Below are 56,494 nucleotides of genomic sequence, written 5' to 3'. Positions count from 1 at the left end.
GCTCGCCACCTACACCGCGGTCGCCGCAGGGCTCGCACCGCTCGGACTCGCATTCGTCGACGTGCTCAGCGCCGCGCCGCGGGGCGAGTTCGTGCAGCACATCCGCCGCACCGCAGGCGCACCGTTCATCATCAACACGGGCTTCGGCGTCGAGACGACCCGCGAGGAGGCCGAGGCTCTGATCGCCGACGGCTCGGCGGATGCCGTCTCGGCCGGTCGTCTCGCGATCGCCAACCCCGACCTGGCCCAGCGCTGGAGCGCGGAGGCCGAGCTCAACGAGCCGCGCCCGGAGTTCTTCTACGGCAGCACCGAAGAGGGCTACACCGACTACCCCTCGCTGGAGAGCGTGCGCGCGGGGGTCTGAACCACCGCGCGACGGCGGGCACCCTGAGACCTCAGCGGGCGAGGGCGGCCAGTTCGGCCCGGTTTCGGGCGCCGGTCTTGCGCAGCAGCTTCGAGACGTGGAACTTCACCGTGTGCGGGCTCACCCGCAGCTCGGCCGCGATCTCGGCGTTGCGCGCGCCGGTGCTCAGGTGGCGCAGGATCTCACGCTCGCGATCGCTGAGGTCGACGGCATCCTCGACTCCTGAGGCGAGCGTCGGCGGCGGGTCCAACGGCAGCACGATGGTGAGGTCGCTGCCCCAGCCCGGGGTCGACGAGACGCGGAGGGTGCCGTCGGTGGCGCTGACTTGCTCCGCGATCCGGCGCAGGGCGTCGTCGTGCGCGCTGAGTTCGCCCCGCCCGTCATCGCGGATGCCGATGAGCAGGTTGAGGCCGTCGCAGTCCCACTGGATGCGCACACGGCGGGCCTCGTCGGCATCCGCGAACGCGAGCACGGCATTGCGCACGATCGCGCGAGCAGACAGCGCGACCGCACCCGGGAGGGCACGGCCGTTCGCGGGCGGCTCGACGAACTGCACGTCGAGGCGCCCGAAGCGCACGAGGGGGCGCAGGTCACTCTTCAACCGCGCGAAGGCCCCGACCACGGGTTCGAGTACTTCGTTCTCGCGCACATCGGACGTGGTCCGCAGCTCGACGAGGGCGTTCGCCGCGACCTCGATCGCGTTCTGGCGCGCGGCCTGATCGCCGAGTCGGGAGGAGCGCAACACGGCGAGGAGCGACTCGAGGGTGACGGCGTGCCGGTCGGACTGCTCGGCGAGGGTGCGCGCGATCTCCGACGAACGCACGCGCGCCGCCTGCGAGGTGACGGCGGCCTGCGAGGTGACGGTGGTGGCCATGCAGCAAAACTAGCCGATCGGGGAGTGTTAGCCGAACGGCTAGACCTTCCAGCCATTCGGCGGAGTCCGTGGTGCAGCGATCGTTTCGATAATCGGAAGATGAGCACCGCCACCCTCACCGTCGTCGATGCGATCCGCACCGTGCAGAGCGAGGTGGATGCCGCACTGCGCGCCCTCGCACACACGGATGCTGCCGCGATCACCGCGCTCGCGGAGGCCGCGCGCGACGCCGACCGGGTGTTCCTCCTGGGTGCCGGGCGTTCCGGCCTCGCGCTGCGGATGACGGCGATGCGGCTCATGCATCTCGGCCTCACGGTGTTCGTCGTCGGCGACACCACGACACCAGCGATCGAACGCGGCGACCTGCTGCTCACGGCCACCGGCTCCGGCACGACCCCCGGGATCGTCCGCGCAGCCACCACGGCGCAGAGCCTCGGCGCTGTGGTCGCGACGATCACCACCGCCCCGGAGTCGCCGGTCGCCGAGCTGTCGTCCGTGGTCGTGACCGTGCCGGCGGCGGGCAAGCTCGACCGCTCCGGGGCCGCATCCGCCCAGTACGCCGGGAGTCTCTTCGAGCAGACCGTCGTGTTGCTCGGAGACGCCCTGTTCCACACGCTCTGGCAGCGCAGCGGCCTGTCCGCCGATGAGCTGTGGCCGCGTCACTCCAACCTCGAATGATCCCCGGCCGCCCGGCCGACTCCACACGAAAGCAGGACCATGAAGATCCAGTTCGCCATCGACACCCTCACCACCGAGGCCGCGCTCGACCTGGCCGCGGCGGCCGCCCCGCACGTCGACATCCTCGAACTCGGCACCCCGCTGATCAAGAGCGAAGGCTTGTCTGTCGTCACCGCGATGAAGCAGGCCCACCCCGACAAGGTCGTGTTCGCCGATCTGAAGACGATGGATGCCGGAGAGCTCGAGGCCGAGATCGCCTTCGCCGCCGGCGCCGACCTCGTGACGGTGCTCGGCTCGGCCGACGACAGCACCATCGTGGGCGCCGTCAAGGCGGCGTCGAAGCACGGCAAGGGCATCGTCGTCGACCTGATCGGTGTCGCCGACAAGGCCGCCCGCGCGAAGGAGGTCGTCGCCCTCGGCGCCGAGTTCGTGGAGATGCACGCCGGACTCGACGAGCAGGCGAAGGAGGGCTACTCGCTCGACGGTCTGCTCGAGGCCGGTCGCGCCGCCGGCGTGCCGTTCTCGGTCGCGGGCGGCGTCAACGCCACATCCATCGCCGCCGTGCGAGCCGCGGGCGCCCAGATCGCCGTCGCCGGCGGAGCGATCTACGGCGCCCCGGACGTCGGAGCCGCAGCGGCAGGTCTGCGCGCCGCGCTGGTCTGATCCACCGCCTCGATACATCACCACATCGAACGACGATGCCCGCCGGACTCCGGCGGGCATCGTCGTCTTTTGGTTGACGATTCGAGGACACCTGGACGATTCGCCGAACTTTTCGGTCGATTCCTCGGCGATTCGTCATCCCCTCGGCGATTCGTCGGGGTCCCACGCTCTCCCGAACGCGACATGCGGCGACATGTGTCGACATCATGCGGAACCTCACGGCGCAGCATCCATCCCTGGCGCTTTGATGTCTCTACGGCGCGACACAGCGTCGTCCCCCCGCACCCGATGGAGAAGCGACCATGTCGAACACCGCTGCCGAGCGCACGCACACCGTGACCACCGAACCCGCCGCGCATCGCGTGCGCGTGACCGCCGGCGGACACGCCATCGCCGACTCATCCCGCGCGATCGTGCTGCGCGAGACCGGTCACGACGACCGCTACTACCTGCCCCGCGACGACGTCGACTTCACGCTCCTGCAGCCGACCGAGTCGCGCAGCCACTGCCCGGTCAAGGGTGACGCCGACGACTACTGGGCGCTCGCGAGCGACCCCGCCACCGACGTCGCCTGGTCGTACCCGACGCCGTTCGAGTACCTGCAGCCCATCGCCGGGTACGTCGCCTTCTACTCCGACCGCGTCCAGGTGGACACGGCAGAGCCCCTCGCGCGCTAGCGCTCCCCTCCCGACACCAAGGACACCGCACATGACCCTCCACCGCCCCCTTCCTCCCGGCCGTCGCCGATCCCTCTCGCTCCTGGCCGCCCTCGGCGTCGCCGCGCTGGCCCTCGCCGGGTGCGCGACCGCCGCTCCCGCCACCACCGGCGGAGAGGCCGGCGAGGCGATCTACCGCATCGGCATCAGCGACCCCGGCGCCGAGCTCGACCCGCTCACCGTCGCCGACAGCGACGCCCAGCTCATCACCGGTCTCGTGACCGAGCAGCTGGTCAGCTTCACGGCCGACGGCGAGGCGCTGCCGCGGCTCGCCACCGAGTGGGCGGCATCCGACGACGGCCTGTCGTGGACGTTCACGCTGCGCGACGGCGCCCTCTTCAACGACGGCACACCGGTCACCAGCGCCGACGTCGTGGCGACCTTCGACGCCATCATCGGCGACGACAGCATCTCGCCGGCGAAGAGCGCGTTCACCGGCATCCTCGACTCGGTCGCCGCCGACGGCGACACGACCGTCGTGTTCACGCTCGTGCGTCCGTTCTCGGACTTCCCACGGCTGATCGCCGGCAACAACACCGGCATCCTGCCCGCCGACTACGAGCCGGGTGCGTGGCTCAAGAACCCCGTCGGTGCCGGACAGTTCGTGCTCGAGGACTACACGGTGGGCGAGAGCATCACCTACGCCAAGAACCCCGACTACTGGAACGCCGATCAGATCGACCTCGACGGCGTCGAGCTCACGATCTACAAGGATCCGCAGGCCACGGCGCTGGCGTTCCAGGCGGGGGAGATCGATAGGATCAACGTGTCGCCCGACGTGCTCGCGACCGTGAACGCCGACGACTACGACACGCTCTCGGCGGGCTACAGCTACTTCTACGGCATCCATCTCGATGTCACGAAGGCACCGTTCGACGACGTCACCATCCGCGAGGCGCTGGCCTGGGCGGTCGACCGGCAGGGCATCGTCGACAACGTCTACGGCGGCACGGCCGCGGTCGGCGACGACTACCCGGTGCTTCCCGACTATCTGCCGCAGCCGCTGGACGTCCCGCAGCGCGAGCAGGATCTCGACAAGGTCGCGGAGCTGCTGGACGGCCGCGAGGTGTCGTTCACCATCACGACGTCGTTCCAGCTCTTCGGCGAGGTGCTCCAGCAGCAGCTGAACGCCATCGACGGCTTCGACGTGACGCTCGACGTGCTCTCCGACGAGCAGTACTACGCCGAGGGCGCCGACTCGCCGTGGCTCAACGCACCGCTCACCATCACCAGCTGGGGCAAGCGCGTGCCGTCGCAGTACTACGGCCTGTTCTACGCCACCGGCGCGGCATGGAACGCGTCGAACTTCACCGACGCCGACCTCGAGAAGAAGGTCGCCGCGTTCGATGCGACCACCGACGACGGCGAGCGGCAGCAGCTGATCACCGAGATCGCGCAGGAGCAGTGGGATCAGGTGCCGACCATCATCCCCGCCCTCGCACGGTCGGAGGTGCTGCAGAACAAGCGCGTGACCGGCGAGTTCGTCGCACCGCTCGACTTCTGGGCCGGCTACAACTTCGCCGGCATCTCGGTCGAGGGGGAGTGACATCGTGACCGTCAGCCTCTCTTCGAGCGACACCGCCTCGGCGAACGCCCGACGAGGGCTGGCGGTCCTGCGCTCGCGCCACAGCCAGGTGCCGCGACTGATCGGTCAGCGTCTGCTGCAGGTGCCGATCGTGCTGCTCGTGGTCTCGGTGCTGGTGTTCTGGCTCATCAAGATCGTGCCGGGCGACCCCGGCCGCAACGCGCTGGGGCAGTACGCCACCTCGGAGCAGGTGCAGGCCTGGAACGAGGCGCACGGACTCACGGGGCCGATCATCGAGCGTTACTTCTCGTGGCTCGTCGGCTTCGTGACCGGCGACTGGGGAACGAGCCTGATCTACGCGGCACCGGTGCGCGACCTGGTGCTGGGCCGGCTCGGCAACTCGCTCTTCCTCGGCGCCGTCGCCTTCGTGATCCTGGTGCCGGTCGCTTTCGCGCTCGGCGCGATCCAGGCCCGCCGCGAAGGATCGCGTACAGACCGCGCCCTGACCATCGGGCTCATGTCGCTCGCCTCGGTGCCCGAGTTCGTGGTCGGTGTGCTGCTGCTGATCGTCTTCAGCCTGACGCTGCGGTGGTTCCCCATCCAGTCGTCGATCAGCCTCGACGGAGATCCGGGGGAGGTGCTGCGGGCCCTCGTGCTGCCGGCCGTCACCCTTGCGCTCGGGTATCTCTCGGTGCTCGCCCGCATGACCCGCACGGGCGTGCTCGACACCCTCGACTCGCAGTACTACCGCACCGCCGTGATCAAGGGGCTCCACGGGCCCCGGCTGCTGGTGGGGCATGTCGCGCGCAACGCGGTGATCCCGACCGTGTCACTGCTGGGCATCTATCTGGGCAGCCTGCTCGGCGGCAGTGCGATCGTCGAGACGCTGTTCGGCTACCCGGGCCTCGGCGCGCTGCTGGTGACGGCGACGGTCGAGAAGGACATCTTCCTGCTCGAGTCGGGGGTCATGGTGACCGGCGTGATCTCGCTGCTCGCCCTGCTGCTCACCGACATCGCCTTGCTGCTCATCGACCCGCGCGTGCGCTTCGACGAGGGGGAATGACATGGCCATCAGTGTGAACGTCCGCGCCACCGAGCGTGCCGTGCGACCGGCACGAACCGTATCGTCGCGCGAACGCCGGTGGAGGGCGCTCCTCGCCCGCCCGAGCTTCACGATCAGCGCGGTCATCGTGCTGTTCTGGGTGTTCGCAGCCGTGGGGTGGCGACTGCTCGGTCTCGATCCCTTCGGCGACACCGGCTCACGCCTGTCCGCGCCGAGCCTCGCGCACTGGTTCGGCACCGACCGCATCGGCCGCGATGTGTTCGCGCGTGTGCTCGCCGGCGCGGAGCCCGCGTTGCTGGTCGGTCCGTTCGGCGCCGCGTTGGCGACGACGATCGGCGCGACGCTCGGACTCATCGCCGGCTTCCGACGCGGATGGATCGACCAGCTCTTCATGCGCGGCTTCGACGTGTTCCTCACCCTGCCGACCCTGATCTTCCTGCTCGTGATCGTCGGAGCGTTCGGGGGCAGTCCGCTCACGATCGTGATCGCCGTCGGCATCCTCTTCGCCCCGGGTATCGCCCGCATCGTGCGAGCCGCCGTGCTGGTCGAGATGGGCAAGCAGTATGTGCCCAGCGCCCGCATCCAGGGCGAGAGCGCCACGCGCGTGATCTTCCGCGAACTGCTGCCGAACATCTGGCCGCAGGTGCTCGTGCAGGCGACGCTGAGCATCGCGGGAGCGATCTTCATCTCGTCGTCGCTGTCGTTCCTCGGGCTGGCCTCGGCGCCGCCCTCTCCCGACTGGGGCCTCGCGGTCAATGAGAACCGCTCCTACCTGCAGGCCGCGTGGTGGACCCTGGCGTTCCCGACCCTGGCGATCGCCTCCCTCGTCGTCTCCCTCAACCTGATCGCCGACAACTTCCGAGAGGTCTTCCGACGATGACTGAGCCCCTGGTGAGCGTGCGCGGATTGAGAGTGGACTACGAGGTCGACGGCGAACGGCACCGCGCGGTCGACGGTGTCGACTTCGACATCGCGCCCCGTGGCGCGCTGGGACTCGTGGGTGAGTCCGGATCGGGGAAGAGCACGATCGCGTTCGCCCTCGCCCGCTATCTTCCGCCGGGCGCGCAGATCTCCGCCGATCGGCTGGTGGTGGCAGGGCACGATGTGCTCGAGCTGGGCACGCGCGCGCTGCGCGACTACCGCCGCAGCCGGATCGGCTTCGTCTACCAGGAGCCCGCACGCGCCCTCAACCCCACCAGGACCGTCGGCAGTCAGGTCGCCGAGACCTACCGGCTGCAAGGGCTCGGAGCGTCTGCCGCCCGCGCGGCGACCCTCGCCGCGTTCGACGATGTGGGCCTGCCCGATCCCGTGCATCTGGTGCACCGGTTCCCGCACGAGCTTTCGGGCGGGCAGCAGCAGCGCGTCGTGATCGCGATGGCGCTCGCCGCCGACCCGCGCCTGCTCATCCTCGACGAGCCGACGACGGGCCTCGACAGCCGCGTCGAGGCGGAGGTCATCGCACTGGTCGGTCGGCTGCGGCACGAGCGCGGATTCGCGACTCTGCTCATCAGCCACAATCTCCCGCTGGTCGCCGCCCACGCCGAGCGGATCGGTGTGCTGGAGCGCGGCGTGCTGGTCGAATACGGCACCGCCGAGCAGGTCGTCGAGGAGCCGCGGCACGACTACTCGCGCCTGCTCGTCGACGCGGTGCCTCCGCTCGATGCGGCACCACGGCCGGCCGCTCCGGTGCACGCCGAGCCGCTGCTGTCGGTTCGCGGCGTGACCAAGAGCTACGGCTCGACGCTCGCGCTCGACCACGTCGATCTCGACATCGGCCGGGGCGAGGTGCTCGGTCTGGTGGGCGAGTCGGGGAGTGGGAAGACCACGCTGGGCCGCGTGATCGCGGGGCTGGCCCGCGCAGAAGGTGCCATCACCCTGCACCGCGACGATCCCTCATCGACCGTGCCCGTGCAGTTCGTGTTCCAGAGCCCCGATGCCACGTTGAACCCGCGGCGCACCGTGCGGCAGACGCTCACGCGGTCGATCCAGCTGCTCCACGGCGAGACGGATGCCGAAGAGCTCGCGCTGTCGACGGGACTCCCCCCGACCGTGCTCGACAAGCTGCCCGACGAGCTCTCCGGAGGGCAGAAGCAACGCGTGGCGATCGCCCGTGCTTTCGCGGGCCGCAGTCCGCTGGTCATCTGCGATGAGCCGACCTCGGCACTCGATGTGAGCGTGCAGGCGCGGGTGCTCGATCTGCTCGTGGAGCTCCAGGAGCGCACCGGGGTGTCGTACCTGTTCATCACGCACGACCTCGCGGTAGTGCGGCGCATCGCCCATCGCGTCGCGGTGCTCCGCCACGGACGCATCGTCGAGACCGGCCCGGTCGACGAGGTGCTCGGCGATCCTCAGCATCCCTACTCGGCATCCCTCGTGGATGCCGCCCGCAGCCTGCGCGGCGACCGCTCGCGAACACTCAGCGAGGTCGCCGCCTAGGTCTGGCGAAGGATCGGCGGCTCCTGCGGGAGGAGCCGCCGATCAGCGGAGGGCGTCGGCGATCGCCGCGCCCTCCGCTTCGTCGATCCGCGACCAGTAGGCGAGCGCGCGGTCGCGCAGTTCCGCATCCGTGATCTCCGCGAGCTGGGAGACGACGGTCGCGCGCAGCCGCGCGCGGGCGGCGTCGTCGAGCACGTGGCGCACGAGGTCGCCGGCCTGCGCGAAGTCGTGTTCGGGATGCGGGTCGCGGGCGAGCAGGGCGAGATCGTCGTCCCAGCCGGTGTCGGCGCCGGCCGGAGTGAAGGCGACGGGAGCGCGGTGGGCGACGTCGTCCTTGACCCGGTGCTGGTGGAAGCGCCAGTACGCGTCGATGCGCGACAGCAGCATCGGATCGGGGCTCGGACCGATGCCGGGCACGAAGCTCGAGGGGGCGAACGCGGCCTGCTCGATCTGGCCCAGTTCGTCGTCGGGATTGCGGTCGAGTACCAGCCGGCCGACCTCGATCAGCGGATGCTCCGCCTTGGGCCAGACTTTCGTCAGGTCGAACACGTTGAACCCGGCGGTGCGCGCAGCCTCATACGGCATCGCCTGCACCGACAGGGTCCAGGAGGGGTGATCGCCACGCTCGATCGCCGCACGCAGATCGTCGCGCTGGTGGTCGACCTCGGTGCCGCTGATCCGCTCGGCATCCTGTTCGGAGAGGTACTCGTTGCCCTGGTCGGTGCGCAGGTGGTATTTGATCCAGAAGCGTTCGCCCGCGGCGTTCACCCATTGGAAGGTGTGCGACCCGAAGCCGTCCTGATGCCGCCACGACCGCGGGATGCCACGATCGCTCAGCAGCCACGCCACCTGATGCGCGGTCTCGGGGTGAGAGGTCCAGAAGTCCCACAGCCGGTCGTAGTCGAACACGGCGCCGTCGCGGTACATCTTGTGCGCGACCACGAGAGAGGCGAACGTCGCCTCATCGCGCAGGAAGAACACGGGGGAGTTGTTGCCGACGAGGTCGTACTCGCCCTCCGGGGTGAGGAACTTCACCGCGAAACCGCGCAGATCGCGCCAGGCCTCGCGGCTTCCCCGATAGCCGAGCGTGGCTGAGAAGCGCACCACGACGTCGACCTCAGAGCCGGGCTGGAAGAGACCCGCGCGGGTGAGCGCACGCACGTCGCCGGTGGTGCGGAAGGTGCCCAGGGCCCCGCTGCCCTTCGAATGGCGAATGCGCACGGGGACAGGCCCGGGCTCGGCGACCGGCCGGTCGACGCGTCGCGGTGCTGCCCCCGTGCTGGTCATCCGGTCACGCCCCTGCGGAGACGAGACGGATCTCGAGCGCGTCGTAGAACGCGATGTGCCCGCCGATCGGCGCGAACGCACTGATGGGCTCGGGGTACGACCACGCCACCGGCGCGTCGTCGTCGGTCGCCGCGAGCGCCCAGTAGTCGCTCGCGACACCCTTGAACGGGCAGAACGTGGTGCCGTCGACCCGGCGCAGCAGCGCGAGGTCGACATCTGCGCGCGGGAAGTACAGGCGCACGGGCACATCGACCTCGTGGAGCTCGATCACCTGCGTGCTTGAGGCGATGCGCACATCGCCCGCCCACACCTCCACGGTGCCGTCGTGTTGTTCCAGGTGGACGAGCCCGTTCGTGGCGATGCCGGGGGCTTCGAGGACTGCTGCATCGGTCATGGTGCTGCTCCTTCTTTCTGGGGTACTGCGGTTTCTCTCTGGGGTACTGCGGTTTCTCTCTGCGGTTCGGGTACGGATGCGCGTGGGCGGATGACGGCGGGTCTCTGTCGTGCGGGAGCCGCGGCGATCAGCACCCCGACGACCGTGAGCGCGGCGCCGGCGGCTTTCAGGGCGATCAGGGGCTCACCGAGGAGCACCGCGAAGGCGTACCCGAGCGCGGGCACGGCACCGGTCGCGGTACCGGCGACGGTGGCCGGCACGCGCTCGGCGCCATAGCTGTAGAGCGCCATCGTCGGGCCGGTCACGATCAGAGCGAGGAACGCGACGCTCAGCCAGGCGGGAGCGCCCGTGGGCCAGCTTGCGGCGCCGGTCGCGAGCTCCCACCACAGCCAGGGCAGCAGCAGCACCGCGCCCCAGACCGCAGTGGCCGTCGCGAGGACGAGCGGATCCGAGGTGCCGGTCTCGGCACGGGGATCGGCCGCTGCGCCGGTTCGTCGAAGGAGCACCGTGTACAGCGCGTACGAGGCGAGCCCCGCCACCAGCAGCGCGGCGCCGAGGCCCAGCTCCACGACTCCGGCCGATCCGATGCCGACGCCGACCGTGACCAGGGCGAGTCCGAGCCCGATGCGGCCACTGATGCGCTCCCGGATCACCCACCAGGCGATCAGGGCGGTGAGCACGGGAAGGGATGCCGACATGAGCGAGGCGGTGCCCGCCGTCGAGAGCGTGAGGCCGATGTTGCTGGGCAGGTAGAAGAGGGCGACGCCGGTGAGTGCGAGGAGCGCGGACCGCGGCTGGCGCAGGGCGCGGCGCAGTGCCGCCGCGCCTCGGCTCGGTCGCAGGAACAGGATCAGCGCGAGCAGCAGCGGGACGGAGAGCACGAGACGCAACTCGGAGAGCACCGCCGGGGACGCGGAGACGAGAGCGATCGCGCTCAACCCATACGTCGTCGACCAGAGCACGACGGAGACGATGACCGCGGCGAGGGGGATCCACCCGCCTGTCGACCTCGTCACGGCGACGGGAGCGTCGGTCACCGGCGCGCCCACCAGCGGAACCAGCGGCGACGGGCAGTGCGAGCGCCGTGCAGGTAGGTGGCGTGGGCGATGGCGAGGATCGCGGCGGTATCCGACATGGTGTGCTCCTCCGAAGGGCGACAGGTTCATTGAAGGGCACCGGGGGGCGCAGCGGTGGTGAGTTGCCGACCGTGACATCGCATGACGCCGGATGACGTGCTCTGACCTCCGGTGACGGAGCCGTGCCGGCGCGGAGCGGCACCGTCCTAGCGTGTCGGCCATGTCATCCACCGCGTCATCCGCCCCTCTGCACATCGGGCTGTTCGCCCATCTCGCCGACCACCGCGGCGCGGTCGAGCAGACCTACCTCGACCACCTCGACCTGTTCGTGCACGCCGAGAGTCTGGGCGTGGAGTCGGCCTGGGTGCGGCAGTTCCACCTGGCGCGACCGGATGCCGGGCGGCTGGGGGGCCTCCCCTCGCCGTTCGTGTTCCTGGGCGTGCTCGCGGCCCGCACCACGCGGCTGCGACTCGGCACCGCCGCGATCACGCTGCCTCTCGAGCACGAGCTGCGCGTGGCGGAGGATGCCGCGGTGCTCGACGCGTTGAGCGGAGGGCGCGTCGAACTCGGCCTCGCCAACGGCGGTCAGCCGCAGACGGCGTCGGCGTTCGGGGTCACACACATCGACGACCGCACGCAGAGCCGTCGGGCCTACCTCGCCTCCGTCGACCGGCTCACCGCGGCACTCCGCGGCGGTGCCGTCACCGACGAGGGAGAGGTGCTCGCCCCGGCGCGCCCGGCGCTCGCCGACCGCGTGTGGCACGCGACCCTCACCGATCAGAGCGCGTTCGAGACCGGCCAGCGCGGCGAGGGTGTGCTGATCGGCACGACCCAGGTCGTGCCGGGAGAGGTCGCCGCGGCCGCCTACCATCGCGGACTCGCCCCGGGCGCGACGCCCCGCGCCGGGGTCTCGACCTGGATCTTCCCCGGACGCAGCCGGGAGGACGCTCTGGCTCGCGCCGAAGACGGCCTCCGCGCCAAGTGGGACTGGGCGAAGGACTTCCTGCCGCGGGCGGATTCGACCGCGCAGATCGCTGAGCGCCTCAACCTGCACTACGGCACGGCGGATGACATCGCCGCCTCGATCGCCGGGCACGCGGCCTTCGCCCACACCACGCACGTGCAGCTCCAGCTCGACGGGCTGTACCGCGACGTGGAGGAGCAGAAGGATGCGCTCGAACTGTTCACCACGCGGGTCGCCCCGGCGCTGGATGCGGCGACGCGGACGGTCGTGGCGGCATGAGCCGCGCGCCCCTGGTCTTCGCCGCGGGGGTGTTCTATCCCGGCGGTGAGCACATCACGGGATGGCGGGCGCCGGGCTCGGAGCCTCACGCCTACCTCGATCTGGACTACTGGACCCGCTTCGCGCAGACCGCGGAGGACGGTCGGTTCGCGACGCTGTTCCTCGCCGATGAGCTCTACGTGTGGGATCGCTTCCGTTCGGGTATCGATCACGGTACGAACGTGCGGCTCGAGCCCTTCACCCTCCTCGGCGCCCTCTCACAGCGCACGACGAACATCGGGCTGGCCGCGACCGTGTCGACGACCTACAACGAGCCGTACCACGTGGCCCGCAAGCTCGCCTCGCTCGACCACCTCAGCGGGGGCCGCGCGGCGTGGAACCTGGTCACGAGCGCGAGCGACGAGGAGGCGCGCAACTTCGGGCGCGACGCGCACCTCGAGCACGGCATCCGATACGCCCGCGGCGAGGAGTTCGTCGACGTCGTCAACGGGCTGTGGGACGGGTGGGACGACGACGCCTTCCTCTTCGACAAGGCGAGCGGGCACTACGCCGACCGCAGCAAGCTGCACGTGCTCGAGCATCGCGGAGAGCACTTCTCGGTGCGAGGGCCGCTGAACATCCCGCGTCCGGTGCAGGGGCATCCGCCGCTGTTCCAGGCCGGGGCATCGGAGGCCGGGCGTGCGCTCGCCGGCCGCACCGCGGATGCCGTGTTCACCCTCGGGGGAGGATCGCTGGAGTCCGGACAGCGGCTCTACGACGACTACAAGCAGCGTGCGGTCGCCGCCGGCCGCTCCGCCGACGACCTGCGGGTGCTGCCGTGGTTCTCGCCCATCATCGGCGACACCGCGGCCGATGCGGAGGAGCGCTTCCGCGAGCTCGCCGAGCTGACCCCCGAGCGGGTGCAGGTCGACCTGCTCGCGCACTACCTGGGCGTCGACCTCGGCGAACGCGACGTCGATGAGCCGTTCACCTTCGACTTCGACGTCGACGCGTTCAACCAGTCGAAGTCGGGCTATCAGGCCATCGCCGATCTGCTCTCGCGTCGCTCGTACACGCTGCGCGAGCTCGCCTGGGAGGTGCTGCGACGACGGTTCACGATCGGCACTCCCGACTCGCTCGCCGCTCATCTCATCGAGCGCTACGAGCAGGGCGCCGCCGACGGCTTCATCCTGATGGCGCCGACCCTGCCCGACACGCTCACGCGCTTCGTCGAGCACATCGTGCCGCGGCTCACCGACCACGGCATCTACCCAGCCGAGTACGCCGGCAGCACGCTGCGCGAGAACCTCGGACTCGAACGACCCGCCGGAAGGTACGCCGCATGACCCGTCGCCTGCTCCTGGGAGCATTCCTCTTCCACCCCGGCGGGTCGCACGTATCGGGATGGCGCCATGAGAGCGCCGAGCCGCACCGACACGTCGACATCGACTACTACGCCGACTTCGCGGCGACCGCCGAGCGGGGCGTGTTCGACACGATCTTCCTGGCCGACGGCCTCTACTTCTGGGACCGCTTCCCGTCGGGAGTCGACCACTACGGGCAGACGCGACTCGAACCGCTGACCCTGCTGGCCGCGCTCGCCGCACGCACCACGCACATCGGACTTGCCGCCACGATCTCCACCAGCTACAACGAGCCGTACCATGTGGCCCGGGCGATCGCCTCGCTCGATCACATCAGTGGAGGTAGGGCCGCGTGGAACCTCGTCACCTCGCGCTACGACGAGGAGGCACGGAACTTCGGCGGCGACGCCCACCTCGACCACGCGCTGCGATACGCGCGCGGCGGCGAGTTCGTCGATCTCGTGCAGCAGCTGTGGGACAGCTGGGGCGACGACGCGATCCTCGCCGACCGCGAGAGCGGACTGTTCGCCGACGCCGATCAGCTGCGCGTGGCCGACCACCGCGGAGACCATTTCGCCGTGCGCGGCCCGCTCAACGTCTCGCGACCGCCGCAGGGCTACCCGGTGCTGTTCCAGGCGGGTGGATCGGATGCCGGGCAGGACCTCGCCGCGGCGACGGCCGATGCCGTGTTCGCCCGATCGCTTCCGCTGGCCGAGGCGCAGCGGTTCTACGCCGGGCTCAAGGCACGCCTGGCCGCGTACGGCCGGAGCCCTGACGATCTGGCGATCCTCCCGCAGCTGCGTCCGGTCGTCGGAGAGACGACGGACGAGGCGCGGGATCGCGCCGCGGGGCTCCTCGCCTCGACGCCCGACGCGATCATCGTCGAAGACGTCGCCCACTCGATCGGACAGACGCTGCCCGACGATCCCGACGCGGTGATCTCGCTCGCGCCCGACACCGACATCTCCAACGAATCGCACTCTCCCAATCGGCAGCTCGCGCGGCTCAGGGCGGGAGAGCGTCTCACCCCGCGTCAGCTGTACGCCGAGTCGTTCTGGGAGTCCGTCGCGGTCGGTTCGGTGCACGAGCTCGCCGACGACATCCAGGAGCGCTTCGAATCCGGCGCCGCCGACGGCTTCGTGGTGCAGGCGCTCACGCAGCCGTCGGGCTTCCGCGAGTTCGTCGACCTCGTGGTGCCGGAACTGCAGCGCCGCGGCCTCACCCGCACGGAGTACGAGGAGTCCACGCTCCGCGAGCGGCTCGGGCTGTCCCGACCACAGCGCCGCGTGGCGTCGGTGGTCTGAGAGATCGGTCGTCGCGCGGCCGGGGCGACCCCCGAAGGTAGGGGGAGGGTCGCCGCGGCCGGAGCATCCGTGCCTTAGTGATGCCGGTGATCGAGCACAACGCCGGCGGGGCAGCCGGAGAAGGGGATCGGGATCCGGGCCGCGTGCACTGGATGGAACTGTTCTTCGACCTGATCTTCGTCGCTCTGGTCGGGCAACTCGCCTTCGGCCTGCACGAGCGTCCCTCCCTGCCGGGTCCGCTGCTGTTCCTGGCCCTGTTCGCGTCGGTGTGGTGGTCGTGGGTGAACCTGACCTTCGTGGTCAGCGCAATGCCGTGGCTGACGCGGCGGCAGCTGTCGATCGCGTGCTGCTGGCGATGGTGGCCGTCGGGGCGATCGCGGTCGCGGCATCCGAGGCGACCGGCGAGCGGGCCTGGTTGTTCGCCGCCTGGACCGCGGCGATCCTGCTCGAGGTGGTTCTGCTCATCGCGAGCTCGTCGCGGTGGGCGGACCGGGTGCTCGCGTCCGCCAACGTGGAGCATCTCGCGGAACGCTTCGGTCTGCTCGTGGTGATCGTGCTGGGTGAATCGGTGCTCACGATCGTCGCCACGATGAACGGCTCGTGGAATCTCGCATCCGGCCTGAGCGCCGCGGTGTCGCTGGCCATCATCGGGCTGATGGCCTGGACCTTCTTCCTCTACAGCGCCGAGTCGCTCGCGGCCGGATTCGAGTCGCTGCGCGAGCGTGGAGACGTCCGTGGCATCCGTGACACCTTCGCCCTTCTGCCGTTCCTGCTGGTCGCCGGCGTCGCCGCGATCTCGGGCGCGATCGCGGCCGGCATCCATCACCCGGATGAGAGGATGCCGCTCGCCTCCGCGGTGTCGTCGGGTGGCGGCATCGCCCTGTTCTATCTGACGAACGCCGTGATCGCTCTGCGGTTCGGTCGCCGGCCGCGGGCAGTGGCGATCTGGGCCGGCACGGCTCTGCTGCTGAGCGCAGGGGTCCTGGCGGTCGCGCTCACGCAGGAGGTCGGCACCGCTCTGGTCTCTGCGATGGTCGCGCTGGGCCTGATCGTCGGGCTGACCGAGGTCAACACCCGTCGCGCGGCGCGCGTGTAGCGGCCCGGCACCTCGCGGATATCGCATCGATGCCCGGCCGGGCAACCCCCTCGCCGCGCCGATCGTGGGTCGCATACGTTCATGCTGCGCAGTTGCGGGAACCCGAGGAGGGTGCGGTCTCCCACTCTGGCTGCGCACGCCGGTGCTGTGCGGCCGCTTCACCCATGGACGGCGCAGAGCACCGGCGGTTCCGACGGCTCCTGTCAAGGGGCTGGTGCCGCGAGCGGTTCGCGACCAGACTCCTCTCGATAGGGGAGGCCGAGATGTCAGAGATGACCGAGGCACGATTCGAGCTACGACTGGTCGCCGAGAAGGAATGGCTGGTTCTCGACCACCGCTACGAAGCGAACGATCCGAGGCGTGCCGTCGGGTGCGTCTCGCAGCTCGACGACGGTGCGGTCGAGGTGCTGTGGATCCATGGGCTCGCTCTGCCCACGCGGTACGCGCTCCCCACCGATGCCCTCGATGCCGTGCGGCGGCACGACGAGGGCGTTCCGGTCGGGGTGCCGTCGCCGCTACTCGCGACCTGAGGCGACGAATCGCCGAGACCTGGACGATTCCCGGAGACATTCCGTGAATTCCTCCGGGAATCGTCACACCTTCAGGGAATCGTCGCCGTCTGAGCCGACTAGTCGTTGGTGAGCCCCAGGTCGGGATCGACGTCGGTCTCGGATCCCAGCTCGAGCGGTTCGAGTCTGGGCTCTGAGTCGGATTCGGACTCGGACTCGGTGTCGGAATCGGATGCGGCGTCGGGCTCGGGATCGGCGAGGTCGGCGTCGTACTGCACGGCGTCGGGCGCGGCCGGGTCGTCGGCGGTGAACACCTTCTCACCGGCCGGCGCCTCGGCGGCGGCATCGAAGGGGCCCTGGTCTTCGGGGTACGAGCGGGGGTCGGTCATGAGGAATCCTCTCGGTGGATCGTGGTCGAAGCCACCCTCGCGCACGGCGCCCCGCACCGCCCGCCCGTTGACACGACGCGTCGGCTGTGAAAGGCGCCGGCCGTGAACGGATCGGCTGTGAACGGTCGTCAGGAATCGCAGGTCTCGAAGACGTAGGCCTCGTCGCCGGGCGTCGTGAGGTCGCGGTCACGCAGCACCATGGATGCCGGCGACCGCTCATCGGCGCACATCTCGGCGAAGGAGCGCGGCAGTTCGTCGCTGTATTCGATGTCGATCACCCGGTCGCCGTAGACCTCGGTGTACGCCTCGCACTCCTCGTACGCTCCGCACTCCTCGGTCACCGCGAAGTCGAATCCGGCGCGCTCGTGCAGCGCGGCGGCATCCTCGGCGGCGTTCTTCTGGCCGGCCGCGAGGCCCGCATCGTGCGCGGCGTCGACGAGGAGAGTCGCGAGGGCGAGGTTGTCGTCGAACGACAGCGCGCCATCGGAGCGGGTGTACGTGTCGAGGTTGTCGAACTCGACCGCGTCGAACCCGGCGTCGGCGCATCCCTCGATCCAGGGGATGACGAGCGCGGCGATCCCGTTCCTCCGCTCTGGGGTCGACGTGTCGACGAGGGCCTCGTCGGGCCAGTCCGGATCGAACACCGGCTCGCCGTCGCGCTGCAGGAGCAGGTCGTCGGCCCAGAGATCGAGCTCGCCCGGCTGGGTCTGGAAACCGTTCACGTAGCAGATCGAGTAGATGCCGTCGGCCGGTTCCGCCGCGCGGTCGCGGCCGACGACGCCGACCTCGGATGTCGGGTCGTACGCGCCGCCGAGCTGGTAGTCGGGCACGGCGCCGGCGGTGAACATCGACCAGTCCCCGACGTCGGTTCCCCCGTCATGCCCGGCGTGAGCATCGGGAGTGGATGCCGTGCAGGCGACGAGCCCGAGCGCGGCGGCAGCGATGACGAGGGCGCAGGCGACCGCGCCCGACCGGGGGCTCAGTGCCTCGCCCCGTACAGTGCGCCGATCTCTTTCGACCCCATGCCCTGCGCGTAGGTCGGATGCTTCGGCCAGCCTTCGGGGGAGTCCTCCCACTCCTCCTGCCGCCCATAGGGCAGTAGATCGACGAGGCCCTGCAGATGGCTCAGGCGTTCGGTGCCCCGACCGTTCGTGTGCCACGTGCGGAACACCTCGTCGCCGTCGCGCAGGAAGACGTTGACGCCGAAGCCGCCGTCCGGCGGAGCGTCGACGTCGGCCCCGAACGAGCTGTCGGCGCTGGAGTACCAGGCCATGGTGTTGCCGACCCGTTCGCGGTAGGCGAGTGCCTCCTCGATCGTGCCGTTCGTCACGATCACGAATCGGGCGTCGTAGTAGCGCTCGAGACCGTCGAGCCGCGTGAACTGCGAGGTGAAACCGGTGCAGCCGGGGCACTGCCACTCGTTGCCGGGCGACCACATGTGGTTGTAGACGATCAGCTGGGAGTGCCCGTCGAAGACCTCGCTCAGGCGGACCGGGCCTTCGGCGCCGACCAGGGTGTACTGCGGCATCCGCACCATCGGCAGCCGGCGTCGCTGTGCCGCGATCGCGTCGAGTTCACGCGTCGCCGCCTTCTCGCGCACGCGGAGGGCATCGAGTTCGCGCTGCCAGGTGGCGGCATCGACGACAGGGGGCAGGGGTGTCTGTGCAGTGCTCATGAAGACCTCCGGTTGCGGATGAGACGGCGGGCCCAGTCTGCGCGCGGGCCGGGGCCCGGTCAACGCTCAGTGCGTGAACGCCTCGATCAGGCCGTCGAGGTAGGCCTCTTCGTCGAAACCGTCGAACACCGCCCGCTGCACGAGGAACCCCGGGGCTGCGCCCAGCACGACGGGAGTGACGCGGTGCGCCCAGGCGGACGGGTCGCCGTCGACCCGTCCGGGGACGGCGGCGGCCCACGCGGCGAGCTCGGGCTCGATGAGTGCGCGGACGCGACGGAAGATGCGAGACGCGATCTCGCGGATGTCGGGGTCGACCGCGGCCTCGGCCCAGATCTGCGGGATGACCGACCCCACGGCTTCGCGCCGGAGTCCGTCGACCAGTACGCGCATCAGGGCGCCGGGGGAGAGGGGGGAGCCGTCGATCCGCGCGGCGCTGAGGTCGGCCTGCCTGGCGTCGAGAACGTGCTCGGCGACGGCGAGGAAGATCTCGCGCTTCCCGGCGAAGTGTCCGTAGATCGCGCCGGTCGACAGGCCGGTCTCGGCGATGATGTCGGCCATCGAAGTGCCGCTGTATCCCGTGCGTTGGATGCAGCGCACGGCGGCGGCGATGATCTCATCGCGGCGCGCGGCGCGGTACTGCTCGGACACCTTGGGCACCCGCCCATTCTAAAGAGACGAAAGCCGTGTTATCGTTCTTCAGTAAAAAGAACGAACATTCGTTTTAAGGAGTTCTGATGAGCGACACAGCTCTCGCACCCACCCCGATCGCCCGTGTCACGGGCATCGCGCTGGGCCTCGCCGCCGTGGTCACGGCGATCGTCCTGGCCTTCTCCTGGCCTGCCGTCACAGCCGAGCCGCGGGACGTGCCACTGGTCATCGTCGGGCCCGCGGCCGCGGTCGACGGCATCCAGACCCTCCTCGACGAGAAGGCGGACGGGCTGTTCGCGATCGACGCCGTGGACGACCGGGCGGATGCGGTGTCGGCGATCGAGCACCGCGAGGCCGTCGGCGCCATCGTGCTCGGCCAGAAGCCGGAGTTGCTCACCGCGTCGGCGGCCGGAGCGCTCGGCGCCCCCGTGGCAGCCCTCGCCGCCCCACTGCAGGCCGCGATCACGGCACAGGCCCAGGCCGCCGCCGGGCCGGACGCTCCGCCGGTGGTGCTCACCACCACCGATGTCGTGCCGTATGCCGCAGACGATGCGAACGGCATGCTCCTCTCGTCGGCGTTCTTCCCCCTGCTGCTGGGTGGCATGCTCGGCGGTATCGCGGTCTCGCTGCTGGTGACGGGGCCCGCTCGACGGATCCTCGGCACGGTCATCTACGCGATCGTCGGAGGCGTGGTGCTCACGTCGATCCTGCAGGGGTGGTTCGGCAGCATCCAGGGCGACTTCTGGCTCAACGCCTCGGCGTTCACGCTCGCGCTCGCCGCGATCGGCGCTCCGATCATCGGATTCTTCTCGCTGATCGGCCGTGCGGGCATCGCCGTCGGGCCCGTCGTGATGATGCTGTTCGCGAATCCGATCTCCGGCGCCGCACTGCCGGCGCAGTTCCTGCCCGGCGGGTGGGGAGCGGTCGGGCAGTGGTTCCCGCCCGGAGCGGCAGCCACGCTCGTGCGTGACCTCTCCTACTTCCCGAGCGCCGACGCCACGATGCCCTGGCTCGTGCTCGGGTGCTGGGCGGTCGGCGGACTCCTGCTCGCCGCCCTCGGTCATGCCCGAGCGGCTCGTCGACCGGTCGTGACCGAGACGGTCACCCCCGCGACCTCCGAACCTGCGACCGTCTGACCGCTCCCGGTCGGCTCCCGGCGCGAGTCAGGAGCCGGCCGGGACCGGCGCCACCGCGCCGGGCGTCTCGATCGGATTGCGGCGGATGCCGATCCACGACACGATGCCGCCCAGCACCAGCAGGGAGGCGGTCACCCACGCGGCGTTGTGGAAGCCGTCGAGGTCGAGCGCGCCGCCGACGATCGTGGAGAGCATAGCGACGACCAGCAGACCTGCGACACGGGCGATCGCGTTGTTCACGGCCGAGGCGATGCCGGAGTGGCTCTCGTCGATGGCCCCCAGGATCGCGGCCGTGAGCGGGGCGACCGTGAGGGAAAGCCCGAGGCCCATCACGATCATCGCCGGCAGCACCTGCCACCAGTACGAGAAGTCTGTCGTGACGAAGAGCAGCAGCAGCGCACCGGCCGCCATGAGCAGAGGACCGACCGTCATGAAGATGCGCGGCCCGAACCGCCCCGCCCACTGACCGGCGCGCGAGCTCACGAGGATCATCAGGATGGTCATGGGCAGGCTCGCGAGGCCGGCGGCCGTCGCCGAGAGACCGGCGCCCTGCTGCAGGTAGACGCCGATCACGAAGCCGTTCAGCGACAGGGCGGCGTAGACGAACAGTGTCGCGAGGTTGCCCCAACCGAAGTCCCGCACGCGGAACAGCCAGAGGGGCATGAGCGGCGCGGCCGAGCGCCGCTGACGCAGCAGGAACCAGGTGAACAGCAGCGCTCCGATCACACCGGGAAGCCAGATCGCGGGGGAGTCCCACCCGAGGTTCGGCTGCTCGATGAGCGCGAATACGACCGCACCGAGTCCGATCGCGCACAGGGCGCCGCTCCACCAGTCGACGCGGGCGCCGCGCGGATGCTCCGGCAGACGGAGCCGCGCGAGCAGCATCAGTGTGATGCCGATCGGGATGACGTTGATGAGGAACACGAACCGCCACGACAGGTAGTCGACGAACAGTCCGCCCAGCAGAGGGCCGATCAACTGCGCCCCGGTGGTGAACGCCGTCCAGACGCCGATCGCCCTCGCCTGCACCCCGGCGCGCATCGTCGCGGTGATCAGCGCGAGCGAACTCGGCACGAGCAACGCACCCGCCGCCCCCTGCGCGGCGCGGGAGATGATCAGCATGAGGGGATCGATCGACGCGGCGACCGCGATCGAGGCGATGCCGAAGGCGATCAACCCCACGCGCATCACGACCACTCGGCCGTAGGCGTCGGAGACGGACCCGGCCAGCAGGATCAGGGCGCTCAGCGTGATGAGGTACGAGTCGACCACCCACTGCTGCGTCGTGATGCCGCCGCCGAGCTCTTCGCTGATCGCCGGAAGCGCGACGGTGACGACCGTGCCGTCGAGAAAGGTCACGAACGAGGCGAGCACCGCGATCGAGATCACGAGTCGTTGCAGGGGTGCGAAGGATGCCACAGGCCGACACTACCCCCGGCCGCAGACGTGGGGGCCGCTCATCGGGCGTGCGATCAGGGAGCGCCGCATCTGACTGTCGCGCAGGTGAGGATCGTGCCGCTGGATGTGGACGGAGAAGCCGCCCCTGTGCGTCGAGCTCCGACGGCGATGAGGGGGTGATCGCTCTCGTCGAGAGCGAGGGAGAAGCTGTCGGTGAAGCCGAGTTCAGTCGGAACGGTGCCGGTCAGCGGCGTCGTCGTGCGGGTCACACAGGCGACGTCGGTGCACGAGAGCAGCGCCACAGCGGCATCCTCATCGATGACGCCGATCAGCGGACGCCCCGTCGCATCGAGCGCGAGCGCAGGGGTGTGCAGCAGCGCGCTCCCCGGCACGATGTCGGTGAACTCGGCGGTGCTGCACGCGGCATCCGTGCAGGAGAAGAGCCGGAGACCTGCCCGCTCGGCGGCGCGGAACAGGATGATGGGGAGGCCATCGGCCCCCCGCGTGACCTGGGCACCGTAGGTCGTGTCGAGGTCGGTGAGCGCGTCGCCGGGCACATCGGCATCGAGAGCCTCGGTGGTCCAGTCTCCATCCGTCGTGGCGGTGAGGACGCGCAACGGGATCGCGCCGTCCTCACCGGCGGCATCGACCAGCGTGACGACCGCGGATCGCCCGTCGGCAGAGGCGGCGACGTCGAGAGTCGTCTGATTCGTGTTCCAGGATCCCCACTGCAGGGGAAGCGAGGTGCGCGTGCTCTGCGTGCATTCGGCATCCGCGCAGAAGTCGACGGCCAGCGTCGCATCGCGGCCTTCGGGACGCACTGCCGATGCGATGACCGGCCTCTCGGCACTGGTGTCGACGGCGACGACCATGCGCGACTCGTTGTCGCGCGCGAAGACGGACTGTCCGGATTCGAACGTCGCATCCACGCTCCCGAGCACGCGGGCTTCGCCGGGAAGACCGTGCCACGCCTCCCACTTCTCGGCATCGGACGCGTCGTCGTCGAGAGGATCAGACCAGCGCGCGAGCGCATCCGGTGTGCTGTGCGTCACCCGCAGTTCGTAGCTCCCCGTTTGAGGATCGGCGCCTTCGAGCGGGAACCAGCTCGCAGACAGCACCCCGCCGCCGGCGGGCGCGATGGCCGTCGGCAGCACCGAACGCATCTCGTGCTCGGGGCCGCAGGTCTCACCCGTGCAGATGCGAGCCTGGGCGTCTTGGCCCGCCAACCGTGACAGAACCACGGTGCCACCGTCCCACGCGACGATCTGCGACGACTTCCAGACTCGCTTGACGTCGGCCGCGGCGAAGGCGGGAACCTGCCAGGGATTGACGGCGATGAGAGCACCGGCGGCGATCGCGGGGACGAGGAGCACGCCGATGCCGGCCAACGCGCCGCCGCGCCGGGCGGCCGCGGGACGCGCTGCGGCGTCAGCGTGGATGGCGTCAGCGTGGATGGGATCGGTGTGGATGGGGCCGGCGAGCCGGGCCGCCACGCCGCGCACCGCGACGCCGACGAGCAGCAGCTGGGTCAGAGCCGCCGGTACGAGCCCGAGCGCGACACCCACGACGGGCGTCCACCATCCGCTCGGAAGAAGCCCGCCCAGCCAGGAGATGCCGAACGAGAGGATGCCGGTGAGGATGACGGTGACGACGACGGCGAACCTCGGACTGCCGAGCGGCTCGATCGACTGTCCGAGGAAAGCCTTCGGTGAGCGCCAGGCCCAGGCGAGCGCGGCGCCGACTCGCTGTCGTCGCGCCACGACCAGCGGCCATGCCAACAGCAGCGGAGCGGCGACGATACCCAGAGCGAACAGTGCGACGAGCGAGGCGAGTGCGACGACGGGCATCGCGGGGAGAACCCACGCCGCGAGTGCGACCACGACGACGGCGAGTGCGAGAGTGCATCCGGCCGCGAGCAGCACACTGCCGGGGCGTCGTAGCGCACCGGACCACGCGCCGCGTGCCGTCAGGCGGCCACCGTCCACACGGGCGATGATCGCCAGCGTCGCGGCAGTGAGACCGAATCCCTGCGCCAGGGATGCGGCGACAGCGAGGATCATGATGCCGAGGAGCATGCCGGAGTCGACAGCGAGCGCCGTGGCCTCGCCGTTCGCGATCACCAGGTCACCTGCCAGGGCCGTGAACACCGCTGCGGCGGCCACGACCGTCATCGCCGCGACGGGCACCGCGTAGGCGATCGCCGGCTCCGGTTCGTCGAAGGCGAGTGTGATCGCCCGCGGCGGCCCGTACACCTGTGTCGCCGTTCGTGAATCCTGCATGCCGCCCCCCGTCGCCCGGCCGAAAGCAGCCGGAGCATCACGGGCAAACCTATCCCCGCGGCACGGGTCTCGCGATGGTCACAAATCCCCACCGGGCGATCACGGTGCCCCCGGATGCGACGTCTCGCCCGTGTCCGGAGCACCCCGGCGGTACAGCGACCGCAGCCCCTCGAGACCCGCCTCCGCGAACGCACGGCGCTGTCGTTCCGCACCGGTTCCCCCTGTGCGGATGCGGGCGAGATGCTCATCCACGAACGCCAGGTCGCCGAGTTCGTCCAGAGCCGGACGCACGGCGTCGCGCAGTCGGGTCGCGGCCGTCCAGGCATCCGTCACCCCGTCGGTGGTCGGGTCGATGATCCGCGCATCCATGCCCCGCCGGGCAGCGACCCAGAGCGCCGCGTCGATGTCGTCGACGCCGGCGCTCGACATCGCGGCATCCGTCGTGGCGACGATCGCGCGGCAGAGCGCAGCGGCGAACATCGTCTCCTCCGGGTGCAGCTGCGCGTCGAACACCCGCACCTCGACGGTCGGGAAGCGCTCCGAGATGCGCGCGGCCCACGACAGCGACGCCGTGTCGCCGATCGCTTCCAGTGCGAGGAGCCGGTCGACGCGGGCGCGGTAGTCGTCGAGGTCGTGGAACAGGGGAGGGCTCCACGACGAGGGGAGGCGGCGGATGACGATGCTGCGCCAGCTCGCGTACCCCGAGTCGAGGCCGTCGAAGAACGGGCTGTTGCCCGTGAGGGCGAGGAGGGTGGGGAGCCAGCCGCGCACGCGGTTGATCGCGGGTACGCGTTCGGCGGCATCCGGCACTTCGACGTGCACGTGCAGCCCGTTGACCTCATGCCCGCGACTGATGTGGGCGAGATGCTCGGCGACCGCGTCGTAGTGGGCGGACGTCGACACGGCGAGCACCCGGGTGGAGGCGAAGGGCGTGCCGGATGCGGCGACGACCGCGCCGTCTCGTGCGGCATGGGCGCCCAGCAGTCCCCGCAGATGCTGGAGCTGCCGGAGCCCCTCGTCTCGCGTCAGGATCGGATCGGTCGCGCACTCGACCTGGCAGGTGAGGTACTCCGCCATGATGCGCCCCGAGGCCGCCCGCGCGGCGAGGTCGTCCCTCGCCGCGTCGGGGATCGCGACCGGCACCAGCGCCTGCTCATCGAGCAGGACGAACTCCTCCTCGATGCCGAATCGCGCCATCGCCGTACCTAGTGGTCTCGGAGCGCGGAGATCAGCTGGGCCTTGCGCAGACCGCTGTAGCCGCTCAGGCCGAGCTCCTTCGCCCGTGCGCGCAGCTCGGCGACCGTCCAGTCCTCATAGTCGCCGTGCTCTCCGCCGCGGCGTCCGACGGCACTGCGTCCGTCTCTCGCGGCGGCGTTGGAGATGCGCGCCGCCTTCTCCTTCGATGCTCCATCGTCGCGGAGCTCCTCGTAGAGTTCGGGGTCCTTCAGAGAGTTGCTCCGACGTCCTGGCATTGCCTTCGCCCTTCCTTTGGCATCTCGGAGGTGTCCTCGTCAACCCCCTCGGTGGAACGGATGGCCGCCGCTAGCGTGAGGAACTGCAATCGGGGCGACCTGCCCCACATAGAAGGGAAGACCGATGAACATCCTCCTCATCATCGTCATCGTCATCGCTGTGATCCTCGCGATCACCGGCGGACTCGTCCAGTCGCTGCAGTTCCTGCTGTGGGTCGGATTGGTCCTGCTGGCCATCGCCGTGATCGCCTGGTTGATCCGGGCAATCACCGGGAGCCGCAAGGTCTGACCTCAGTCGTGGGACCCGCCAGAGGCGGGTCCCCCTCCTGAACCGAGATTCAAGGAGTGAGACCCGCCACCGGCGAGAGTCTCACTCCTTGAATGCGTCTCGGACGTTGTCGCCGGTCTTCTCGGCGGCGTCCTTCACATTCTGTCCGGCCTGCTTCGCGGAGGCCTTGACCTGATCTGCTCGGCCCTCGGCCTCGAGCTTCTCGTTGTCGGTGACCTTCCCGACGCTCTCCTTGACCTTGCCTGCTGCCTTCTCGGCGGCGTTCTTGATGTCATCTGCAGCGCTCATGGCGTTTCCTCTCGTCGAAGGTCGATGGAACAGCCACCTTTCCATCGCGCGCGAACCGGGGCCACGGGATTGACAACGGTCGTGCGCCGTGACAGTGCGTCGTGCGCGGCGGCGGCCCGGCATCGGCGAGACTGAGGGCGACCGACCCGAACCCGGTCCGCCTCCCCTCCCGGTCGCCGCGCCTCGCCGGCACCGTGTGCACCACACACTCATGTCGCCTCGACATGGGTTGTCGACCCATGGCTGACGGAGGGTGGCGATGTCCACACTGAGCTATCGCACACAACACGACAGGGATGGAGCGTCATGGAGAGCTTTGAGGTGGCAGTGGTCGGGATGGGGGCGCTGGGCAGTGCTGCCGCGTATCAGCTCGCCCGTCGCGGAGCCCGGGTCGTCGCGTTCGAGCAGTACGAACTCGGTCACGTGCGCGGAGCCTCGCATGACACCTCGCGCATCGTGCGCACCTCCTACGGCGCCCCCGAGTACGTGCGTCTCGCGCAGTCGGCCTACCGTGACTGGGCCGACCTCGAGCAGGAGTCGGGCGAGCGCCTGCTCACCATCACGGGCGGCGTGATCTTCATCCCCACCGACGGACCGTACAAGGCGTCCGATTTCACCTCCGCACTCACCGAGTGCGACGTGCCGCATGAGCTCCTCACCCCCACCGAGGTGCACGCGCGCTGGCCGCAGTTCCGCGTCCCGGAGAACGTCGAGACCGTCTACACGCCCGACTCCGGTATCGCCCATGCCTCGCGCACGGTCGCGACACTGCAGCTTCGTGCCCGTGCGCTCGGCGCCGACATCCGCGACCGCACCGCCGTCGAAGCGCTCGTGCCCGACGGTGAAGGCGTGATCGTGCGCACCGCGAACGGCGATGTGCGCGCGGCGAAGGTCATCGTGGCCGCCGACGCCTGGACGAACACCCTGCTGGAGCCGCTGGGCGCCGCGATCCCGCTCGACATCATGCAGGAGCAGGTCACCTACTTCCGTCCGGAAAACCCGGCGCCGCTCGGCTCCGACCGGCTGCCGGTGTGGATCTGGGAAGACGACGAGTGCTACTACGGCTTCCCGACCTTCGGTGAGCCCACGGTCAAGGCCGCGCGCGACGTGTCGGAGAACCGGATGACGCCCGCCGAGCGCACCTTCGTGCCCTCGCGCGAGCTCGCCGATCAGCTGGGAGAGTTCGTGCACGGGTTGATTCCGGATGCCGGGCCCGAGTTGCGCACCGTCACCTGCCAGTACGCGCTCACCCCCGACCGCCGATTCGTGCTGGGTCCGCTGGAGGAGCATCCCGACATCATCGTCGCGCTGTCGGCTGGACACGGCTTCAAGTTCACCCCGGCGTTCGGTCGGATCCTGGCCGAGCTCGCACTGGACGGCGAGACGACCGACGACATCTCCGCCTTCGCCGCCCCCGCGCTCGCCCGCTGATCCCCCGCGGCGTCCCGATCGCCGCTATATGGAGGTTTCACCCATGAAACACCTGGTTCGCTGGGTCGGCGCACCGTTATCGCCCCATCGTGCGCTCGGTACCGTGACGACCATGTCGACGAAGACGGGGTGCTGAATGGCGCGCTACATCCTCACGAGGGTGCTGTCCTCGCTGTTCGTGCTCTTCGTGCTGTCGGTGCTGGTGTTCTCGATGGTGCGCATCATCCCGGGCGACCCACTGGCGTCGTTCGCCGACCCGGCGAACCCCGACCCCGCGGCCCTGGCGGAGCTGCGACACGAGCTCGGCCTGGACCAGCCGGCCATCACGCAGTACTTCGTGTGGCTGGGTGGCGTGCTGCAGGGCAACTTCGGCGCGGCGATCACGGTACCCGGTCAGGTCTCCGACATGATCGCGACCCGCTTGCCCCTGAGCCTGACGCTCGCCGTCATGGCCACGCTGTTCGGTGTGATCCTGGGCCTGCCCGCCGGCATCCTCGCTGCGACCCGCTGGCGCCGCCCGAGTGACCACATCGTGCGCGGCACGTCGTTCGTGCTGCTGGCCACCCCGCCGTTCGTGCTCGGGGCCGTGCTGATCCTCGTGAACTCGCTCACCCTCAAGCTTCCGCTCGTCGGCTACGCGGGAGCGGCGGGCAATCCGCTGCGGGCGATCGGGGTGCTGATCCTGCCCGCGCTGCTGATCGGCATCGTGCTGGCCGCGATCATCGCCCGCTACACGCGCGGCACGCTGCTCGACACCCTGGGGCAGGACTTCGTACGCACGGCCCGGGCGAAGGGCGCCTCCCCGTCACGGCTCGTCGGACGCCACGCGCTGCGCAACGCCCTGATCCCGGTGACCACGGTCGTCGGCATCGAGCTGGCAGCCCTGGTCGGCGGCACCGTCGTGATCGAGCAGGTGTTCTCACTCCCCGGCATGGGACAGCTGCTCCTCACCGGCATCCGCAGCTCCGACTACCCGATCATCCAGGCGACCGTGCTGCTGATCGGAGCCGTGTACGTCGGCATCAACTTCATCGTCGATCTGGTCTACCCGTTGATCGACCCACGAGTGAGGGTTCACACGCGATGACTGTCACCCGCGAACTCGCCCTGGCCACGACGGCCGGTCGCCGGCGTCGCCGCCCGAACTTCGGACCGTCGTTCTGGGCCGGCGCCGGCATCCTCTCCGGCATCCTGCTGCTGGCCGGATGGATGAGCCTGTGGCCGCCGTACGATCCCTTCATCAGCTCGGGGCCGCCCATGGCGGGCCCTTCCTGGGAGCACCTCCTCGGTACCGACAACCTCGGACGCGACACGTTCACCCGTCTCGCCCTCGCCGCCCGCACCAGCCTGTTCATCTCCGGTGCCGGGGCCTTGTTGGGCGCTGTCGTCGGCACCACGCTCGGACTCATCGCCGGGTACGTGGGCGGCTGGGTGGATGCCGTCATCATGCGCATCGTCGACGCGCTGCTCGCGCTGCCGGCGATCCTGGTCGCCCTCGTCGTCGGGGTCGTTATCGGTAACGGCGCCTGGCCGCTCATCCTCGCCCTCGGCCTGGTGTTCGCGCCCGGCTTCGCCCGGGTCATGCGCGCCCCGGTCATCGCGATGCGCGACCGTGATTTCGTGCTCGCCGCACGCCTCTCGGGTGTCCGCGGGCCGCGCATCGTGGTCGAGCACCTGCTGCCGAACGTGTTGACCCCGCTGTTCGTGCAGTTCGCCTCCGTCGCCTCGCAGATCGTGCTGATCGAGGCGGCGCTCAGCTACCTCGGACAGGGAGTGCAGGCCCCCGAGCCCTCGGCCGGCCGCATGATCAGCGAGTTCACGCGATTCATGCAGGTCCAGCCCCTCCTGATCATTCTGCCGTCGCTGGTCATCATCCTCCTCTCCGCCGCCTGGAACCTGCTCGCCGACGGATTGCAGGACTGGCTCGCCCCGCGACGCGAACCCGCCTTCTCGCTCGGACGGCGTCGTGCCGGCCGCGCGGCGAAGAACAGCACGACCCCTGCAGTCACAACCCGAGGCACTACCCACACAGAAGAGAGTCAGCTATGAAGAAGCGAATCCTCATGGGCGCGGCGGTCATCGTCGTCGGCGCCCTGGCGCTCACCGGATGCGGAGCGGGAGGCGGAGACACCCCCAGCGACGGCGCTGCGGGCGAGCCTGTCGCCGGAGGCACCCTGACCTGGGGCGTTCCCGCCGAACCCTCCGCCGGTGGTCTCGACCCGATGGTCGCATCCGCGATCGCCGCCGAGATCATCGACTCGATCGCGTACGACACCCTGCTCACCCGCGAGAGCGACGGCACCGTGAACCCGGCGCTCGCGACCGAGTGGTCGCAGCCCGATGAGCTCACCTGGGTCTTCGAGTTGCGCGACGACGTCACCTTCGCCGACGGCAGCCCGTTCGACGCGTCCGACGTCGTCTACTCCTTCGAGACCCGCAAGGACGGCGGCACCAACGCCACCTACCTCGTCAACATGGAGAGCGTGGAGGCCACGGGAGATCACGAGGTCACCTTCCACTTCAGCCAGCCCGACGGAACCTTCCTCGACGCGGTCTCGGCGCGTCAGACCTTCTTCATCGTGAGCGAAGAGGGCTACGGCAAGGCCTCGGAGGAGGAGCGTCAGACCCAGACGTTCGGCACCGGCGCCTTCCAGGTGTCCGAGTGGTCGCAGGGCGTCAGCGTCACGCTCGACAAGAACGACGAGTACTGGGGAGAGGCACCCAACCTCGACTCGATCGTGTTCGAGCTGTACCCCGACGAGAGCACCCTGCTCGCCGCGGTGCAGCAGGGCAGCGTGCAGGCCGCGTCGTTCATCGACGGCAGCCTTGCGGGACAGGCGGAATCGGCCGGATTCACCCTCGGTGACCCGCCCTTCCGTCAGAATCTCGCGATCTACATCAACCCGGAGTCGGGCCCCCTCGCCGACATCGACGTGCGCCGCGCCTTCTCGCTCGCGCTCGACCGTCAGGCGCTCGTCGACACCGCGATGCTCGGAAACGCCGGAATCTCGTTCGTGCCGCCGGCCGGTGACCCCGGTTCCCCGGATGCCGCCGACCTGCCGTACTACACGCGCGATGTCGACGAGGCGAAGAAGCTGCTCGCCGCGGCCGGTCAGCCGAACCCGGAGATCACGCTCAACTACATGGGTGACGTGGCACAGTCGCACCACCCGGTCTACGAGATGATGCAGCAGCAGCTCGCCGAGGCGGGCATCACGCTGAACCTCAAGGCGACGCCGCTGTCGGAGATCGCACCGATCTTCACCACGGGCGAGTCCTGGACCGACCTGGTCGCGATCCCCGGAAGCCCGCGTGCCTCCGCGGCGTTCTACCTGCAGCCGGTGCTGCTCGAGGGGGGCGTGTACAACCACTGGGACGGCAACCCCGACGCCGACAAGGCTCGCGACCTGCTCACCAAGGCCATGGCGGCACCGTCTCCCGAGGAGTACAACGAGCTCATCGGCGAGCTGGCCGAGGAGGCCGCATCGCAGGTGCTCGAGGTCGTGCCGGCCGCGGTGCCGGTGTACTTCGAGGTCTGGGACGCGAACAAGCTCCACGGCTATGAGAGCGATGCGTTCTACTCCCGCTACAAGCTCGATTCGGCCTGGCTGACCGAATGAGTCCGCGCCGGCGTCCCCACCGCGACACGATCGCGGTGGGGGCGCCGGATCCCCGCCCACACAGACAGGAATGAGCGCGCCATGACCGACGCCACCGACGCCCTCCGCGTCGAAGACCTCAGCATCTCGTACGGCAGCGCCCCGCCGTCGGTCACGGGAGTGTCGCTCCGCGTGCGTGCCGGTGAGATCGTCGGCGTGATCGGCGAGTCCGGCAGCGGCAAGTCCAGCATCGCGCTGGCGATGATGGGCCTGCTGCCCGACTCCGCGACGGTCACCGCGCAGACGATGTCGGTCGCGGGCTCCGAGATGAAGGATGCCGCCGAGCGCGACTGGGCAGGAGTGCGCGGCGTGCGCGCCTCGATGGTGTTCCAGGAGCCCATGTCGGCGCTGAACCCGTGCATGCGGATCGGCGCGCAGATCGCCGAGGTGCTGCTCATTCACGGGATCGCCGACAAGAAGGCGGCGCGAGCCAAGGCGCTCGACATCCTCAAGCTCGTGCGCATGCCCGACGCCGAGAAGCGGATGGCGTACTACCCGCACCAGCTCTCGGGTGGCCAGCGTCAACGCGTCGTCATCGCGATCGCGGTCGCGGCCGACCCCACGCTGCTGGTCGCCGACGAGCCCACCACCGCACTCGACGTGACCGTGCAGGCGCAGATCCTCGATCTGATCCGCACGCTGCGTGACGAGACCGGCATGGGCGTGCTGTTCATCAGCCACGACCTCGGCGTGATCGGCCAGCTCTGCGAGCGGATCGCGGTCATGTACCGCGGGCGCATCGTGGAGTCCGGCTCCACGCAGCGTGTGCTCGAAGACCCGCAGCATCCGTACACCCGGGCACTGTTGGAGAGCATCCCCCGACCATCGGTGCCGGTGCGATCGCCGCTCGCGGTGATCCCGCCCGACAATGACTTCGACACGGTCCCGGCCGTCCTGGAGGAGGCATCGTGAACGATCTCGAGACGGATGCCGCGGCGGGCGCCGACGACGTGCTGCGCGTGCGCAACGTCACCCAGCGCTTCGGTCACGGCGACAACGCCATGGTCGCCCTCGACGACGTGAGTCTGAGCGTGCGCCGGGGCGAGACGCTGGGGCTCGTGGGGGAGTCGGGCTCGGGCAAGAGCACACTCGCCCGCGCGATCCTGCTCATGCGCAAGCCCACCTCCGGCACCATCGAGTTCGACGGGGGAGATGTCACCGGCATCCGCGGATCGGCGCTGCGTCGGCACCGCCGCCGCGTGCAGATGGTGTTCCAGGACCCGAACGACTCGCTCGACCCGCGCTTCGCGATCGGCCGCTCGGTCGCCGAGCCGCTGGTCGCCGCCGGTGTGGCCTCGGCGGAACGCGCGATCCGCGTGTACGAGTCGCTCGAACAGGTCGGCATCCCCGCCGACGCCGTGAACCGGTACCCGCACGAGTTCTCGGGAGGGCAGCGTCAGCGCATCGCGATCGCCCGCGCCATGGCCGCCGACCCGGAGTTCATCGTGCTCGATGAGCCCACCTCGGCGCTCGACGTGTCGGTGCAGGCGCAGGTGCTGAACCTGCTCGTCGGTCTGCAGGAGCGCACCGGCGTCACGTACCTGTTCATCACGCACAACCTCTCCGTCGTGCACCACATCGCGCACCGCGTGGCCGTGATGCACTCGGGCAAGATCGTCGAGGAGGGCACGGGGGCGCAGGTCATGAACGCGCCGCAGCATCCCTACACCCGCTCGCTGCTGGAGTCGATGCCGGTCCTGTACCGCACGTAGGGCGACGAGGCACGGGCGAAAACGGAGACCACCGCGCAGCGCGTCGGCGCGTCACGCAGCGACGCGCCGCGACCGGTCAGCTTCGTCTCCGTTTTCGCGAGGCGCGACAGTGTGGATGCTCAGAAGAACAGCATGGCCTTGTACGCGATGGCCGAGGAAGCCACGCACATCAGGAGCGTGAGCACGATTGCAGCCGCCGGGACGATCCAGACCTTCCGGTTGCGGCGCAGGATGACGATCAGTGCGATGCTCACGAACTGCACCAGCGCCGCTGCGATCGTGAACCCCAGGAAGTTGTTCCCGAGCAGATCCCACTCGCAGTCCTGGTCGCAATGTGGAGTCGAGATCCCCAAGAAGCCGACCCAGAACACGGCCGCCATCGAGACGAGCACCTGGAGTCCCCAGATCGCGAGACTGCCCCAGAACGCCGGAACCGCCCGTGGCCGCGTCCGACCTTCGATGACCGCAGCCGTGATGACGGCGACTGCGGCAGCCAGGAAGAACCACCCGAGGTACACGTACATCTCCCCATTCTGCATACTCACCTGTCATCGCTGCCGGAACGGAGACCACCGCGCAGCGCGACGGCGCGGTGCCCCGCGACGTGCCGCGGTCAGGAAGGTGCGTCTCCGTTTTCGTGAGGCGCGACCTCACCCGGTCTGCAGGCGGTCGCGCAGCTCGTCGAGCCGCACCGCGATGCCGATGCGGAACATGCGCTCGTCGTCGCGCCAGCTCGCACCGAGCACGTGATCGAGGCGGTCGAGCCGCTGCAGGATCGTGTTCGTGTGGAAGTTGAGCGCCCGCGCGGTGCGGGTGGGGCTGGCGTTGTTGCGCACGAAGGCGCGCAGCGTGCCCAGGAGGTCGGCGCCGCGCTCGTCGTCATAGCGGCGGACCGCGCCGATCGTGTCGCGCAGGAACGCGCTGAGCGCCCGCACGTCGGTGTCGAGGATCGCCGAGTAGGGCAGGAAGTCGTCGACCTGCGCCGTGACGTCGCTGAGCTCGAGCGCCGTGATCAGTCGCGCGGTGCGCATCGCGGTCTGGAACGCCTCGGGGAGAGCGCCGGATGCCGGACGCGGGTACACCGCGGAGATCGGATGCTGCACGGCGGCGGCGACCCTGCGCCGGAGCCGTTCGACGTCGACCGCGCCGCGATCGGCACTGTGCACCGCCACCACGAATCCGCGGTACTCGCCCACGAGCGAGCGATCGTCGAGCTGGCGGCTGAGCTCCCGCAGCGCGGCCGTGTGCTGATCGCCGGGCACCGAGAGAAGGATGAGCGAGTCGAGCACCTGCAGGTCGACTCCGAGGCGGCGCGCCCGCCGCTCGACGTCGGAGCGGCGCTCGGGCACGTCGTCGAGCAGGTCAGCGACCAGTTCGCTGCGGATGCGCAGGTCGGCACCGGATGCCGCCTCCTGCTGCAGCTCGAGGAGCGCGCCGACCTGGGCCGCGCGTTCGATCGTGCGGAGGTCCACGGAACCCAGCTCGAAGTCGCCGTCGCCGAGCAGCAGTGCGCCGAAGTGCCGGTTGCCGGCCGACAACGCCGCGACGGCGCGCACTCCGGTGCCCGGCACCGTGACGCAGTAGCCCGAGCGGCGGCTCTCGGCGATCGCCTCGCGCACGGGATCCTCCAGCGCGACCATGCTCGCCGCGAGGGGGAGCCCGGCTGCGGCGATGATCTGCTCCTGCGCGTCGATGATCGCGACGGCGCGGCCGAGGGCGGAGGCGAGGGTCTCGGCGACGGGACCGAACCCGCCGCCGGCGAGCACCGCCTGCACGAGCTCCTGGTGCACCGTGTTGGCGCGGTCGCGCTCGACCAGGTGTGCGGTGAGGGTGGCGAGGTTCGACCGGCTCTCGTCTTCGGACTCCTGCAGGTCGCGGAGCGTCTGCGTGGTCTGGAGGATGATCGAGGCGTGGTCGGCGACCGACGACAGCAGCGCCACCTGTTCGGGGGTGAAGCTCTTCGCCTCGCGGTTCGCCACGAACAGCACGCCCAGCACATCGTCGTAGGTGACCATGGGCACGCCCAACAGTGACACGAGCCCTTCGGCCGAGACCGCATCGTCGATGCCGGAGTCGTGGCGCTCCTTCGCGTACTCGGAGTAGTCCGACACCCAGTGCGGCATCCGGGACTCCACGACGACGCTCGCCAGTCCCCGGCCCGGCGGCACGCGCAGCGTCTGGAAGGAGGCGCTCACCGACCCGCTGGTCTCGCGCACCCGCAGCTCACGGGTGTCGGGGTCGAACTCCGACAGGTAGGCGAGGTCGACGCCCATCATCTCGTGCGCGCGCTGCACCAACCGCGCCAGCACGGCGTCGCTGTCACGCAGCTCCGCCAGTTCGCGGGCGCTGGAGAACAGCGCGGAGAGCTCGTGCTCGCGGCGGCGCAGACGCGACAGCTCCCGCTGCGAGCGCTGCACGCGCTCGACGATCTCGGCGGCATCCTGCTCGGTCGCGCCCAGTCGTGCCAGCGCATCGCTGACGGCGGTCGGGCCCACGAGATCGCTGTCGTGGGCGGCGTCGAGCAGGTCGGTGATCGCAGTCGATTCACGACTCATGGAGGCTCCTTCTGCGGTCGGGACGCGTGGGAGAGGGGAAGTCTTCAGTGTCGAGCATGGGGGACGCTCGGCAGATGTGTCAATCGCATACACCGCGTCCCGTTCGCTGAGTGATCCGTCCATCGTCGGCGACGGATGCCGCTTCTAGTGTCGTCGTAGAACCGCGGCGCCGAGGATCCGGCATCCGCCCGTCAGGAAGGTCGCCGATGACGATCAACAGCCGAATCTCAGGTCTGCGCGACCACACCCCGGACGAGCGCCTGACCCTCGTCGCCGGTGCGGCGGGCCTCGACACGGCGGCGCTCGACGCCCTGCAGCCGCAGAGCGGGCTGTCTCTGGCGCAGGCCGACCACATGATCGAGAACGTCGTCGGGCTGATCGGCATCCCCGTCGGCGTCGCCACCAACTTCACGATCGACGGTGTCGACCGGTTGATCCCGATGGCCACCGAGGAGCCGAGCGTCGTGGCCGCCGCCTCGAACGCGGCCCGGATGGCGCGCGGGCACGGCGGCTTCACGACCTCGTACACCGGCGATGTGATGATCGCCCAGATCCAGGTGCTCGACGCGGTCGACCCGCACGCCACCCGCTTCGCCCTGCTCGAGGCGCGCGATGAGCTGCTCGCGCTGGCCAACGAGCAGGACCCCGTGCTCGTCTCGCTCGGCGGCGGGGCCTTCGACATCTCGGTGCGCGTGCTCCCGACCCGGGTGGGTGCGCAGGTCATCGTGCACCTGCACGTGGATGTGCGCGATGCGATGGGCGCGAACGCGGTGAACACGATGGCCGAGGCGATCGCCCCGCGCATCGCGGAGCACGCCGGCACCCGCACGCTGCTGCGCATCCTCACCAACAAGGCCGAGCTGCGCCTGACCCGCGCCCGCGCGGTGTTCGATGCCGAACTGCTCGGCGGTGCGCAGGTCGTCGCCGACATCGTCGCCGCGAGCGCCTTCGCCGAGGCCGATCCGTACCGCGCCGCGACCCACAACAAGGGCATCATGAACGGCATCACCGCCGTCGTGCTCGCCACCGGCAACGACACCAGGGCCGTCGAGTCGGGCTGCCACTCGCACGCCGCGCGCAGCGGCGGCTACACGGCGCTGTCGCAGTTCGAACAGGATGCCGACGGCAACCTCGTCGGCACGCTCGAGGTGCCGCTCGCGGTCGGCCTCGTCGGTGGGGCGACCAGGGCGCATCCTGCCGCGCAGGCCTCGGTGCGTCTGCTCGGCGTCGAGACGGCGCGCCAGCTCGCGAGCGTGGTGGCAGCGGTCGGACTGGCACAGAACCTCGCCGCCTGCCGTGCACTCGCCGCCGAGGGCATCCAGCGCGGTCACATGACCCTGCACGCCCGCACGATCGCCGCCAGTGCGGGTGCCGACGTCGACGAGATCGGCGACGTCGCGGCACGCATCGTGGCCGAGCGTCGGATCCGCGTCGAGTACGCCCGAGAGGTGTTGGCCGAGCTGCGGTCAGAGAAGACATCGGCATGACGTCCCCGTCGATCCTCGCTCCGACCCCGCGGGTGCAGCCGCAGGCCGGGCTTCCCTCGCGGGTCACGATCTACGAGGTCGGCCCGCGCGACGGACTGCAGGCCGAGACCGACATCATCCCCAGCGCCGTCAAGGCCGAGCTGTGCCGACGCCTGTACGCCGCGGGTTCGCGTGACCTCGAGATCACCAGCTTCGTGCCTCCGACCTGGATCCCGCAGCTCGCCGACGCCGCAGAGGTCGTGGCCGGCGTGGAGGTGCCGCAGGGTGCCCGTGCCGTCGCGCTCGTGCCGAACCTGCGCGGGCTGCAGCGGGCGATCGACGCCGGCGTGCGCGAGGTGGCCGTGGTCGTGAGTGCTACGGAGTCGTTCGCGAAGGCCAATCTCAACACCACCAGGACCGGCGCGATCGACCGCGCGGTCGAGGTCATCGCCGCCGCCACCGCTGAGGGCATCCCGGTGCGCGGCTATGTGTCGATGGCGTTCGGTGACCCGTGGGAGGGCGAGGTCGACACGGCGACCGTCGTCTCGGCGGCCGCGGAGCTGCACACCGCCGGCGCCCGCACGATCGCCCTCGGCGACACGATCGGCGTCGCCACCCCGGGGCTGACCGCCCGGGTCGTGAGCGAGACGCTGGCGGCCGGCATCCCGCTTCCCGGCATCGCCCTGCACCTGCACGACACCTACGGGCAGTCGCTCGCGAACGTGCACGCCGCGCTGCTTCTCGGCGTCGCCGAGTTCGACGCCTCGGTCGGCGGGCTGGGTCGCTGCCCCTACGCCAAGGGCGCGACCGGTAATCTCGCGACAGAGGACCTGGTGTGGATGCTGCACGGACTCGGCATCGAGACCGGACTCGATCTCACGGCCCTGGCCGCGACGACCGAATGGCTCTCCCGTGTGCGCGGCATCCGCGCGCCGTCGAATGTGGCGCGGGCTCTGGCCGCCGCCGGACTCGCGGCAGCGGATCGGGCTGACAGCAGAGCAGACAGCAGGACAGACACCGCCCAGGAGGTTCCGACCGCATGACCGACCTCTCGCTCCCCGCGCCCGGGTCGCTGACCGGCGTCACCGTGCTCGACCTCTCCCGCGTGCTCGCCGGTCCCTATGCGGCGCAGATGCTCGCCGACCTGGGGGCGACCGTGATCAAGATCGAGAACCCCCGTGACCCCGACGTGTCGCGCGGCTTCCCGCCGTACCTGACCGACGGCGACGAGGAGTTCAGCGCCTATTACGCCCAGTACAACCGCGGCAAGCTCGGACTCGGACTCGACCTCGCCCACCCCGACGGGGTCGCGGTGCTGAAGGACCTGGTTCGTTCAGCCGATGTACTGGTGGAGAACTTCCGCCCCGGCACGATGAACAAGCTGGGCGTCGGGTGGGACGTGCTGCACGAGATCAACCCGAAGCTCGTCTACACGGCGATCTCCGGTTACGGGCACACCGGCTCGCGCACGCGTCGCCCGGCCTTCGACAACACGGCGCAGGCCGCGGGCGGACTGTGGTCGATGAACGGCTACCCCGAGCAGCCGCCGGTGCGCGTGGGCGTCACGATCGGCGACGTCTCGGCGACACTGTTCGCGGTGATCGGCACGCTCGCCGCTCTCCGTCATGCCGAGGCCACCGGCGAGGGCCAGCTGGTCGACGTCGCGCAGGTCGACAGCATCCTGGCGCTGACCGAGACCGCCGTCGTCGACTACACGGTGACCGGCAAAGTCGCGACGCCGGCGGGCAACGAGCACGCCTGGGTGCGGCCGTACGAGCTGTTCGACTGCGCCGACGGCCAGGTGTTCTTCGGCGCGTACACCGACAAGCTCTGGAACGCGAGCTGCGACCTGTTCGGTACGCCCGAGCACAAGGCCGACCCCGAGATCGACACCATGCGCAAGCGGTTCGACGAAGAGGTCTACGCACGCAAGGTCAAGCCGATCGTCGCGGCCTGGCTGGCGGATCGTACGAAAGCGGAGCTCGAAGCGCTCGCCGGAGACGTCGTGCCCCTCACCGCCGTGAAGACGATCGCCGAGGTGGTCGACGACCCCGGCACCGCCGAGCGCGACATGATCGTGTCGGCCGACTACGGCGACCTCGGAGTGCTGCGCATGTTCGGTCAGCCCATCAAGCTCTCCGCGACTCCCGCGACCCCCGGCCGCACCGCCAACCGTCTCGCCGAGCACGCCGATCAGGTGCTCGCGGACCTGGCGGGATACGACGCCGATCGCGTCGCCGCCCTGCGCGCCGCCGGAGTGCTGCCGTGACCGAGGCGACTCCCGCGAGTGCGGCGGGCGGAGTCGTGCGCACCGAGACCGTGCGCGGGGCGACCGTGGAGGCGTACCGGGGCACGTTCGCCGCCGCCGAGGAGCGTCGTGGTGAGGGCTCAGAGCTGCCCGCGGCCTGGGAGGGCGTGTTCTTCCCGTTCGCCGCGCCGCTCGCGGATCTCCGCCCGGACGGCACTCCCGCGCGCGACGGGGTGATCCCCGAGATCGATCTGCCGCGGCGCATGTACGCGGGGGAGACGACCGAGTTCCTGCGCCCGGTGCACGTCGGCGACGAACTCGTGCAGACCACGCGCCTGGGCGAGGTCGTCGAGAAGAACGGCTCGCGCGGGCGTCTCGTGTTCGTCGACGTGGAACGTGAGTACGCGGTCGCCGGCGAACCCGCGATCCGCAGCGTGTGGCACGACGTGTTCCTGGAGCAGGCCGACCCCCACGCGCCCGCCCGTGCCCCGCGCACCGACCCGGATGTCGCCGCCGGCGCCGACTGGATCGACGAGGTCGCCCTCGACGCGCGTCAGCTGTTCCGATTCTCAGCGCTCACCTTCAACACGCATCTGATCCACTACGACCGGATCTGGGCACGCGAGGTCGAAGGCCTGCCCGATCTGCTCGTGCACGGTCCGCTCACCCGCATCCTGCTGATGGATGCCGCGCGCAGGCATGCGCCGCACCGCCGGGCCACGCGGCTCGATGTGCGCGCGATCGCCCCCATGCTGGTCGACCGCACGGTACGCCTCGCCGGTCGCACGGACGAGGACCGCACGCTCATCACCGCCCTGGATGACTCCGACGTCGTGCTCGCCACGGCGGAGATCACCTGGGACTGAGCGCACCGCAGCCGCGACCCCCCGCGCACTCGACACCCGACAGAACGCGCCGCGCTCGCGGCAGAGGAGACAGCCATGAGGCACACCCCGGACTACGTGTTCGACGACGTCGAGGGCATCCGCGCGCTCGTGCGCGAGAACCCGTGGGGCACGATCGTCAGCTTCGTGCCCGGCACGGGGCTGGTCGCCTCGCACTACCCCCTGCTGCTGGAAGAGGATGCCGAGGGCGTCGTGCTGGTCAGCCACGTGGGTCGTCCGGACGAGCGCCTGCACGAGCTCGGGTCGCACGAGGTGATGGTGATCGTCTACGGCCCGCAGGGCTACGTCTCACCGAGCTGGTACGACACCTCGCCCGCCGTGCCCACCTGGAACTTCGCGGTCGCGCACCTGCACGGCACCCCGGAGATCCTCTCGGACGACGAGAACCTGCGCGTGCTCGACCGTCTGGTCGCGCACTTCGAGAGCCCGTTGCCCGAACCGTTCCTGATGCGCTCGACGCTCGAGAACACCGCCTACGCCGAACGCATCGTGCACGGCACCGTGGGCTTCCGCCTGCGGGTCGACCGGTTCGAGGCGAAGGAGAAGATGAGTCAGGACAAGCCGGCCGAGGTCGTCGATCGTGTGATCGAGGCACTGCAGGAACCGGGGCCGTACCAGAACCCGAAACTGGCAGCCCGCATGGCGCGGGTGCATGAGAAGGAGCAGCACGCATGACCGCGTTCGTCGGAGTCGCCGATATGGTGACGTGGATCTCGCAGCACGGAGCCGAGAAGATCATGGCCGAGATGGCCGACACGATCGAGGAGGACTTCCGCCGGTGGGAGTCGTTCGACAAGAGCGAGCGCGTCGCGAACCACACCCCGTTCGGCGTCATCGAGCTGATGCCCATCAGTGACCCCGACCTGTACGCGTTCAAGTACGTGAACGGGCATCCGTTCAACCCGGCGCGGGGGTATCAGACCGTGACGGCGTTCGGCGTGCTCGCCGATGTGCACAACGGCTACCCGGTGTTCCTGGCCGAGATGACGGTGCTCACGGCGCTGCGCACCGCCGCGACCTCCGCCATGGTCGCGCGCCGCCTCGCGCGCCCCGACTCGAGCGTCATGACCATGATCGGTGCCGGCAGTCAGGCCGAGTTCCAGGCGCTCGCGTTCCGGGCCGTGCTCGGCATCCGCACGCTGCGGGTGTTCGATGTGGATGCCGATGCCTCGGCGAAGCTCGTGCGCAACCTCGCTCCGCGCGGGTTCGATGTGACCGTATGCGCCTCCGCCGCGGAGGCGGCGAACGGTGCCGACATCGTCACCACGTGCACCGCCGACAAGGCGGTGGCCCAGGTGCTCACCGATGCGGATGTCGCTCCGGGCATGCACATCAACACGATCGGCGGCGACTGCCCCGGCAAGACCGAGCTCGACCCCCGCATCCTGGAGCGCGGACCGGTGTTCGTCGAGTACACCCCGCAGACCCGCGTCGAGGGCGAGATCCAGAACGTCGCGCCCGACTTCCCCGTGACCGAGTTCTGGAAGGTGCTGAACGGCATCGCCCCCGGGCGTACCTCTCCGGCGCAGATCACGGTCTTCGACTCCGTGGGCTTCGCGATCGAGGACTTCTCGGCGCTGCGGCATCTGCGTGCCAGCGTCGCCGGCACCGATCTCGCCCGCGAGATCGACCTGGTCGCCGCGCCCGAAGACCCCAAGGACCTCTTCGGTTTCACGACCGTCCCCGTCCCCGTCGCGTGATCGGAGCATCCATGAGCACCGCCCCCTTCAACACCGCCCCCCTCACCCTGCAGAACGTGCGACCCTATGACGGCGGCGAACCCGTCGATGTGCAGATCGCTGACGGGCTGATCTCCGCGATCGCGCCGGCGGGAACCGTGACCGCGGTGGGCGAGACCGTCGACGGTGCCGGGCGCTGGATCGGGCCCGGACTGTGGGACGCGCACCTGCACTTCACGCAGCACGTCATCCGCCGTCGTCGGATCGACCTGACCGAGACGCGCAGCGCGGCCGATGTGCTCGACGTCGTGCGCCGTGCCCGCGATGAGGGTGCCCCGCTGACCGACGGCATCCTCATGGGCTACGGGTTCCGCGACGGACTGTGGCCCGTGCCCGCCTCACTCGCCGCGCTCGACGCCGTCGTCTCCGACATCCCCGTGGTGCTCGTGAGCGGCGACCTGCACTGCGGATGGATGAACCGGGCGGCCGAGGCGCGCTTCGGCATCGAGCTCGACGAGACCGGACTGCTGCGCGAGGTGCCGTGGATCGCCCTGCTGCACTCCTTCGACGCGGTCGGCGATCTGCCGCTGTCGGCCTATCGCGAGGCGGCGGATGCGGCGTCGGCGCGCGGCGTGGTCGGCGTCGTCGAGTACGAGAACACCGACAACGTCACCGAGTGGTCCGAGCGCACCGCCCAGGGCCTCGACGCACTCCGCGTCGACATCGCCGTGTGGCCCGATCGGCTGGAGGCGGCGATCGCCCAGGGGCTGCGCACGGGCGACATCGTCGACGAGCGCGGGCTGGTCGAGTTCGGCCGGCTCAAGGTCGTCGTGGACGGTTCGCTGAACACGCGCACGGCCTGGTGCTGGGACCCGTATCCGGGCATGGACCCTGCGCACCCGCACGCCTGCGGGCTCGAGAGCGTGCCGATCCCCGAGCTGCGGCGTCTGCTCGGTCTCGCCCGCGCCGGCGGCATCGAAGCCGCCGTGCACGCGATCGGCGACCGCGCCAACACCGAGGTGCTCGACACGTTCGAGGCCCTCGACATGCGCGGGGTGATCGAGCACGCGCAGCTCGTGCGCGAAGAGGACTTCGCCCGCTTCGCCGCGCTCGGCCTGATCGCCAGCGTGCAACCCGAGCACGCGATGGATGACCGCGACGTGGCCGACCACCACTGGGCCGGCCGCACGGCCCGCGCCTTCGCGTTCGGTTCGCTGCACCGGGCCGGGGCACCACTGCGGCTCGGCTCGGATGCCCCGGTCGCCCCGCTCGATCCCTGGATCTCACTCAGCGCCGCGACCGCCCGCAGCCGCGGCGACCGCGACGCCTGGCACCCCGAGCAGCGGCTGCCGCTCGACGTCGCACTTGCGGCATCCGTTCGCAGCACCCTCGCGGTCGGTCAGCCGGCTGACCTCGTGATCAGCGACGGCGACCCCTATGCGGCGGACCGCGACGCGCTGCGCGGGATGCCGGTCGCCGCGACGCTGCTCGGTGGCCGCTTCACCTGGCGACAGCTCTGATGGGGGATGCATCGATGATCGACGCACTGATGCCGGGGACGCCGGCCGGGAGCTCGCTGTTCACGAACGCCCAGGTCTTCACGGGCGAGTCCGAGGCCGGGTTCGCCTCGGCCTTCCGGATCGTCGACGGGCGGATCGACTGGATCGGCGACGCCGCCGAGGTGGCCGACGAGCAGGCGACCGACCTCGGTGGGCGCACCGTGCTGCCCGGACTGATCGACAGTCACACCCATCCCGCGCTGATCGCCGGAACGGCCGTGGCGGCGGAGTGCTTCCCTCCGGCCGTGACCTCGGTCGACGAGCTGGTCGCCGTGCTCGGTGCCCATGCCGACGGCGTCGCCGGGGCGGACGGGTGGATTCTCGGGCGGGGGTTCGATGACACCAAGTTCCCCGGACGGCAGATGCCGACCGCCGCCGATCTCGACCGCGTGAGCCGCGACCGCCCCGTGATGGTGTGGCGCTGCGACGCCCACTCGGCCGTGTGCAACACCCGTGCGCTCGAGCTCGCCGGCATCACCGCCGCGACGGCTGACCCGGAGGGGGCGCGCTTCGAACGGCACCCCGACGGCAGCCCGAACGGCGTGCTCACCGAGATCGCCGCCGTCGCGGTCGTCGCCGCGTTCATCCCCGCGCCCTCGCGCGACGAGCAGATCGACGCCGTCGTGACTCTCGGCGACGAGCTCGCCTCGCGGGGCATCGTGGCCGTCTGCGATCTGCTGTCGACCCGCATCGACGACCCGGTCGGCACCTTCCGGGCGGCGGTCGAGCGGGGCCTGCGCACCCGTGTCGCGCTGTACCCGGGCTGGGACCCGTCCGCGCCGCTGGCCGATCTGTCGGACGACGACCGCCGGGGGCAGATCCGTGTCGCCGGGGTGAAGGTCGTGCTCGATGGGGCGTACTCCAACCGCACCGCCTGGGTGCACGAGGCCTACCCCGAGTCGTGCGACCACGGTCTGCGTCTCGTCGACGATGCCGACGTGCTCGCCGCCGCCGACTGGGCGCGCCGCAATCAGGTGCAGCTCGCGATCCACGCCATGGGAGACCGGGCGCTCGACCGCGTGGTCGAGCTGTTCGCCGACGAAGAGCCGTGGCTCGACGGCATCCCGTCCGTGCGCATCGAGCACGCCACGATCATCAGCGACGACTATCTGACCCGCCTGCGTTCGGCGCGGATGGTCTTCGGCATCGCGACGCACACGGTGTTCTTCTTCGCCGAGTACGACGGCTACGAGAAGGCGCTGCGGGCGGAGCAGGTTCCGGATGCCTATCCGATCGCGCGGCTGTATGCGGGGCTCGAGCCGCTGGCCCTCTCGTCCGATCGCCCGGCGACCGCGTGGAGCGGGGCCGACGATGTGATGCTCTCGGTCGAGGCGGCCGTGCGCCGCCGCACCTACAACGGCATCGAGTTCGGTGCCGACGCCGCGATCACGGTGCCCCAGGCGCTGCTGCTCTACACCGGCCGCGCGCGTCTGCTGTCGCCGCTCGAGGGCGTCGGCGTGCTGCGCCCGGGCTTCGACGGCAGCTTCGCCGTGCTCGACCGCGACGTGTTCACGGTGCCCGACGACGAGATTGCGTCGGTACGTGTCGCCGAGACGTGGATCCGCGGAGAGCGGGTGCAATGACCGGGCAGACTGGCTCCATGACCCGATTCGCCGCTGCTGCCGATGCCCTGCTCGATGATCTGATCGCGGTGCGCCGTGAACTGCACGGCGTGGTCGAGACCGGGCTCGAGCTGCCCGAGACGCAGCGCATCATCCTGCGCGAGCTGGAGGCACTGGGGCTTGAGATCACGCTCGGCGAGAACCTGCGCTCCGTCACCGCGGTGCTGCGCGGAGGAGCGCCGGGACCCGCCGTGCTGCTGCGCGGCGACATGGACGGTCTGCCGATCGCCGAAGCATCCGGACTCGACTTCGCCTCGACCAACGGCGCGATGCACGCGTGCGGGCATGACCTGCACATGGCGGGGGTGCTCGGCGCCGCGAGACTGCTCGCCGCGCGCCGTGACGAGCTCCCCGGCGCCGTGGTCTTCATGTTCCAGCCCGGCGAGGAGGGCCAGGCAGGCGCGCGCATCATGATCGAGGAGGGCGTGCTGGATGCCGCCGGTTCCCGCGCCGTGGCCGCGTATGCGATCCACGTCGACAGTGCCGTCGCCGCCGGGCAGCTCGTGGTGCGCGAGGGCGCCATGATGGCCAGCGCGAGCGGGCTGCGCCTGGTCGTGCGCGGCAGTGGTGGACATGCCGCGTTCCCGCACCTGGCGGTCGACCCGGTGCCCGTCGCGGCGCAACTGATCCTGGCGGTGCAGACCTTCGTCGCTCGCCGATTGCCGGCGACGGACCAGGCCGTGATCTCGATCACGAAGCTCTCGAGTGACTCCGAGGCGGGCAACATCCTGGCGGCGAACGTGACGCTCGAGGCCAACGTGCGCACGCTGTCGACGGCGACGCTCGACGTCGTGCGCGAGGAGCTGCCCGCCCTGCTGCGCGGCATCGCCGAGGCGAACGGGTGCACTCTCGACTCCGAGTTCGTCTCGTCGTACCCGGTCACCTACAACGATCCGGCAGAGACGCGCGAGGTCATCGCCGTGCTCGACGACGTCGCCGGAGTCGAGCGGGTGACGCGGCTGGCGGCGCCCTACATGGCATCCGAGGACTTCTCCTACGTGCTGCAGGAGGTGCCGGGGGCGATGGTGTTCCTCGGCGCGGCATCCGCGGCCGGCCCGAAGCCGCTGCACTCCGACGACGCGATCTTCGACGACGGGGTGCTCGCGCTGCAGGCCACCGTGCTGGCTGAGCTGGCCTGGCGGCGGCTCGCCCGCGGCTGAGTCTTCAGGTGTCTGAGGCCTCAGGGCTGGCTGAGACGAGCCGGGTGTAGGCTCGCCGGGTGCTGTTCTCGATGAGCGCCCTCGTGGCGAAGAAGGGAGCCGCAGGCGCATCCCGCGCCGGCGGCAGAGGCTGACGACCAGCCGGAGGCGGAACACCCGTCACCGGAGCCGCGTCGTACCCGGCGTCCGATCGGATGCCGTCCTCCTTCTTCTCCTCCTCTCTCGCCGTCACGGCGAGCACTGCTCGAAAGCGAACACATCATGCGTCCCATCGACGAGCGCGCCATCCGCGCATCCTTCCGCAACGCCTCCCGCAAAGAGGTCTCCGATCTGAACCTCCCCGCGGGTTTCCGCGACATCGACTTCTCCCGGCTCGACTACCTCGGCTGGTCGGACCCCAAGTCCCCGCGCCGCGCCTACGTGATCGCCGAGATCGATGACGAGTTCGTCGGCGTGCTGCTGCAGCAGGCCGAACAGCGCGTCATCGCCCGGGCGCAGTGCTCATGGTGCGACGACATCACGCTGCGCAACGACGTGCAGCTGTTCACCGCACGCAAGATCGGTTCGGCCGGACGCAAGGGCGACACCGTCGGAACACTCGTGTGCGCGAACTTCGAATGCTCCGCGAACGTGCGGCGGCTGCCTCCTCTCGCCTACGAGGGGTTCGACCGCGAAGCCGCCCGTGACCAGCGCATCGTGCGCCTGGGTGAGCACGTGCGCGCCTTCCTCGCGGGCCTCGACGCCTGAGCGCAGCATCCCGGGGTTGCCGCTGCACCGGTCGCAGATTGTCGCCATGGATGCCCTGTGGTGACAATCTGCGCCCTCCCCCTGTGTGGGGAGGTCGCGAGTTGTCGCTTCGCGCAGGTTGTGGCGACCATCTGCGACCACTCCGCCCCCCGAGTCGTCGCCGATGGTCGTTGCATGTGCACTGTGGCGACCAGGTGCGCCCTGTCCAAGGGCGTCATGCCCCGTCCAAGGCCGTCACACCTCAGGCAGGATGTCGATCGTCGTCACGGTCTCCTCGTGGTCGCACGCCTCGCCGACCCAGAGGCGGATGCTTCCCGGCTCCACCCGACGGATGCCGTCGAGTCCGGTGAACGCGAGGCGATCCGAGGGGATCTCGAACTCCACGCGCTGCTCCGCTCCGGGCGTCAGGTGCACGCGCCGGAACCCGATCAACTGCGCCACGGGACGAGCCGCACTCGCCACCTCGTCGTGCGCGTACAGCTGCACGACATCGGTTCCCTCGCGCGAGCCCGTATTGCGCACCAGCACCGAGGCGCGGAACACGTCGCCCGCAGCCACCGTCGCATCGGCGGTCAGCTGCGTGCGTGCGAACGTCGTGTAGCCGAGGCCGAAGCCGAACGGCCGCACGGGCGTCGGGTCGACGCTCGTCACATCCGTACGCCCACCGAGTGCCGGATGCAGGTACGAGTACGGTTGCGCGCCCGCCGATCGGGGGAGCGACACCGGCAGCCGACCGGATGGCGACACGCGGCCGCTCAGCACGGCGGCGACGGCCGGTCCTCCCTCCTCCCCGGGGAAGAACGACTGCAGCACGGCTGCCGGACGCGGATGCTCCGGCCGCGCGGCATCAATGCCGGAACCGGCGGCCGCGGCAGACGAGTTCACGGCTCCGAGCCCCGCCGTCATACCGGTCGCGGTCTCGCGGTGCGGCAGCGCCCAGTCGAGCACGTAGGGGCGACCCGTGAGCGCGACCACGACGACCGGCGTCCCCGTCGCGACGACGGCCTCGACCAGCGCGCGTTGCACGCCGGGCAGCTCCAGCGAGTCGACGTCGTTGCCCTCGCCCACGGTGCCGCGGCCGAACAGCCCTGCCCGGTCGCCGACCACGACGATCGCGACATCGGCGGCTGCGGCGTCGGCGACCGCGGCGGGGAAGCCACTGCGGTCCTCGCCCTCGACGTCGCAGCCGGGCGTGCGCGTGAACGTCGCGGTCGGAAGCGCGGCACGGAGCCCGTCGAGCACGGTCGGCAGGTCGATGCCGGCCGGTGTGTCCGGGTGGTGCGCGAGCACGTGGTTCACGAAGGAATAGCAGCCCATCAGCGCCTCGGCGCTGTCGGCGTTCGGCCCGATCACCGCGATGCGCGGCGATCCCGACGGGTCGAGCGGAAGCAGTCCGTCATTGCTCACCAGCACGATCGACTCCTCGGCCAGACGGCGCGCGAGCGCACGATGCGCGGGGGAGTCCAGGTCGACCGTGTCGGGCGCGGCATTCGTGAAGTCAGCACCCGTGAAGTCGGCATCCAGCAGACCCAGCTCCTCCTTCTGCGCGAGCACGCGGCCGACAGCGCGGTCCAGGATGCCCTGGTCGAGCGCCCCGTCGCGCACCTGCGCGGCGAGTGTCGTGTAGGCGTCGGGGGAGGGCAGTTCGACGTCGATCCCTGCGGTGATCGCGAGTGCTGCGGCCTGCGCCTGGTCCGCCGCGACGTGATGCATGGTGCGCAGGAAGTCGACGGCGAAGTAGTCCGAGACCACGACTCCGTCGAAGCCCCAGCGGCCGCGCAGCACCTCGTCGAGGTAGTACGGGTCGGCCGCGACCGGTACTCCGTCGATGTCGGTGTACGAGTTCATGACGCTGCGCACCCCGCCCTCGCGCACCGCCATCTCGAACGGAGGGAGCAGCACATCCTCGATCTCGCGCCGTCCGGCCGACACCGGGGCGTGATTCCGCCCGGCGCGCGAGGCGGAATAGCCCACGAAATGCTTGAGGGTCGCGTGCACGCCCTCCGACTGCATGCCGCGCACGTACGCGGTGCCGATCGTCCCGACCACGAGCGGGTCCTCCGCGATGCACTCGTCGACGCGCCCCCACCGCGGATCACGGATGACATCGAGCACCGGTGCCAGACCCTGATGGATGCCGAGATCGCGCATCGACGACCCGATCGCCCTGCCCACCTCCTCGACCAGGTCCGGATCGAACGAGGCCCCCCAGGCGAGCGGAGTGGGGAACGTGGCGGCCTGCCAGGCGGCGAGCCCGGTGAGGCACTCCTCATGCACCAAGGCGGGGATACCGAGCCGAGTCTCCTTCTGCAGGCGCGCCTGCTCCTTCCACAGCCACTGCGCGCGCTCGATCGGATCGACCGGACGCGTGCCGTAGACACGCGTCAGGTGGCCGAGGCCGTGCGCGGTCGCCTCCTCGTACCGGGTGGAGGTCTTCTTCTCCCCGGCCATCGGCGCAACGAGCTCATCACCCTGGTCCACCCAGAATCCGACGAGCTGCGCCTGCTTCTCCTCGAGTGTCATCTGCTCGACGAGATCCTCCACACGTGCGGAGAATCGGGGCCGGGGTGTGGGGGAGAACACATCCATCTCTTTCTGTGGGGTTTCGACCGACATGCTCAGCCCTTGACCGCGCCGGTCAGGCCGCCGACGATGCGGCGTTCGAACAGGCTGAAGAAGATCAGCGCGGGGATCATCGACAGCGAGGTGAAGGCGAGCACCTTCGCGGTGTCGACCGAGTACTGCGAGGCGAAGGACTGCACCCCCAGCGGCAGGGTGAAGGCGGCGGCGTCGTTCAGGACGAACAGCGGCAGCAGGTAGCCGTTCCAGCTCCCGATGAAGGCGAGGATGCCGGTCGTGATCACTCCGGGGATCGACAGGGGCAGCACCATCCGCCAGAAGAAGCCGATCCGGCTGCATCCGTCGATGAATGCGGCCTCCTGGATCTCATCGGGGATCGCCCGCAGGAACGGCACGAGGATGATGATCGTGGTCGGCAGCGCGAAGGCGATCTGCGGCAGGATCACCCCGCCGAGCGAGTTCATGAGCCCGAGGCTGCGCACCACGATGTACAGCGGTGTGATCGCGACGGTCAGGGGGAACATGAGCCCGGCGGCGAAGAACGCGTAGAGCACACCGCGACCGGCGAACCGGTAGCGGGCGAGCACGTAGGCGGCCATGAGGCCCAGCGCGACCACACCGATCGTGGTGGCGAGAGCGACGATCGTGGAGTTGAGCACCTGCCGCCAGAACACGCCGCCCGTGATCACGTCGAAGTAGTTCGAGAACACCCAGGGCTGCGGCAGGCCCGACGGGTCCGTCGTGATCTGTGCGTTCGTGCGGAACCCGCCGATGATGATGTACGCGATCGGCGCGAGCATCAGCCCGACCACGATCAGCGCCACGAAGTACACCGTGGGGTTCGCCCACGGCAGAGGGGCTTTCGCGGGCCTGCCAGGACGATCGCGGCGTCCCGGTCGCTGGGTGACGAGCAGAGACGTGGCGGTCATCGTGTGGTCCTCTTCTTCCGTGCGGATGCTCCGGTCAGAGCGCCCTCCGTGTCGCGCTTGAGGACGGCGCGCTGATAGATCAGTGCGACGACCAGCGAGATCAGGAAGAGCACGACGGCGACGGCGTTGCCGTATCCGAAGTTGCCGGCGTTACGGCCCTCCGAGACCATGTAGGTCGCCATGGTCGACGTGCCGGCGGTGGAGGCGATGTACTGCCCCCAGATGATGTAGACGAGGTCGAACAGCTGCAGCGATCCGATGATCGACAGGAACGCCCAGATGCGCAGCGTCGGGGCGAGCAGCGGCAGGGTGATGCGCCACTGGATCTGCCAGTACGACGCGCCGTCGATCGCGGCCGCCTCGTGCAGCTCTTCCGGGATGCCCTGGAGCCCGGCGAGGAAGAGGATGACGGCGAACCCGACGTACTTCCAGGTGATGATCACCATGAGCGTCCAGATGGCGATGTCGGGGTTCGACAGCCAGTCGTTCGCGAGGAACCCCAGCCCCATGTTCTTCAGCAGGTCGTTGAATGCGCCGCTGGTCTGCAGCATCAGGCTCCAGCCCGTGCCGACGACGACCTCGGAGATCACGTAGGGGATGAAGATCAGCACGCGGATCAGCGACTGACCGCGCATGCGGCGGTTGAGCAGCAGGGCGAGGAGGATCGCCGCTGGGCCCTGCAGCACGAGCGAGAACACCAGGATGAATCCGTTGTGCAGCAGTGCGTCGTGGAAGAGCGGATCCTGGAGGATCGTCAGGTAGTTCTTCAGGCCCACGAAGTCGGTGGGCGGACCGTATCCCTGCCAGCTGAAGAAGCCGTAGTACGCGGCCATCAGCACCGGGAAGATGACGAAGGCGAGGAAGACGAGCAGGGCGGGCCCGGCCAGAAGGATCACTTCCAGCCGGGCGGCCGCCTCATGCCTTCGCTGCGGCATCCTGAACGGCCTTGACGATGTCCTCCGGGGTTCCCTGACCGGCGAGCATGCTGACGACCGCGACGTTCAGCGCGTTTCCGACGTTCTGTCCGTACACGGTGTCGAGCCACTGGGAGGCGTACGGTGCCGCGTTGTACGCCTCGAGGATCGACTGCAGGTAGGGCTCGGTCACAGCCTCCTGGGCGACGGTGTTGACCGGGGGAGCGTTGAACGCCTTGTAGTACGCGGTCTGCACGTCGGAGGTGCCGAGGAAGTTCAGGAAGTCCACGCACGCAGGTGGAGCATCCGCCGAGCAGGAGTAGCCGTCGACACCGCCCATCATCGATCCGGGCTGGCCCTCGCCGCCGTCGACCTCGGGGAACGGGAACCACGCCAGATCGGCGAGCGGCTTCTGGTCGGGAGTCAGCGATCCGATCACACCCGGGTTCCAGGCGCCCATGAGCTCCATGCCGGCCTGGTGGTTCGCGATGAGACCGGCCGAGCTGCCGGCGCCCTGCTGGGCGGTGGTCGTGAGGAATCCGGCGTTGAACGGCTCCGTGGCCGCGAAGGACTGCAGATCCTCGCCAGCGCGGATCCAGCAGTCGTCGTCGAAGTTCATCTCGTCCGCCGCCTTCGCGAGCGTCTCGGCGCTGCACTCGCGCAGCGCGAGCCAGTAGTACCAGTGCGCCGCGGGCCAGGCATCCTTCGCCCCGAGCGCGACCGGCTCGATGCCCGCGTCCTTGAGCTTCTCGGTCGCCGTCTCGAGCTCGTCGAGCGTGGTGGGGTTGTCGGTGATGCCGGCCTCGTCGAACAGGTCCTGGCTGTAGAACAGCCCGCCGGGGAGCACGGCGACGGGCATCGCGTAGATCTTGTCGTCGAGGCTGCTGGCGGAGTAGGCGGCATCCGAGATCTCGTCAGCGGCGCCGCCCGTGATCGAATCCGTCAGGTCCTTGAGCTGACCGGCCTTGACCATCGCGGCCATCTTGCCGCCGCCCCGCTGCAGGAAGATGTCGGGGGCGTCGCCCGAGTTCAGCGCGGTCTGCAGCTTGCCGTCGAGATCCTCGTTCTGGATGGACTGGATCTCGATCGTCACGCCGGGGTTCGCCTTCTCGAAGTCGGCGACGGTCTGCTCCCAGAACTCCACTCCGGGGCCGGTGGTCGAGTTGTGCCAGAGGGTCATCGCGGCATCGCCGCCCTCCTCCGGGGTGCTGGCCGTGCATCCGCTCAGGGCGAGTGCTCCGATGGCCGCGATCGCGGCCGCGGAGGCAAGGGGGCGCCTTCTGCTGTTCATGTGATCGTTCTCCTCATCGAGAGTTGCGCCGCGTCGGTGCAGGCGCCGCGGCAGCAAGGGTGAGACCGCGTCGGGATGCAGTCTCCTGGCGATCCACGGAGTCGTCAAACGTTTTCGAAAACAGTTTCCGCACGCGGGTGATCCGCGGTTACGCTGAGGCATCATGACCGGTCGCACCACCATCCACGACGTCGCCAAAGCCGCGGGCGTGTCGGTGTCGACGGTCTCGAAGGCCGTCAACGGACGGTACGGGATCGCCGATGCGACGGTGCGGCGCGTACTCGATGTGGTGCAGGAGCTCGGCTACGAGTCGAGCCTGGTGGCGAGCAGCATGCGGGCGCGGCGAACCGGTGTGATCGGCGTGCTGCTCGCCGATTTCGAGCCGTTCAGCGCCGAGATCCTGAAGGGCGTGGGCTCCGCGGTGCACGACACCGCATTCGATCTGCTGGCGTACAGCGGCTCACATCGCGGGGCGGGAGAGGGGTGGGAGCGACGCTCGTTGAGTCGGTTGTCCGGCACGCTGATCGATGCGGCGATCATGGTCACCCCGACCGTGGTCGGCGCGTCGACGGAGATCCCCGTGGTCGCGATCGATCCGCACACCGGACGCGCCGATCTCCCCACGGTCGAATCCGACAGCTTCGGCGGGGCGCTCACCGCCACCCGGCACCTCCTCGACCTCGGTCATCGCCGTGTCAGCTTCCTCGGTGGGCGCCCCGACCTGCGATCGGCGGGGCTGCGAGATGCCGGCTATCGACGGGCACTCGCGGATGCCGGCATCGCGGTCGATCCCGATCTGATCCGCGCCGGTCGATACGAGCTCGAGACGACCAGGGACTCCGCGCGCCTCCTGCTCGCCGGTCCCTCACGCCCGACCGCGGTGTTCGCGGCGAACGACCTCTCCGCGATCGCGGTGATCGACGTCGCGCACGAGCTCGGGTTGCGTGTGCCGGAGGACCTCTCGGTGATCGGGTTCGACGATGTGCCCGAGGCCACGCGCCGCGCTCTTCCACTCACCACGATCCAACAGCCGATGCGGCGGCTGGGAAGCGTCGCCGCGACCATGGTCTTCGACCTGCTCGCCGGTCGCCCGGTCGAGCAGATGCACGTGACACTGCCCACCCGGCTCGTGGTGCGCGCGACGACCGCACCGCCCGCGCCGTGTGCCGGGTGACGTGGGGCAGAGCGTTGCCCGTCGGCGCTGTCCTCGTTCGAGAGGTCGCTCGTTCGAGAGGTCGCTCGTTCGAGAGGTCGCTCGTTCGAGGGGGCGCAGATGGTCGATACCAGGGGGCTGAGGCGACCATTCGCGACCCCTCTCTCAGGTGAGGCGTCGCACATGGTCGCTACGAGAGTGCCATGGCGACCATGTGCGACCACTCACGCTCGTGCGAGGCGGCAGCGGCGCGCGCTCAGGTTCCGGTGACCTCGCGCACGTGCGCGAGGGCCGGCTCTGCGAGCGCCGCAGACAGGCGCGTGAACTCCTCGATGCTGCGGCGCCCTGGCCAGTCGGCCGGCAGCATCGACGACGGCAGACCGGGGTCGACGTAGGGCAGCACGCGCCAGGCATCGAGCAGCCGTACATAGGCGGCGAACGGTTCGTCGGGCAGCGTCGCGAGCGAGCGCTGGAACTCCTCGTGCTCGGCGCGCAGCGCATCCAGATCCCACCACGTCGCCGCCGCCTCGGCGAGCGGAACGGCAGTGCGCGGGGCGGATGCCGGGAACAGCGTCGCCCACTGCCGGGCGTCGAGATCGTGCAGGATCTGCTCGACCTCGTCCTGCAGGTGCCCGGGGCAGATCCACAGGGCGGGTGAGACGGTACCCGCGCCGATCCACTGCAGACGGCGACGCAGCTGATGCCGCACGCTGCGGGCGCTCTCCGGAATCGAGAACGACACCAGGCACCAGGGGTCGTCGTCGTGCATCTCCCGCACGGCGAAGATGCGCCGATCACCGCGCTCGAGCATCGGCACCGCCGCCGGATTCAGACGGTAGCCGATCGTGCCCTCGCGCTCGGCGAGCAGCAGTCCCCTCTGCTTCAGGCGGGTGATGACCGTGCGCGCCTGCGGAGCGGGGATGCCGAGGTCGCCGGCGAGGGTCACCAGATCGGCCGCGGAGATCCAGCCGCCGAGCGGCCGCAGGAACAGCCCCACCACGGTGCGCAGCAGCGAGACCGTGCTTCCGGGACGCGCATCGATGTCGTCCCGCACGGGGTCGATCGGCGGCACCGTCATCCTGCGCGCAGGGCGTCGCGGATCGCCAGCACTCCGATCACGGTCTCGGCATGCGAGGTGCTGAGGGGGGACAGCCCGAGTCGGATGCCGTCGGGGAAGCGGAAGTCGGGGATGATCCCGTCGGCCCAGAGGCGCTGCGTCACGGCGCGGAAATCGGGGTGGCCGATCGTGACGTGTCCGCCGCGCAGCGCGGCATCGCGGGGACTCAGCAGTCGGACACCGAGCGGTGCGAGCAGATCGTCATAGGCCTGCACGGCGAAGTCGGTCAGCGAGATCGACTTGTCGCGCACCTGCTCGATCGTGGAGAGCTCGATCAGGTCGAGCATCCCCTGCATCGCGAGCATCGAGGTGATCGGCGGCGTGCCGCTCAGCAGTTGGCGGATGTCGCCGGCCGGCACGTACTCGGAGCCCATCGCGAAGATGTCGGCCGCGCTCCACCACCCCTGGATCGGCTGGCGCAGCACGCCCTGCAGGCCCGTGCGCAGGTACGCGAAGGCCGGAGAGCCCGGGCCGCCGTTCAGGTACTTGTAGGTGCAGCCGACGGCCAGGTCGACGCCCCACGCATCGAGCTGCATCGGCACGACACCCGCGGAATGGCACAGATCCCACATCATCAGGGCGCCGGCGGCGTGCACGGCATCGGTGATCGCGGGCATGTCGGCCAGGGCGCCCGAGCGGTAGTCGACGTGGCTCAGCGAGACGAGCGCCGTGCGCTCCGACACGACCGCTGCGATGTCGTCGACGCTGACGCCGTGCACCGGGTCGGGGTCGATCCACCGCAGCGTCATGCCGGTCTCGGCGGCGACGCCCTCCGCCAGGAAACGGTCGGTGGGGAAGTTGCCCGCCTCGATCACCAGCTCGGTGCGGGCGGGGTCGGCCGCGGCGGCCGCGCGCATCAGCTTGTAGATGAGCACGCTCGTGGAGTCGGCGACCACGGTCTGCCCGGCCGCTGCGCCGAGGGCGACGCGGCCGATCCGGTCGCCGAGCTCCATCGGCAGCGCCATCCACTGCTCGTCCCACGAGCGGATCAGACGCGTGCCCCAGTCGCCGCGCACGAAGTCGGCGAGCTGCTCAGGAACATGTCGCAGCGGACGACCGAGCGAGTTGCCGTCGAGATACGCGCTCACTCCGGGCGCATCCGCGAAGGCGGCGCGGTGGGACTGCAGCGGGTCGGCGGCATCGAGCGCGCGGGCGCGGTCGAGGAGGATGCTGTCGATGGGGTCGGTCATGTCACACCTTCAGATCGGCGGGGGTCAGTGGGCGGGCGTGCAGGGGGTCGGCGGTTTCCGGGGTGGTGCCGCTGAGGAACAGGAGGCGGGTGCCGGGGCCGCGCGGATCGACCGGCGCGAGTGCGCGCAGGAGTGCGGCGTCGTCGAGCCCGGCGTCGCGGAGAGCCCGGAGCTCGGTGCCGTTCAGGCCGACGGGTGTGGGCCCGTTGCCCATATCGGTGCCGTAGAGCACGGTGCCACCGGCCGCGTGGAAGCGGCGGATGTTGTGGAGGGCGACGGTCAGGTCGGCTCCGCCATGGATCGCGAGCGTGGAGATCCACGAGGCGGAGGCCGCCTGATCCGCGATCTCCTCATCGTCGAGTCGCTCCGTGAACGGCGCGTGCGCCAGGCGCGCGGCGCCGAGGCGGACGACGCGTTGCGCCTCCCCGCGGC

The 56,494-nt window shown here is 70.0% G+C and carries 54 protein-coding genes (2 of these 54 only partly in view); 32 read left to right on the top strand and 22 right to left on the bottom strand.

Going from position 1 to position 56,494, the window contains the following annotated elements; genetic code table 11:
- Positions 1 to 364 carry the end of an alkene reductase gene (locus tag P0Y60_16710; GenBank protein WEK60921.1) on the top strand. Its footprint begins 725 nt before the window's first position, so 364 of the gene's 1,089 nt are visible here — the last part of the coding sequence; the start codon falls outside the window, past its left edge; it ends in the stop codon at positions 362 to 364.
- A gap of 31 nt (positions 365 to 395) precedes the next feature.
- Here the strand turns inward: P0Y60_16710 and P0Y60_16705 are convergent, their stop codons facing one another.
- On the bottom strand, positions 396 to 1,238 hold the full coding sequence (locus P0Y60_16705) for a LuxR C-terminal-related transcriptional regulator (protein WEK60920.1): 843 nt from the start codon (positions 1,236 to 1,238) through the stop codon (positions 396 to 398).
- A gap of 99 nt (positions 1,239 to 1,337) precedes the next feature.
- On the opposite strand from P0Y60_16705, the gene hxlB reads away from it, so the two are divergent.
- From hxlB to P0Y60_16670, 7 genes are all read left to right on the top strand, one after another.
- Positions 1,338 to 1,916: a 6-phospho-3-hexuloisomerase gene (gene hxlB / locus P0Y60_16700; GenBank protein WEK60919.1), complete on the top strand. Its 579-nt coding sequence runs from the start codon at positions 1,338 to 1,340 to the stop codon at positions 1,914 to 1,916.
- A 39-nt stretch (positions 1,917 to 1,955) separates the two neighbouring features.
- A complete protein-coding gene (locus tag P0Y60_16695) occupies positions 1,956 to 2,579 on the top strand; it encodes an orotidine 5'-phosphate decarboxylase (GenBank protein ID WEK60918.1) in 624 nt (207 codons plus the stop codon).
- Positions 2,580 to 2,881: 302 nt separating this feature from the next.
- Complete coding sequence (locus P0Y60_16690) at positions 2,882 to 3,256, top strand: DUF427 domain-containing protein (protein WEK60917.1); 375 nt, start codon at positions 2,882 to 2,884, stop codon at positions 3,254 to 3,256.
- A 31-nt stretch (positions 3,257 to 3,287) separates the two neighbouring features.
- Positions 3,288 to 4,841: an ABC transporter substrate-binding protein gene (locus P0Y60_16685; GenBank protein WEK60916.1), complete on the top strand. Its 1,554-nt coding sequence runs from the start codon at positions 3,288 to 3,290 to the stop codon at positions 4,839 to 4,841.
- Positions 4,842 to 4,845: 4 nt separating this feature from the next.
- Entirely contained in the window at positions 4,846 to 5,883 is a 1,038-nt protein-coding gene (locus P0Y60_16680) for an ABC transporter permease (protein ID WEK60915.1), read from the top strand.
- A 1-nt stretch (position 5,884) separates the two neighbouring features.
- A complete protein-coding gene (locus P0Y60_16675; protein ID WEK60914.1) occupies positions 5,885 to 6,763 on the top strand; it encodes an ABC transporter permease in 879 nt (292 codons plus the stop codon).
- Positions 6,760 to 8,319, top strand: a complete 1,560-nt coding sequence (locus tag P0Y60_16670; GenBank protein ID WEK60913.1) for an ABC transporter ATP-binding protein — start codon at positions 6,760 to 6,762, stop codon at positions 8,317 to 8,319. The genes P0Y60_16675 and P0Y60_16670 overlap by 4 nt, the downstream gene beginning before the upstream one ends.
- A gap of 42 nt (positions 8,320 to 8,361) precedes the next feature.
- Here P0Y60_16670 and P0Y60_16665 read toward each other — a convergent pair whose 3' ends face one another.
- The 3 genes from P0Y60_16665 to P0Y60_16655 all read right to left on the bottom strand — a co-directional run bounded on the left by P0Y60_16665 (position 8,362) and on the right by P0Y60_16655 (position 11,037).
- The gene (locus P0Y60_16665; GenBank protein ID WEK60912.1) at positions 8,362 to 9,540 is read right to left on the bottom strand and encodes a catalase; all 1,179 of its coding nucleotides are present in this window, start codon (positions 9,538 to 9,540) and stop codon (positions 8,362 to 8,364) included.
- Positions 9,541 to 9,610: 70 nt separating this feature from the next.
- Entirely contained in the window at positions 9,611 to 10,000 is a 390-nt protein-coding gene (locus P0Y60_16660) for a DUF427 domain-containing protein (protein ID WEK60911.1), read from the bottom strand.
- Entirely contained in the window at positions 9,997 to 11,037 is a 1,041-nt protein-coding gene (locus tag P0Y60_16655; protein ID WEK60910.1) for a DMT family transporter, read from the bottom strand. The genes P0Y60_16660 and P0Y60_16655 overlap by 4 nt, the downstream gene beginning before the upstream one ends.
- A 259-nt stretch (positions 11,038 to 11,296) precedes the next feature.
- Between P0Y60_16655 and P0Y60_16650 the strand changes: the two genes are divergently transcribed.
- From P0Y60_16650 to P0Y60_16630, 5 genes are all read left to right on the top strand, one after another.
- The gene (locus P0Y60_16650; protein WEK60909.1) at positions 11,297 to 12,319 is read left to right on the top strand and encodes an LLM class flavin-dependent oxidoreductase; all 1,023 of its coding nucleotides are present in this window, start codon (positions 11,297 to 11,299) and stop codon (positions 12,317 to 12,319) included.
- Positions 12,316 to 13,644 carry an LLM class flavin-dependent oxidoreductase gene (locus tag P0Y60_16645; GenBank protein WEK60908.1) on the top strand — a complete coding sequence of 443 codons (1,329 nt, stop codon included), beginning with the start codon at positions 12,316 to 12,318 and terminating at the stop codon, positions 13,642 to 13,644. The genes P0Y60_16650 and P0Y60_16645 overlap by 4 nt, the downstream gene beginning before the upstream one ends.
- Entirely contained in the window at positions 13,641 to 14,966 is a 1,326-nt protein-coding gene (locus P0Y60_16640) for an NtaA/DmoA family FMN-dependent monooxygenase (protein WEK60907.1), read from the top strand. Before P0Y60_16645 ends, P0Y60_16640 begins: the two co-directional genes overlap by 4 nt.
- Positions 14,967 to 15,243: 277 nt before the next feature.
- Positions 15,244 to 16,062, top strand: a complete 819-nt coding sequence (locus P0Y60_16635) for a low temperature requirement protein A (GenBank protein WEK60906.1) — start codon at positions 15,244 to 15,246, stop codon at positions 16,060 to 16,062.
- Between the two features lie 272 nt (positions 16,063 to 16,334).
- Positions 16,335 to 16,592, top strand: coding sequence for a hypothetical protein (locus tag P0Y60_16630; GenBank protein ID WEK60905.1), 258 nt, complete (start codon positions 16,335 to 16,337; stop codon positions 16,590 to 16,592).
- Between the two features lie 98 nt (positions 16,593 to 16,690).
- Here P0Y60_16630 and P0Y60_16625 read toward each other — a convergent pair whose 3' ends face one another.
- The 4 genes from P0Y60_16625 to P0Y60_16610 all read right to left on the bottom strand — a co-directional run bounded on the left by P0Y60_16625 (position 16,691) and on the right by P0Y60_16610 (position 19,292).
- The gene (locus P0Y60_16625) at positions 16,691 to 16,960 is read right to left on the bottom strand and encodes a hypothetical protein (protein ID WEK60904.1); all 270 of its coding nucleotides are present in this window, start codon (positions 16,958 to 16,960) and stop codon (positions 16,691 to 16,693) included.
- Between the two features lie 128 nt (positions 16,961 to 17,088).
- On the bottom strand, positions 17,089 to 17,808 hold the full coding sequence (locus P0Y60_16620) for an endo alpha-1,4 polygalactosaminidase (protein WEK60903.1): 720 nt from the start codon (positions 17,806 to 17,808) through the stop codon (positions 17,089 to 17,091).
- A gap of 131 nt (positions 17,809 to 17,939) precedes the next feature.
- Positions 17,940 to 18,635: a DUF899 family protein gene (locus tag P0Y60_16615; GenBank protein ID WEK60902.1), complete on the bottom strand. Its 696-nt coding sequence runs from the start codon at positions 18,633 to 18,635 to the stop codon at positions 17,940 to 17,942.
- A gap of 66 nt (positions 18,636 to 18,701) precedes the next feature.
- Entirely contained in the window at positions 18,702 to 19,292 is a 591-nt protein-coding gene (locus P0Y60_16610) for a TetR/AcrR family transcriptional regulator (protein WEK60901.1), read from the bottom strand.
- Positions 19,293 to 19,369: 77 nt separating this feature from the next.
- Here P0Y60_16610 and P0Y60_16605 point away from each other — a divergent pair, with 77 nt between their 5' ends.
- Complete coding sequence (locus tag P0Y60_16605) at positions 19,370 to 20,419, top strand: hypothetical protein (GenBank protein ID WEK60900.1); 1,050 nt, start codon at positions 19,370 to 19,372, stop codon at positions 20,417 to 20,419.
- Positions 20,420 to 20,446: 27 nt separating this feature from the next.
- On the opposite strand, the gene P0Y60_16600 is transcribed toward P0Y60_16605, so the two are convergent.
- The 4 genes from P0Y60_16600 to P0Y60_16585 form a co-directional block, all read right to left on the bottom strand.
- Positions 20,447 to 21,838, bottom strand: coding sequence for an MFS transporter (locus tag P0Y60_16600; GenBank protein ID WEK60899.1), 1,392 nt, complete (start codon positions 21,836 to 21,838; stop codon positions 20,447 to 20,449).
- Positions 21,839 to 21,891: 53 nt separating this feature from the next.
- Positions 21,892 to 24,096, bottom strand: coding sequence for a hypothetical protein (locus P0Y60_16595; GenBank protein ID WEK60898.1), 2,205 nt, complete (start codon positions 24,094 to 24,096; stop codon positions 21,892 to 21,894).
- Positions 24,097 to 24,195: 99 nt separating this feature from the next.
- A complete protein-coding gene (locus tag P0Y60_16590) occupies positions 24,196 to 25,293 on the bottom strand; it encodes a YbdK family carboxylate-amine ligase (protein ID WEK60897.1) in 1,098 nt (365 codons plus the stop codon).
- A gap of 8 nt (positions 25,294 to 25,301) precedes the next feature.
- Positions 25,302 to 25,568: a Rho termination factor N-terminal domain-containing protein gene (locus tag P0Y60_16585; GenBank protein WEK60896.1), complete on the bottom strand. Its 267-nt coding sequence runs from the start codon at positions 25,566 to 25,568 to the stop codon at positions 25,302 to 25,304.
- Between the two features lie 124 nt (positions 25,569 to 25,692).
- On the opposite strand from P0Y60_16585, the gene P0Y60_16580 reads away from it, so the two are divergent.
- Positions 25,693 to 25,857, top strand: a complete 165-nt coding sequence (locus P0Y60_16580; protein ID WEK60895.1) for a hypothetical protein — start codon at positions 25,693 to 25,695, stop codon at positions 25,855 to 25,857.
- Positions 25,858 to 25,938: 81 nt separating this feature from the next.
- On the opposite strand, the gene P0Y60_16575 is transcribed toward P0Y60_16580, so the two are convergent.
- A complete protein-coding gene (locus tag P0Y60_16575; GenBank protein WEK60894.1) occupies positions 25,939 to 26,145 on the bottom strand; it encodes a CsbD family protein in 207 nt (68 codons plus the stop codon).
- A 306-nt stretch (positions 26,146 to 26,451) separates the two neighbouring features.
- Here P0Y60_16575 and solA point away from each other — a divergent pair, with 306 nt between their 5' ends.
- From solA to P0Y60_16545, 6 genes are all read left to right on the top strand, one after another.
- Complete coding sequence (solA, locus tag P0Y60_16570) at positions 26,452 to 27,576, top strand: N-methyl-L-tryptophan oxidase (GenBank protein ID WEK60893.1); 1,125 nt, start codon at positions 26,452 to 26,454, stop codon at positions 27,574 to 27,576.
- A gap of 136 nt (positions 27,577 to 27,712) precedes the next feature.
- Entirely contained in the window at positions 27,713 to 28,663 is a 951-nt protein-coding gene (locus P0Y60_16565) for an ABC transporter permease (GenBank protein WEK60892.1), read from the top strand.
- A complete protein-coding gene (locus tag P0Y60_16560; GenBank protein WEK60891.1) occupies positions 28,660 to 29,625 on the top strand; it encodes an ABC transporter permease in 966 nt (321 codons plus the stop codon). The genes P0Y60_16565 and P0Y60_16560 overlap by 4 nt, the downstream gene beginning before the upstream one ends.
- A complete protein-coding gene (locus P0Y60_16555; protein ID WEK60890.1) occupies positions 29,622 to 31,196 on the top strand; it encodes an ABC transporter substrate-binding protein in 1,575 nt (524 codons plus the stop codon). The genes P0Y60_16560 and P0Y60_16555 overlap by 4 nt, the downstream gene beginning before the upstream one ends.
- 81 nt (positions 31,197 to 31,277) lie before the next feature.
- Positions 31,278 to 32,147 carry an ABC transporter ATP-binding protein gene (locus P0Y60_16550; GenBank protein ID WEK60889.1) on the top strand — a complete coding sequence of 290 codons (870 nt, stop codon included), beginning with the start codon at positions 31,278 to 31,280 and terminating at the stop codon, positions 32,145 to 32,147.
- Positions 32,144 to 32,947 (top strand): ATP-binding cassette domain-containing protein, encoded by an 804-nt coding sequence (locus P0Y60_16545; protein WEK60888.1) that lies wholly within the window; start codon positions 32,144 to 32,146, stop codon positions 32,945 to 32,947. The genes P0Y60_16550 and P0Y60_16545 overlap by 4 nt, the downstream gene beginning before the upstream one ends.
- Positions 32,948 to 33,066: 119 nt before the next feature.
- Here P0Y60_16545 and P0Y60_16540 read toward each other — a convergent pair whose 3' ends face one another.
- Together P0Y60_16540 and P0Y60_16535 are read right to left on the bottom strand one after the other, a co-directional pair.
- Positions 33,067 to 33,492 (bottom strand): hypothetical protein, encoded by a 426-nt coding sequence (locus P0Y60_16540; protein ID WEK60887.1) that lies wholly within the window; start codon positions 33,490 to 33,492, stop codon positions 33,067 to 33,069.
- 105 nt (positions 33,493 to 33,597) lie between these two features.
- Entirely contained in the window at positions 33,598 to 35,502 is a 1,905-nt protein-coding gene (locus P0Y60_16535) for a GAF domain-containing protein (GenBank protein WEK60886.1), read from the bottom strand.
- 110 nt (positions 35,503 to 35,612) lie between these two features.
- Here P0Y60_16535 and P0Y60_16530 point away from each other — a divergent pair, with 110 nt between their 5' ends.
- From P0Y60_16530 to P0Y60_16485, 10 genes are all read left to right on the top strand, one after another.
- On the top strand, positions 35,613 to 36,989 hold the full coding sequence (locus P0Y60_16530; GenBank protein ID WEK60885.1) for a hydroxymethylglutaryl-CoA reductase, degradative: 1,377 nt from the start codon (positions 35,613 to 35,615) through the stop codon (positions 36,987 to 36,989).
- Positions 36,986 to 38,011: a hydroxymethylglutaryl-CoA lyase gene (locus P0Y60_16525; protein ID WEK60884.1), complete on the top strand. Its 1,026-nt coding sequence runs from the start codon at positions 36,986 to 36,988 to the stop codon at positions 38,009 to 38,011. The genes P0Y60_16530 and P0Y60_16525 overlap by 4 nt, the downstream gene beginning before the upstream one ends.
- Entirely contained in the window at positions 38,008 to 39,237 is a 1,230-nt protein-coding gene (locus P0Y60_16520) for a CoA transferase (GenBank protein ID WEK60883.1), read from the top strand. The genes P0Y60_16525 and P0Y60_16520 overlap by 4 nt, the downstream gene beginning before the upstream one ends.
- A complete protein-coding gene (locus P0Y60_16515; GenBank protein ID WEK60882.1) occupies positions 39,234 to 40,082 on the top strand; it encodes a MaoC family dehydratase N-terminal domain-containing protein in 849 nt (282 codons plus the stop codon). Before P0Y60_16520 ends, P0Y60_16515 begins: the two co-directional genes overlap by 4 nt.
- Positions 40,083 to 40,157: 75 nt before the next feature.
- Positions 40,158 to 40,796: an FMN-binding negative transcriptional regulator gene (locus tag P0Y60_16510; GenBank protein ID WEK60881.1), complete on the top strand. Its 639-nt coding sequence runs from the start codon at positions 40,158 to 40,160 to the stop codon at positions 40,794 to 40,796.
- Positions 40,793 to 41,821 (top strand): ornithine cyclodeaminase, encoded by a 1,029-nt coding sequence (locus P0Y60_16505; protein WEK60880.1) that lies wholly within the window; start codon positions 40,793 to 40,795, stop codon positions 41,819 to 41,821. Before P0Y60_16510 ends, P0Y60_16505 begins: the two co-directional genes overlap by 4 nt.
- Positions 41,822 to 41,832: 11 nt before the next feature.
- Positions 41,833 to 43,320 (top strand): amidohydrolase family protein, encoded by a 1,488-nt coding sequence (locus P0Y60_16500; GenBank protein ID WEK60879.1) that lies wholly within the window; start codon positions 41,833 to 41,835, stop codon positions 43,318 to 43,320.
- Positions 43,321 to 43,334: 14 nt separating this feature from the next.
- On the top strand, positions 43,335 to 44,942 hold the full coding sequence (locus tag P0Y60_16495) for an amidohydrolase family protein (protein ID WEK60878.1): 1,608 nt from the start codon (positions 43,335 to 43,337) through the stop codon (positions 44,940 to 44,942).
- Positions 44,943 to 44,959: 17 nt separating this feature from the next.
- Positions 44,960 to 46,141: a M20 family metallopeptidase gene (locus tag P0Y60_16490; protein ID WEK60877.1), complete on the top strand. Its 1,182-nt coding sequence runs from the start codon at positions 44,960 to 44,962 to the stop codon at positions 46,139 to 46,141.
- A 261-nt stretch (positions 46,142 to 46,402) separates the two neighbouring features.
- Positions 46,403 to 46,888, top strand: a complete 486-nt coding sequence (locus P0Y60_16485) for an FBP domain-containing protein (GenBank protein ID WEK60876.1) — start codon at positions 46,403 to 46,405, stop codon at positions 46,886 to 46,888.
- A 234-nt stretch (positions 46,889 to 47,122) separates the two neighbouring features.
- Here P0Y60_16485 and P0Y60_16480 read toward each other — a convergent pair whose 3' ends face one another.
- The 4 genes from P0Y60_16480 to P0Y60_16465 form a co-directional block, all read right to left on the bottom strand.
- Positions 47,123 to 49,411: a glycoside hydrolase family 3 N-terminal domain-containing protein gene (locus P0Y60_16480; protein WEK60875.1), complete on the bottom strand. Its 2,289-nt coding sequence runs from the start codon at positions 49,409 to 49,411 to the stop codon at positions 47,123 to 47,125.
- A 95-nt stretch (positions 49,412 to 49,506) separates the two neighbouring features.
- The gene (locus P0Y60_16475; GenBank protein WEK60874.1) at positions 49,507 to 50,397 is read right to left on the bottom strand and encodes a carbohydrate ABC transporter permease; all 891 of its coding nucleotides are present in this window, start codon (positions 50,395 to 50,397) and stop codon (positions 49,507 to 49,509) included.
- Positions 50,394 to 51,332: a sugar ABC transporter permease gene (locus P0Y60_16470; protein ID WEK60873.1), complete on the bottom strand. Its 939-nt coding sequence runs from the start codon at positions 51,330 to 51,332 to the stop codon at positions 50,394 to 50,396. Before P0Y60_16470 ends, P0Y60_16475 begins: the two co-directional genes overlap by 4 nt.
- Positions 51,313 to 52,602, bottom strand: coding sequence for an extracellular solute-binding protein (locus tag P0Y60_16465; GenBank protein ID WEK60872.1), 1,290 nt, complete (start codon positions 52,600 to 52,602; stop codon positions 51,313 to 51,315). Before P0Y60_16465 ends, P0Y60_16470 begins: the two co-directional genes overlap by 20 nt.
- A gap of 163 nt (positions 52,603 to 52,765) precedes the next feature.
- Between P0Y60_16465 and P0Y60_16460 the strand changes: the two genes are divergently transcribed.
- The gene (locus tag P0Y60_16460) at positions 52,766 to 53,776 is read left to right on the top strand and encodes a LacI family DNA-binding transcriptional regulator (protein WEK60871.1); all 1,011 of its coding nucleotides are present in this window, start codon (positions 52,766 to 52,768) and stop codon (positions 53,774 to 53,776) included.
- A gap of 235 nt (positions 53,777 to 54,011) precedes the next feature.
- Here P0Y60_16460 and P0Y60_16455 read toward each other — a convergent pair whose 3' ends face one another.
- The 3 genes in view from P0Y60_16455 to P0Y60_16445 are tightly spaced (at most 11 nt apart) and all read right to left on the bottom strand, a layout consistent with a single transcriptional unit that may run on beyond the window.
- The gene (locus tag P0Y60_16455) at positions 54,012 to 54,818 is read right to left on the bottom strand and encodes a PaaX family transcriptional regulator C-terminal domain-containing protein (protein ID WEK62936.1); all 807 of its coding nucleotides are present in this window, start codon (positions 54,816 to 54,818) and stop codon (positions 54,012 to 54,014) included.
- Positions 54,819 to 54,829: 11 nt separating this feature from the next.
- Complete coding sequence (locus P0Y60_16450; GenBank protein WEK60870.1) at positions 54,830 to 56,062, bottom strand: aminotransferase class V-fold PLP-dependent enzyme; 1,233 nt, start codon at positions 56,060 to 56,062, stop codon at positions 54,830 to 54,832.
- Between the two features lies 1 nt (position 56,063).
- Positions 56,064 to 56,494: the end of a hydrolase gene (locus tag P0Y60_16445; GenBank protein WEK60869.1), read on the bottom strand. 631 nt of this gene lie beyond the right edge of the window; the window shows 431 of its 1,062 coding nt (coding positions 632-1,062); the start codon falls outside the window, past its right edge; the stop codon is at positions 56,064 to 56,066.

Origin of the sequence: Candidatus Microbacterium colombiense (assembly GCA_029203165.1) — a bacterium.
In the GTDB taxonomy this organism is placed as follows: domain Bacteria; phylum Actinomycetota; class Actinomycetes; order Actinomycetales; family Microbacteriaceae; genus Microbacterium; species Microbacterium colombiense.
The sequence above is the reverse complement of the archived record's forward strand: the minus strand, read 5'-3'. Positions and strand labels throughout refer to the sequence as shown.

What these genes read in the sequence shown, in the direction of transcription:
- P0Y60_16490 (WEK60877.1), top strand. Translation starts at nt 44,960, where the DNA reads ATGACCCGATTCGCCGCTGCTGCCGATGCCCTGCTCGATGATCTGATC.
- P0Y60_16470 (WEK60873.1), bottom strand. Translation starts at nt 51,332, where the DNA reads ATGCCGCAGCGAAGGCATGAGGCGGCCGCCCGGCTGGAAGTGATCCTT.
- P0Y60_16660 (WEK60911.1), bottom strand. Translation starts at nt 10,000, where the DNA reads ATGACCGATGCAGCAGTCCTCGAAGCCCCCGGCATCGCCACGAACGGG.
- P0Y60_16505 (WEK60880.1), top strand. Translation starts at nt 40,793, where the DNA reads ATGACCGCGTTCGTCGGAGTCGCCGATATGGTGACGTGGATCTCGCAG.
- P0Y60_16465 (WEK60872.1), bottom strand. Translation starts at nt 52,602, where the DNA reads ATGAACAGCAGAAGGCGCCCCCTTGCCTCCGCGGCCGCGATCGCGGCC.
- P0Y60_16650 (WEK60909.1), top strand. Translation starts at nt 11,297, where the DNA reads ATGTCATCCACCGCGTCATCCGCCCCTCTGCACATCGGGCTGTTCGCC.
- P0Y60_16675 (WEK60914.1), top strand. Translation starts at nt 5,885, where the DNA reads ATGGCCATCAGTGTGAACGTCCGCGCCACCGAGCGTGCCGTGCGACCG.
- P0Y60_16535 (WEK60886.1), bottom strand. Translation starts at nt 35,502, where the DNA reads ATGAGTCGTGAATCGACTGCGATCACCGACCTGCTCGACGCCGCCCAC.
- P0Y60_16705 (WEK60920.1), bottom strand. Translation starts at nt 1,238, where the DNA reads ATGGCCACCACCGTCACCTCGCAGGCCGCCGTCACCTCGCAGGCGGCG.
- P0Y60_16575 (WEK60894.1), bottom strand. Translation starts at nt 26,145, where the DNA reads ATGAGCGCTGCAGATGACATCAAGAACGCCGCCGAGAAGGCAGCAGGC.
- P0Y60_16670 (WEK60913.1), top strand. Translation starts at nt 6,760, where the DNA reads ATGACTGAGCCCCTGGTGAGCGTGCGCGGATTGAGAGTGGACTACGAG.
- P0Y60_16615 (WEK60902.1), bottom strand. Translation starts at nt 18,635, where the DNA reads ATGAGCACTGCACAGACACCCCTGCCCCCTGTCGTCGATGCCGCCACC.
- P0Y60_16520 (WEK60883.1), top strand. Translation starts at nt 38,008, where the DNA reads ATGACCGACCTCTCGCTCCCCGCGCCCGGGTCGCTGACCGGCGTCACC.
- P0Y60_16510 (WEK60881.1), top strand. Translation starts at nt 40,158, where the DNA reads ATGAGGCACACCCCGGACTACGTGTTCGACGACGTCGAGGGCATCCGC.
- P0Y60_16485 (WEK60876.1), top strand. Translation starts at nt 46,403, where the DNA reads ATGCGTCCCATCGACGAGCGCGCCATCCGCGCATCCTTCCGCAACGCC.
- P0Y60_16645 (WEK60908.1), top strand. Translation starts at nt 12,316, where the DNA reads ATGAGCCGCGCGCCCCTGGTCTTCGCCGCGGGGGTGTTCTATCCCGGC.
- P0Y60_16585 (WEK60896.1), bottom strand. Translation starts at nt 25,568, where the DNA reads ATGCCAGGACGTCGGAGCAACTCTCTGAAGGACCCCGAACTCTACGAG.
- P0Y60_16565 (WEK60892.1), top strand. Translation starts at nt 27,713, where the DNA reads ATGGCGCGCTACATCCTCACGAGGGTGCTGTCCTCGCTGTTCGTGCTC.
- P0Y60_16500 (WEK60879.1), top strand. Translation starts at nt 41,833, where the DNA reads ATGAGCACCGCCCCCTTCAACACCGCCCCCCTCACCCTGCAGAACGTG.
- P0Y60_16450 (WEK60870.1), bottom strand. Translation starts at nt 56,062, where the DNA reads ATGACCGACCCCATCGACAGCATCCTCCTCGACCGCGCCCGCGCGCTC.
- P0Y60_16590 (WEK60897.1), bottom strand. Translation starts at nt 25,293, where the DNA reads ATGGCGCGATTCGGCATCGAGGAGGAGTTCGTCCTGCTCGATGAGCAG.
- P0Y60_16595 (WEK60898.1), bottom strand. Translation starts at nt 24,096, where the DNA reads ATGCAGGATTCACGAACGGCGACACAGGTGTACGGGCCGCCGCGGGCG.
- hxlB (WEK60919.1), top strand. Translation starts at nt 1,338, where the DNA reads ATGAGCACCGCCACCCTCACCGTCGTCGATGCGATCCGCACCGTGCAG.
- P0Y60_16560 (WEK60891.1), top strand. Translation starts at nt 28,660, where the DNA reads ATGACTGTCACCCGCGAACTCGCCCTGGCCACGACGGCCGGTCGCCGG.
- P0Y60_16690 (WEK60917.1), top strand. Translation starts at nt 2,882, where the DNA reads ATGTCGAACACCGCTGCCGAGCGCACGCACACCGTGACCACCGAACCC.
- P0Y60_16525 (WEK60884.1), top strand. Translation starts at nt 36,986, where the DNA reads ATGACGTCCCCGTCGATCCTCGCTCCGACCCCGCGGGTGCAGCCGCAG.
- P0Y60_16695 (WEK60918.1), top strand. Translation starts at nt 1,956, where the DNA reads ATGAAGATCCAGTTCGCCATCGACACCCTCACCACCGAGGCCGCGCTC.
- P0Y60_16495 (WEK60878.1), top strand. Translation starts at nt 43,335, where the DNA reads ATGATCGACGCACTGATGCCGGGGACGCCGGCCGGGAGCTCGCTGTTC.
- P0Y60_16630 (WEK60905.1), top strand. Translation starts at nt 16,335, where the DNA reads ATGACCGAGGCACGATTCGAGCTACGACTGGTCGCCGAGAAGGAATGG.
- solA (WEK60893.1), top strand. Translation starts at nt 26,452, where the DNA reads ATGGAGAGCTTTGAGGTGGCAGTGGTCGGGATGGGGGCGCTGGGCAGT.
- P0Y60_16480 (WEK60875.1), bottom strand. Translation starts at nt 49,411, where the DNA reads ATGACACTCGAGGAGAAGCAGGCGCAGCTCGTCGGATTCTGGGTGGAC.
- P0Y60_16685 (WEK60916.1), top strand. Translation starts at nt 3,288, where the DNA reads ATGACCCTCCACCGCCCCCTTCCTCCCGGCCGTCGCCGATCCCTCTCG.
- P0Y60_16640 (WEK60907.1), top strand. Translation starts at nt 13,641, where the DNA reads ATGACCCGTCGCCTGCTCCTGGGAGCATTCCTCTTCCACCCCGGCGGG.
- P0Y60_16580 (WEK60895.1), top strand. Translation starts at nt 25,693, where the DNA reads ATGAACATCCTCCTCATCATCGTCATCGTCATCGCTGTGATCCTCGCG.
- P0Y60_16475 (WEK60874.1), bottom strand. Translation starts at nt 50,397, where the DNA reads ATGACCGCCACGTCTCTGCTCGTCACCCAGCGACCGGGACGCCGCGAT.
- P0Y60_16550 (WEK60889.1), top strand. Translation starts at nt 31,278, where the DNA reads ATGACCGACGCCACCGACGCCCTCCGCGTCGAAGACCTCAGCATCTCG.
- P0Y60_16555 (WEK60890.1), top strand. Translation starts at nt 29,622, where the DNA reads ATGAAGAAGCGAATCCTCATGGGCGCGGCGGTCATCGTCGTCGGCGCC.
- P0Y60_16460 (WEK60871.1), top strand. Translation starts at nt 52,766, where the DNA reads ATGACCGGTCGCACCACCATCCACGACGTCGCCAAAGCCGCGGGCGTG.
- P0Y60_16620 (WEK60903.1), bottom strand. Translation starts at nt 17,808, where the DNA reads ATGTTCACCGCCGGCGCCGTGCCCGACTACCAGCTCGGCGGCGCGTAC.
- P0Y60_16625 (WEK60904.1), bottom strand. Translation starts at nt 16,960, where the DNA reads ATGACCGACCCCCGCTCGTACCCCGAAGACCAGGGCCCCTTCGATGCC.
- P0Y60_16605 (WEK60900.1), top strand. Translation starts at nt 19,370, where the DNA reads ATGAGCGACACAGCTCTCGCACCCACCCCGATCGCCCGTGTCACGGGC.